General features: G+C 54.7%; 36 protein-coding genes. 19 read left to right on the forward strand and 17 right to left on the reverse strand.

The features are described from left to right. Nucleotides 1-81: 81 nt before the first annotated feature. The 3 genes from ccoG to PHD44_RS06500 all read left to right on the forward strand — a co-directional run bounded on the left by ccoG (nt 82) and on the right by PHD44_RS06500 (nt 5,050). Nucleotides 82-1,488 (forward strand): cytochrome c oxidase accessory protein CcoG, encoded by a 1,407-nt coding sequence (gene ccoG, locus PHD44_RS06490; protein WP_300189510.1) that lies wholly within the window; start codon nt 82-84, stop codon nt 1,486-1,488. 257 nt (nt 1,489-1,745) lie between these two features. Further along, nucleotides 1,746-2,549: a FixH family protein gene (locus PHD44_RS06495; protein ID WP_300189423.1), complete on the forward strand. Its 804-nt coding sequence runs from the start codon at nt 1,746-1,748 to the stop codon at nt 2,547-2,549. 41 nt (nt 2,550-2,590) lie between these two features. Next, nucleotides 2,591-5,050, forward strand: coding sequence for a heavy metal translocating P-type ATPase (locus PHD44_RS06500; protein WP_300189426.1), 2,460 nt, complete (start codon nt 2,591-2,593; stop codon nt 5,048-5,050). 63 nt (nt 5,051-5,113) lie between these two features. Here PHD44_RS06500 and PHD44_RS06505 read toward each other — a convergent pair whose 3' ends face one another. Continuing rightward, a complete protein-coding gene (locus PHD44_RS06505; protein WP_300189429.1) occupies nt 5,114-5,602 on the reverse strand; it encodes a Crp/Fnr family transcriptional regulator in 489 nt (162 codons plus the stop codon). A gap of 314 nt (nt 5,603-5,916) precedes the next feature. Here PHD44_RS06505 and glyA point away from each other — a divergent pair, with 314 nt between their 5' ends. From glyA to nusB, 7 genes are all read left to right on the forward strand, one after another. Then, nucleotides 5,917-7,170, forward strand: a complete 1,254-nt coding sequence (gene glyA / locus PHD44_RS06510; protein WP_300189432.1) for a serine hydroxymethyltransferase — start codon at nt 5,917-5,919, stop codon at nt 7,168-7,170. Between the two features lie 21 nt (nt 7,171-7,191). Then, complete coding sequence (gene nrdR / locus PHD44_RS06515; protein WP_300189435.1) at nt 7,192-7,719, forward strand: transcriptional regulator NrdR; 528 nt, start codon at nt 7,192-7,194, stop codon at nt 7,717-7,719. After that, nucleotides 7,709-8,872 carry a bifunctional diaminohydroxyphosphoribosylaminopyrimidine deaminase/5-amino-6-(5-phosphoribosylamino)uracil reductase RibD gene (ribD, locus tag PHD44_RS06520; protein ID WP_300189438.1) on the forward strand — a complete coding sequence of 388 codons (1,164 nt, stop codon included), beginning with the start codon at nt 7,709-7,711 and terminating at the stop codon, nt 8,870-8,872. The genes nrdR and ribD overlap by 11 nt, the downstream gene beginning before the upstream one ends. A gap of 119 nt (nt 8,873-8,991) precedes the next feature. Beyond that, nucleotides 8,992-9,642, forward strand: a complete 651-nt coding sequence (locus PHD44_RS06525; RefSeq protein ID WP_300189441.1) for a riboflavin synthase — start codon at nt 8,992-8,994, stop codon at nt 9,640-9,642. Between the two features lie 98 nt (nt 9,643-9,740). Next, on the forward strand, nt 9,741-10,874 hold the full coding sequence (gene ribBA / locus PHD44_RS06530) for a bifunctional 3,4-dihydroxy-2-butanone-4-phosphate synthase/GTP cyclohydrolase II (protein ID WP_300189444.1): 1,134 nt from the start codon (nt 9,741-9,743) through the stop codon (nt 10,872-10,874). Nucleotides 10,875-10,903: 29 nt separating this feature from the next. Next, nucleotides 10,904-11,389 (forward strand): 6,7-dimethyl-8-ribityllumazine synthase, encoded by a 486-nt coding sequence (gene ribE / locus PHD44_RS06535; RefSeq protein WP_300189511.1) that lies wholly within the window; start codon nt 10,904-10,906, stop codon nt 11,387-11,389. Beyond that, nucleotides 11,386-11,976: a transcription antitermination factor NusB gene (gene nusB / locus PHD44_RS06540; RefSeq protein WP_300189447.1), complete on the forward strand. Its 591-nt coding sequence runs from the start codon at nt 11,386-11,388 to the stop codon at nt 11,974-11,976. Before ribE ends, nusB begins: the two co-directional genes overlap by 4 nt. Nucleotides 11,977-12,055: 79 nt before the next feature. Here nusB and PHD44_RS06545 read toward each other — a convergent pair whose 3' ends face one another. Then, the gene (locus PHD44_RS06545) at nt 12,056-12,856 is read right to left on the reverse strand and encodes an undecaprenyl-diphosphate phosphatase (protein WP_300189450.1); all 801 of its coding nucleotides are present in this window, start codon (nt 12,854-12,856) and stop codon (nt 12,056-12,058) included. Nucleotides 12,857-12,978: 122 nt separating this feature from the next. Beyond that, nucleotides 12,979-13,911, reverse strand: a complete 933-nt coding sequence (locus PHD44_RS06550) for a histone deacetylase family protein (RefSeq protein WP_300189453.1) — start codon at nt 13,909-13,911, stop codon at nt 12,979-12,981. Nucleotides 13,912-14,078: 167 nt separating this feature from the next. Between PHD44_RS06550 and PHD44_RS06555 the strand changes: the two genes are divergently transcribed. The 3 genes from PHD44_RS06555 to PHD44_RS06565 all read left to right on the forward strand — a co-directional run bounded on the left by PHD44_RS06555 (nt 14,079) and on the right by PHD44_RS06565 (nt 18,045). Next, the gene (locus PHD44_RS06555; RefSeq protein ID WP_367182011.1) at nt 14,079-16,781 is read left to right on the forward strand and encodes a GNAT family N-acetyltransferase; all 2,703 of its coding nucleotides are present in this window, start codon (nt 14,079-14,081) and stop codon (nt 16,779-16,781) included. Nucleotides 16,782-16,840: 59 nt separating this feature from the next. Further along, nucleotides 16,841-17,287, forward strand: a complete 447-nt coding sequence (locus PHD44_RS06560; protein WP_300189458.1) for a hypothetical protein — start codon at nt 16,841-16,843, stop codon at nt 17,285-17,287. Nucleotides 17,288-17,469: 182 nt separating this feature from the next. Next, a complete protein-coding gene (locus tag PHD44_RS06565; RefSeq protein WP_300189461.1) occupies nt 17,470-18,045 on the forward strand; it encodes an SCP2 sterol-binding domain-containing protein in 576 nt (191 codons plus the stop codon). A gap of 96 nt (nt 18,046-18,141) precedes the next feature. On the opposite strand, the gene PHD44_RS06570 is transcribed toward PHD44_RS06565, so the two are convergent. Beyond that, on the reverse strand, nt 18,142-19,146 hold the full coding sequence (locus tag PHD44_RS06570; protein ID WP_300189464.1) for a class 1 fructose-bisphosphatase: 1,005 nt from the start codon (nt 19,144-19,146) through the stop codon (nt 18,142-18,144). A gap of 96 nt (nt 19,147-19,242) precedes the next feature. Between PHD44_RS06570 and PHD44_RS06575 the strand changes: the two genes are divergently transcribed. After that, nucleotides 19,243-20,502, forward strand: a complete 1,260-nt coding sequence (locus PHD44_RS06575; protein ID WP_300189466.1) for a 6-phosphofructokinase — start codon at nt 19,243-19,245, stop codon at nt 20,500-20,502. 95 nt (nt 20,503-20,597) lie between these two features. Then, nucleotides 20,598-21,299, forward strand: coding sequence for a PilZ domain-containing protein (locus tag PHD44_RS06580; protein WP_300189469.1), 702 nt, complete (start codon nt 20,598-20,600; stop codon nt 21,297-21,299). A 35-nt stretch (nt 21,300-21,334) separates the two neighbouring features. Here the strand turns inward: PHD44_RS06580 and PHD44_RS06585 are convergent, their stop codons facing one another. From PHD44_RS06585 to PHD44_RS06600, 4 genes are all read right to left on the reverse strand, one after another. Continuing rightward, nucleotides 21,335-22,228, reverse strand: a complete 894-nt coding sequence (locus PHD44_RS06585; RefSeq protein WP_300189470.1) for a D-hexose-6-phosphate mutarotase — start codon at nt 22,226-22,228, stop codon at nt 21,335-21,337. A gap of 65 nt (nt 22,229-22,293) precedes the next feature. Beyond that, a complete protein-coding gene (locus tag PHD44_RS06590; protein WP_300189473.1) occupies nt 22,294-22,605 on the reverse strand; it encodes an isoamylase early set domain-containing protein in 312 nt (103 codons plus the stop codon). A gap of 124 nt (nt 22,606-22,729) precedes the next feature. Continuing rightward, nucleotides 22,730-23,059: a hypothetical protein gene (locus PHD44_RS06595; RefSeq protein ID WP_300189475.1), complete on the reverse strand. Its 330-nt coding sequence runs from the start codon at nt 23,057-23,059 to the stop codon at nt 22,730-22,732. Between the two features lie 166 nt (nt 23,060-23,225). Continuing rightward, on the reverse strand, nt 23,226-23,453 hold the full coding sequence (locus PHD44_RS06600; RefSeq protein WP_300189478.1) for a MoaD/ThiS family protein: 228 nt from the start codon (nt 23,451-23,453) through the stop codon (nt 23,226-23,228). A gap of 215 nt (nt 23,454-23,668) precedes the next feature. On the opposite strand from PHD44_RS06600, the gene PHD44_RS06605 reads away from it, so the two are divergent. Genes PHD44_RS06605 through PHD44_RS06615 form a run of 3 tightly spaced genes read left to right on the forward strand, consistent with a single transcriptional unit; the run spans nt 23,669 to nt 27,532 of the window. Continuing rightward, the gene (locus tag PHD44_RS06605; protein ID WP_300189480.1) at nt 23,669-26,056 is read left to right on the forward strand and encodes an AsmA family protein; all 2,388 of its coding nucleotides are present in this window, start codon (nt 23,669-23,671) and stop codon (nt 26,054-26,056) included. A gap of 32 nt (nt 26,057-26,088) precedes the next feature. After that, nucleotides 26,089-27,228, forward strand: a complete 1,140-nt coding sequence (gene mutY, locus PHD44_RS06610) for an A/G-specific adenine glycosylase (protein WP_300189483.1) — start codon at nt 26,089-26,091, stop codon at nt 27,226-27,228. 22 nt (nt 27,229-27,250) lie between these two features. Next, nucleotides 27,251-27,532: an oxidative damage protection protein gene (locus tag PHD44_RS06615; protein WP_300189485.1), complete on the forward strand. Its 282-nt coding sequence runs from the start codon at nt 27,251-27,253 to the stop codon at nt 27,530-27,532. Here PHD44_RS06615 and pgaD read toward each other — a convergent pair. From pgaD to PHD44_RS06660, 9 genes are all read right to left on the reverse strand, one after another. Beyond that, nucleotides 27,521-28,042, reverse strand: a complete 522-nt coding sequence (gene pgaD, locus PHD44_RS06620) for a poly-beta-1,6-N-acetyl-D-glucosamine biosynthesis protein PgaD (protein WP_300189486.1) — start codon at nt 28,040-28,042, stop codon at nt 27,521-27,523. The genes PHD44_RS06615 and pgaD overlap by 12 nt on opposite strands. Continuing rightward, entirely contained in the window at nt 28,039-29,358 is a 1,320-nt protein-coding gene (pgaC, locus tag PHD44_RS06625; protein WP_300189489.1) for a poly-beta-1,6-N-acetyl-D-glucosamine synthase, read from the reverse strand. Before pgaC ends, pgaD begins: the two co-directional genes overlap by 4 nt. Nucleotides 29,359-29,368: 10 nt before the next feature. Beyond that, on the reverse strand, nt 29,369-31,498 hold the full coding sequence (pgaB, locus tag PHD44_RS06630) for a poly-beta-1,6-N-acetyl-D-glucosamine N-deacetylase PgaB (protein WP_300189492.1): 2,130 nt from the start codon (nt 31,496-31,498) through the stop codon (nt 29,369-29,371). Continuing rightward, nucleotides 31,498-33,996, reverse strand: coding sequence for a poly-beta-1,6 N-acetyl-D-glucosamine export porin PgaA (gene pgaA / locus PHD44_RS06635; protein ID WP_300189495.1), 2,499 nt, complete (start codon nt 33,994-33,996; stop codon nt 31,498-31,500). The genes pgaB and pgaA overlap by 1 nt, the downstream gene beginning before the upstream one ends. 490 nt (nt 33,997-34,486) lie before the next feature. Further along, nucleotides 34,487-35,197, reverse strand: a complete 711-nt coding sequence (locus PHD44_RS06640; protein ID WP_300189498.1) for a c-type cytochrome — start codon at nt 35,195-35,197, stop codon at nt 34,487-34,489. Between the two features lie 64 nt (nt 35,198-35,261). After that, nucleotides 35,262-36,491 (reverse strand): hypothetical protein, encoded by a 1,230-nt coding sequence (locus tag PHD44_RS06645; protein ID WP_300189501.1) that lies wholly within the window; start codon nt 36,489-36,491, stop codon nt 35,262-35,264. Between the two features lie 3 nt (nt 36,492-36,494). Further along, complete coding sequence (locus PHD44_RS06650; protein ID WP_300189504.1) at nt 36,495-37,976, reverse strand: cytochrome c; 1,482 nt, start codon at nt 37,974-37,976, stop codon at nt 36,495-36,497. A gap of 123 nt (nt 37,977-38,099) precedes the next feature. Next, a complete protein-coding gene (locus tag PHD44_RS06655) occupies nt 38,100-39,458 on the reverse strand; it encodes an FCSD flavin-binding domain-containing protein (protein WP_300189506.1) in 1,359 nt (452 codons plus the stop codon). A gap of 8 nt (nt 39,459-39,466) precedes the next feature. Beyond that, nucleotides 39,467-39,820 carry a c-type cytochrome gene (locus PHD44_RS06660; protein WP_300189508.1) on the reverse strand — a complete coding sequence of 118 codons (354 nt, stop codon included), beginning with the start codon at nt 39,818-39,820 and terminating at the stop codon, nt 39,467-39,469. Nucleotides 39,821-40,448: 628 nt separating this feature from the next. On the opposite strand from PHD44_RS06660, the gene PHD44_RS06665 reads away from it, so the two are divergent. Continuing rightward, the coding region (locus PHD44_RS06665) for an IS5 family transposase (RefSeq protein WP_300189509.1) at nt 40,449-41,266 on the forward strand (818 nt) is incomplete at its 3' end.

Raw genomic sequence — 41,266 nt, forward strand, 5'->3', positions numbered from 1 at the left:
TGTGAAAATATTTTATAATCTATTGATTGATTTTTCTGCTGCCATTAGCGTAGGGGTATGAGACACATGTCTGCTGTCGATCTGACCGAAAAAGAACCGGAGCTGTATAAAGCTCGTGAGCCAATCCATCCTAAGTCGATCAAAGGGCGCTTCCGAACGTTCAAGACGTCGATGCTCGTCTTGGCCTATGCCGTTTTTTTCCTGCTGCCTTGGGTGCGTTGGGAGCGCGCGGTAGGGCCTGGGCAAGCGGTAATGTTCGATATCCCCAGTCGCCGCTATTATCTTTTCGATCTGGTCATTCATCCACAGGACATGTTTTTGCTGGCGGGTTTCCTGATTCTTGCGGCATGGTTGCTCTTTTTTGTTACGGGGTTGGTCGGTCGCGCATTTTGTGGCTATTTCTGTTTCCAAACGCTTTGGACCGATGTATTCATGAAAATCGAATACTGGGTTCAGGGAGATCGCAACAAGCGGATGAAGCTCGAGAAGCAGGGCTGGGATGCTGAGAAGATCTGGAAGAAGGGATTGACGATCTTCCTCTGGACCCTAGTGGCCTTCTGGACGGGGTTTACCTTTACCGCCTACTGGGCGGATGCCCCCCAACTCTTTGTCGCCTTCTTCACGGGTACGGCCAATTCCGCCGCCTACATCACAACTGGCATTCTTACGGCAACAACACTTGTGGCGGCTGGATTCGCCCGTGAGCAGGTGTGCATCTACATGTGTCCGTACGCCCGTTTTCAGGCCGTGATGTTCGATAAGGAATCATTACTGGTCAGTTATGACGTGAATCGAGGCGAGGGTTCTACTGGTCGTAAACCTTTGCAGAAGGGCTTGATGACACTGGAAGAGCGTCATGCGGCGGGAACGGGAGACTGCATCGATTGCAAACTTTGTGTGCAGGTCTGCCCGACAGGTATCGATATCCGTGACGGTCTTCAACTGGCCTGTATCTCTTGTGGGCTCTGTATCGATGCCTGTAACGAGATCATGGACAAGCGGGGATGGCCTGAAGGATTGATCCGTTACGCTTCTGAAAAAGAACTGGAAACAGGCGTAAAACCAAGCCTGTTCAAGTTCAGAACCATCGGTTATGGCATTGCGACGCTGTTGGCTACGGGATTGTTGTTGTATGGTATTTTCAACATGAAGCCGGTTGATTTCGCAGTGGAACAAATCCGCCAACCTCTGTTTGTGGTGATGTCCGATGGCACAGTCCAAAATAGCTATCAGCTGAAAATTAACAATAAAGAACAGGTTCCGCTGGAACTCGAGCTTGAGTTGAAGGGTCTAAAAGACGCTCATGTGTCCATTGGTGGCAACTTCACTACCTTGAGCATCCCTGCTGATGGAACGAGAAATTATCTGCTGCACGTGCGAGCGCCGCGAGAAGCTGGAGTTTCTCGCCAGATTATCCGTTTTGAGCTCAAGGATAAGTCCGGACGTTTGCCGGTTATCCAGCAAGAGACCAGCTTTAATTTCAGATAATTGATTTGCATCTGAGGCTGGATCAAGGGATCCAATTCAGATTGTCAGATTAAGCTCATCGAAAGGGATGATTTCGGTGAGCTCCATTTTCCAATCTTCCATTGCCGATGATGGGTGATTGGAAAGTGGCGCACCTATCCGTGCCGTAGAACCTCTGCATTGATTTGTTGTGGAGGCCCCCAATGCGGTAAGACCGCGTTGGCCTGCTTCTTTGCCAACGTGTTTTTTATTTATTGAAAGCGTTTTTGGAGATTTCGATGAGTTTGGTTTTACCGGGGAGTATCGGTGTTTTAGGCATTATTGTTCTTTTCTTCTTGCTGAAGTGGCGCTGGCCACAGGCGGGCAGACCGATAGCCATGATTCTCGGGATTCTCTCTCTCGCGGCTTATGCACCTTATGCGATTACCCATTGGCCGGGCTCGGATATCGTCACAATGGTTATTGTGCTTTACGTGGCGACTGCCTTTATCCTCGGGTTGCTCTTCCCGCCGCGCAAGGCGAAAGATGGCAAGATGACTTTCCACTGGGGGCCGACCTACGTCATTATTTTCCTTTCCGTTGTGGTGCTGCTTGACTCTATTTTCGTCACGTTAGCCAGCAGCGGCCTCTCGCAGAATGCGGCCAAGGAACTGCTTCCCAAGCCGGATGAGGGCACCGAGGTGACTTCTTTCTTTCCGGGGACGGTCTCTCGTGATTATCAGAAAGACCTGAAAATGTTCAACCAGTACAACGATGCCCTCGATGAGCAGATTCAGCGCGGGTGGAAGGTCCACAAGGGTTGGGTTGATTCGCCGGTGGTGAACAAGCCGACCTTGTTCCGTGTTTCCGTTGTCGACAAGGATGGCAACCCCGTCACGGGCGCCTCAGTACAGGTTCATTTCATGCGCCCGGCAGATAAGCGGTTGGATTTTCTGACCGTCCTGCCGGAGTCTCAAGCCGGGGTTTATCAGGAGCCTTTGAAGATGACCAATCCAGGGCTTTGGGAAGTTGTTATTCATATCAAGAAAGGTGATGCCAATTTTGAATTGGATGGGCAAACCAATATCAATTTAAGCAATTAATCTTGCCCGGCAGTTATCTGTGACTTTCGGAGTGCTGACGCATGTCTACCTTAGCCGTCTCTGAAGAAAAATATACTGCGGCTACTGGAAAAGAAGCCTGTTTTCATTGTGGATTACCGGTGCCGCCCGGTTCCACTTTCCATTCCCATGTTCTCGGTGAAGATCGGCCGATGTGCTGCCCCGGCTGTCAGGCGGTGGCCGACGCCATCGTTGATAACGGGATGGAGGATTACTACCGATATCGTACGGAGCCGGGAGCCCGACCCGCCGATGATGTGTCGCGGATGCTGGAAGAACTGTCGGTCTTCGATCGCCCCGAAATGCAGAAATCATTTGTGGCGAATCGTGTGGGAGACACGCGCGAAGCTTCGCTCATTCTCGAGGGTATCGTCTGTTCTGCCTGCGTGTGGCTCACCGAGCGTCATGTGCGGCAGTTACCCGGCGTCATTTCCTTTTCGGTCAACTTCTCGACGCATCGTGCGCAGGTTTCCTGGGATAACCGGCAGATCAAGCTGAGCGAAATTCTGCATGCGATTGCGGCGATCGGTTACCGCGCCCACCCCTATGATCCAAACCGCCAAGACCGTGTATTCAAACGAGAGCGGCATATATTGATGCAGCGATTGGCTGTGGCTGGCCTGGTTTATTTGCAGGTCATGATGATCTCGATGGCCCTGTATTTCGGGGATTATCTGGGTATCAACGATCAACTGCGCTACTTTTTCTGGTGGATGAGCCTGATCCTGTCGACGCCCATCGTGCTGTATTCGGGGCAGGCCTTCTTCAAACCGGCATGGCGGGATCTGAAGCAAAAGCAGGTGGGCATGGATCTGCCTGTATCCTTGAGCATTATTCTTGCTTATGCGGGGAGTGCCTGGGCGGTTTTCACAAACTCAGGTCATATCTATTTCGATTCGGTCACGATGTTCATTGCGCTTCTGCTGGGCGGTCGACTGTTGGAGCTTTCCGCTCGTCACAAAGCGGGCGAAATGAGTGAATCGCTCACGCGGCTGGTGCCCGCCGTTGCTCATCGGATCGAGCCCGATGGATCGGTGCATGCCATTCCTGCTTTTGACTTGGTCGAAGGCGATCGGGTGCTGATTCGCCCAGGGGACGCCGTGCCGGCGGATGGTGTTGTTTTCGAGGGCGAAAGCAGCGTGAATGCCGCGATGCTGACCGGCGAAAGTGTGCCGGAAAGCAAATATCCCGGTGCCGAATTAGTGGCCGGTACGATCAATACAGAGAGCCCGTTGGTGATGACGGTGCAGAAAGTAGGGCAGGATACGCTGGTATCGTCCATTGTCCGGTTGATCGATCGTGCCCAGTCACAGAAGCCGAAAATTTCGGAATTGGCCGATCGCTTCGCGCGCAAGTTTGTTTTTGCCTTGCTGGGCATTACCGTTGTCGTGACCGCCATCTGGTTATGGATTGATCCAAGCAAGGCATTTTGGGTTGCCGTTTCCATTCTGGCTATTACCTGTCCGTGTTCCATTTCTCTTGCCACCCCTTCGGCCATTGCGGTCGCCGTAGGGCGGATGACGCGTGCAGGTTTGCTGGTGACGCGTGGCTATGCGCTGGAAGGGCTGGCCCACGCGACGCATGTCGTGTTCGATAAAACCGGTACATTGACGGATGGTCAACTGGCCGTCCAGCGTATTGAGCCGACATCGTCGTTTTCTCCCGATGAACTGCTGCTCTGGGCTGGTTCACTTGAACAACAAACCGAGCACCCCGTGGGGCGAGCAATCGTCCTCGCGGCAAAGCGCGGCCGTGAGCTGCTGCCTGTTACTGATGTGAAAAACCACCCGGGTCGGGGAATGACCGGGGTGGTGGCCGGACACCGTATTGCTGTTGGCAATCAACGGTTGTTTGAGGAGTTGGGTATCGCCGCATCCGTCGATTTTTCCGCATCGGCGGATCTTCAGGTTCTGGTTGCCATTGAGGAGCGATTAGCGGGTATTGTGCATTTAAGCGATACCATTCGTGCCGATGCCAAGGCGGCGCTGGATGAGATTGTTTCTCTTGGGCTCAAACCCATCATTCTCTCGGGGGATCATCGGGATCGCGTGGCTCAGATGGCCCAAAGCCTGGGTGTTTTGCATGCCGAAGGCGGTTTGTTACCTGCGGAGAAACTGGCCCGGGTCGAGCAGTTGCAGTCGGAAGGTGCCATCGTGCTCATGGTGGGCGATGGAATCAATGATGCCCCCGTACTGGCGCAGGCTCAGGTTTCGATGGCTATGGGGGGCGGTACCGTAATTGCCCGGCACAGCGCGGATATCGTGCTGATCAATGATCAACTCATGCAAATCCCGTTCGGTCTGCGGTATTCGCGTCGAGTGATGGCGAATATCAAGGAAAACCTGGGTTGGTCTGTGGTGTATAACGCCATCGCCATTCCCCTGGCGGCGGCAGGGTTGGTTCAGCCCTGGGTTGCTGCCATTGGTATGTCCTTGAGCTCGATCCTCGTGGTGGGAAACGCTTTGCGATTGCGTTGGGACTGAAAAAGCTTTGAGAGGGCGATGTGCCCCGCGAGGTGTTACGTGCTGGTGGGGCGGCCTGCGGGGTTACTTGCCGATGCTGTATAGGTACTGATTGAGAAGTGCCATATCGGTGCTGGTGCGCCGGTAGAGGTTGTCCAGACTGATGATGGCGTACTCCAGAAGCAGTACGGTTATCACGGGGTATTCAAGCCGCATGCGGTTGTACATGACGCGAGGCAGGCGCAGCAGGCGTGTGGGCTTGCTTGCGCGCATGCGAACATTACGTGGCTTGCGGTCAAAAAAGCTCATTTCGCCAAGCATTTCACCGGCCGGGATCTGGCCGACGACCATCTCATTCACCGTGGAACCGACGATCAGCTCTGCTTCGCCTTCAAGCAAAAAATAAAGCGACTCACCGACCTCGCCGATGTCGGCAATAATTTCACCCTTATCCACACACATCAAGTCGCAAAAATCCAGAAACGCGTTGATTTCCCGCTGCGTGAATATTGCGGTATCGGTCAATTTGCCTAGAAATTCAGTGAGTTGATTGCGGTCTTTGTCGGTAATCATGGGTGCTGTCCTTGATATTTTTTAAATTGCATCAGGTGAATTAAGTATTTCCTGATGCCTTGGATTGTCCAGAACTTTGTGGGTTTTGTCGATGATTCGAGGCGGTGATTGTTTCCTGCGGACAACGAATGAATTTGGTGCAATTTGTTGGTGAATAAGTATCTACATGTTCAACTTGATGATGGTGGATACTGCACCGGAGCCGAGTTTTAAGTGGATTGTGCTAAACTTATCGCCAATTCAATCTTTTTCTTTTCAGTCGGTGTTTTTGGATGCTGACCAGTTAATTTTTTGTTTTTTTGGAGATTTCTTCAATGTTTTCAAAGTCAATGACGATTGCCGATTTCGATCCCGTATTGGCGCAAGCCATGGCGGACGAAGTAGTGCGCCAGGAAGATCACGTCGAACTGATCGCATCCGAAAACTATGCCAGCCCGCGGGTCATGGAAGCCCAGGGCTCGGTGCTGACCAACAAGTACGCCGAAGGCTATCCGGGCAAGCGCTACTACGGTGGTTGTGAATACGTCGATGTGGCCGAGCAATTGGCGATCGATCGCGCGAAGGAGCTGTTCGGCGCCGATTATGCCAACGTTCAGCCGCACTCCGGCTCACAGGCCAACGCTGCTGTCTTCATGGCGCTGATCAATCCCGGTGACACGATTCTCGGCATGAGTCTGGCGCATGGCGGTCACCTGACCCACGGTGCCAAGGTCAATTTTTCCGGCAAAATTTACAACGCCGTTCAATATGGCATCGATGAGCAAGGTTATATCGACTACGCCGAAGTCGAGTCACTGGCGCGTGCGCACAAGCCAAAATTGATTGTGGCCGGTTTTTCCGCGTACTCCCGCGTAATTGATTGGTCCCGCTTCCGTGCGATTGCCGATGAAGTGGGTGCCTACCTCGTCGTTGACATGGCGCATGTGGCCGGTCTGGTCGCGGCAGGTGTTTATCCCAGCCCTGTCCAGATCGCCGATGTCACGACCTCGACCACGCATAAAACCCTGCGCGGCCCACGCGGTGGCATCATTCTGGCGAAAGCCAACCCAGAGGTGGAAAAGAAACTCAATTCCCTGGTGTTCCCCGGCACACAGGGTGGCCCCTTGATGCATGTGATCGCCGCCAAGGCCGTGGCGTTCAAGGAAGCCCTTGAGCCTTCGTTCAAAGCTTACCAGCAGCAGGTTGTTGATAATTCGCGCGCGATGGCCAAGGTATTCGTTGAGCGCGGCCTGGATGTGGTTTCCGGCGGTACAGACAATCATCTGTTTCTCGTCAGCCTGGTGAAAAAAGGGCTGACCGGCAAGGCCGTCGACGCGGCCCTGGGGCAGGCGCACATCACCGTCAACAAGAACGCCGTGCCCAATGATCCGCAGTCGCCTTTCGTAACTTCCGGTATCCGTGTCGGTACGGCTGCCATCACGACACGCGGTTTCGGCATTCAGGAAGCAACCGAATTGGCGGGTTGGATGTGCGATGTGATCGATGCGATTGACGACGCAGCTGTCATCGCCGAAGTGCGTGGCAAGGTCACTGCATTGTGCCGTCGCTTTCCGGTCTACGGTAAGTAAGCAGCACCGGGGTATTGATCTGTGCAGTGCATTGCGTGTGGGCATCCCAACACCCATGTGATTGATTCGCGTATGGTCGAGGGCGGTGTCTCTATTCGCCGCCGTCGGGAATGTCTTGCCTGCAAGCAACGCTTCACCACCTATGAAACCGCCGATATTCGCTTGCCGCGCATCGTGAAAAGTAACGGTGCCCGGCAGTCGTTCAATGAAGAAAAGCTTCGTTCGGGCATGATGCGCGCGCTCGAAAAGCGGCCGGTTGCCACCAGCCGAATCGATGATGAAATCGATCAGATCAAGAAAACCCTGCAAGCCACAGGCGCAAAGGAAGTGACGGCGCGTAAGATCGGCGATCTGGTCATGCAGGCATTGCGGCGACTCGATCAGGTGGCCTATATCCGCTTTGCTTCGGTATACCTGAGCTTCGATAACGTGGAGGCCTTCCGCGCGGCGATCGAGGGCCTTAATCAGGATTCGCTCGGCCAAGAAAGCCTGAGTACGAAATCAGAAAAAGTGGGTGATGCGACCAAGGGTGATCCCGATGTCGGCTGAGTTTGTGCAGGCAGGCTTTTCGCCGGATGACACTCGCTGGATGCGCGAAGCCCTGGCCTTGGCCGAGCGCGGCATCACGACCACTCAGCCTAACCCAAGGGTGGGTTGCGTCATCGTTCAGGCGGGTGAAGTCGTTGGTCGTGGTTTTCACGCACGAGCAGGGGCCCCCCATGCCGAGGTGTTCGCCTTGCAGGAGGCGGGCGAACGCGCCAATGGCGCAACCGCCTATGTCACGCTCGAACCCTGTGCGCATGTGGGCAGAACACCCGCTTGCGCACCGCAACTGGCCGCGGCCGGGGTTCGCCGTGTGGTCACCGCCATGACCGATCCCGATCCGCGCGTAGCGGGGCAAGGGCATGCCATCCTGCGTGCAGCGGGTGTGCAGGTCGAGACCGGTCAGCTGGAAGCCGAGGCGCGTTGGCTTAATCGCGGGTTTTTATCCCGTATCGAGCGCGGACGTCCCTGGGTCACGGTGAAGATTGCCCAATCGCTCGATGGCCGCACGGCGCTTGCCAATGGTGAAAGCCGCTGGATTACGGGCGAGGCCGCGCGGCGCGATGTGCAGTTTTTGCGCGCGCGCCACGCTGCGATTCTGACCGGTGTGGACACCGTGCTGACTGATGATGCGCGCCTCAATGTACGTTTGACGGCCGAGGAGCTTGCGATCGACGGCGCGGTGCGCCAACCTTTGCGCGTCGTGCTCGATAGTGGCCTGCGCCTGCCGCCGTTCGCACCGATGTTTGATGTGCCAGGCGACGTGCGTATCTACACACGCGATGTGGATGCGGGTATCCATCACGATGGTTTGACCGCGCGGGGCGTTCAACTGGTGGCAGCGCCCCAGGCCGATTCCGGTCTGGATCTCGCGTTCATCCTGCGTGATCTGGCGCAGCAGGGCATCAGTGAGGTTCTGGTCGAATCAGGGCCAAAACTGGCGGGTGCCTTTGTCGACCAAGGCTGGGTGGATGAGTTGATCATCTATCAGGCGCCCGTCTTGCTGGGGCACAAGGCCCAACCCTGTCTTGCCTTATCGTCGCCGGATCGGCTCGATGGCGCGCGGCGTTGGCAGATTCGGGACACCCTGACGGTGGGGCGGGATCTTCGAATCACGCTGGTACCACTCGCTGATTCATCCGGCGCCACTGGATGGTGAGCTGAACAATCGCCATAGGTTTGCGATACAGGGAAGCGTTGCACGCTCAGTCCGGGATGGACGCATTTGGATATCCCTTGATAATCATCTTAGGAAAACCTTATCTCCGGAGGAAGGCCATGTTTACCGGCATTATTCAGTCTGTTGGTTCTATGCGGACGATGACGCCCAAGGGCGGCGATATCCAGTTGACGATCGATGCGGGCAAGCTGGATATGAACAAGATCGCCCTGGGTGACAGCATCGCGGTCAACGGTGTGTGTCTGACCGTCACGGCTTTTGACGCGCACAGTTTTACCGTGGATTGTTCGCGCGAGACGCTGAAACTCACCACGCTCGGTCATCTGAAACCGGGTTCGCCGGTGAATCTTGAAACGGCACTGACCTTGTCCACGCCGTTGGGCGGGCATTTGGTGAGTGGGCATGTCGATGGTCTGGCCGAAGTGGAATCGCGCAGCGAAGAGGCGCGTGCGACCAGTTTCTGGCTGCGGGCGCCCGAGGATCTGGCGAAGTACATCGCCAAGAAAGGATCGGTAACCATCGATGGCGTCAGCCTGACCGTCAACGATGTGGATGGTTCGCGGTTTCGCCTGACCATCATCCCGCACACGCTGGCCCAGACCATCATGGGGCAGTATCAGGCGGGGAGCCAGGTCAATCTCGAAATCGACGTGGTGGCGCGTTATCTCGAACGATTGCTGGCAGGGCAGGCGAGTTCTGCCAAACATCCCTACGCCGACTACATGGGCTCGCCTTACTCGGTCGGTTGAGCCGTGAATTTGCCAAGCGTAACGGGTTTTCAAGCGATCAGGCGTCGGCAAATGCTAGAATTCGTCCATTAACCTCAACCCATATGAGCCCGACATAAATGAGCTTCAGTTCAATCGATGAAATTCTCGATGACCTCGCCGCAGGGCGCATGGTCATCATTGTGGATGATGAAGATCGCGAGAATGAAGGTGATCTGCTCATGCTGGCAGAGAAGGTGCGGCCGGAGGACATCAACTTCATGGCGCGTTTCGGGCGTGGGTTGATCTGCCTGACACTCACCGAAGCGCGTTGCGCTCAACTCAAGCTGCCCTTGATGGTCTCGCAGAACCGCGAGCAGTTCTCGACGGCGTTTACAGTATCCATCGAGGCGGCTCAGGGGGTAACTACCGGGATTTCCGCTCAGGACCGCGCACGGACGGTACAGGCCGCCGTTGCGAAGGATGCGAAGCCCACCGATATCGTGCAGCCGGGTCATGTTTTTCCGTTGATGGCCCGGGCAGGCGGCGTGCTGACCCGTGCCGGGCACACTGAAGCGGGTGTAGATCTGGCTCGATTGGCAGGTGCCCAGGAGCCAGCAGCGGTGATCGTTGAAATCCTCAACGAGGATGGCAGTATGGCGCGCCGGCCTGATCTTGAGATCTTCGCCCAGACCCATGGACTCAAGATCGGCTCGATCGAGGATTTGATCCGCTATCGCATGAAGCATGAACGTTCCATCGAGCGGGTGGCCGAATCCGAGATCGAAACGCGCTGGGGGACGTTCCGATTGGTGAGTTACAAGGACCACAGCACGGGACAAACGCACCTTGCGTTGGTTCGGGGTAAGCCCTCGCCAGATACGCCCATCGCGGTCCGTGTGCATGTGCACCAACCGGTTTGCGACTTGCTTGAACCGTTGGGTTCGGATTGCGGTTGGCCCCTGTCCGATGTCATGGCCCGCCTGGGGCAGATGGACGAAGGGGTCGCCATTATCCTGCGCCCTATGATTGACGAAGACGACGTGCTCGGGCAGCTTCGCCACTGGCAAACGGGCGAAATGCCGACGACGCCCGCCAAGGATCATGTCCGAACCTACGGCGTGGGTGCGCAGATTCTCAAAGATTTGGGCGTTCAGCGCATGCGTGTGATGAGTGCCCCCAAACGCTTCCATGCCTTGGCGGGTTACGGTCTGGAAGTCGTGGATTACATTTATGATGAAGTCGCCCAAGCGACTGCCGAAATGGCAAAATAACAATTGATCGCGGGAGCAAACAGATGAGCATGGCCGGAATTAAGGTGATTGAAGGCGGACTGACCGCCACTGGCGAGGCGCGTTATGCCATTTTGTCCACTCGGTGGAATGCCTTCATTGTGGATCGTCTGGTCGAAGGGGCCATCGACACCCTCAAGCGCTCGGGGGTGCCGACTGACGCCATCACTCTGATCAAGGTGCCGGGTGCATATGAGCTGCCCTTGGTTGCCCAACGCGCCGCGGCCAGCGAACGTTTTGACGCGATCATTTGCCTGGGCGCGGTGATTCGTGGTTCTACGGCACACTTCGATTACGTCGCAGGTGAAGCGGCCAAAGGCATTGCTGCTGTAGCCATGGATTTCGACTTGCCCGTCATCTTCGGTGTATTGACGACCGACACCATCGAGCAATCGATCGAGCGTGCCGGCACCAAAGCAGGCAACAAAGGCAGTGAAGCCGCCGCCACGGCCATTGAGATGGTCAATCTTGTCAAGCAACTGGATCATATCGAGTGACTAAACTCTCTGAATTCCCCTGGGAAAAATCGAAGGCGTCCTTAGCTGATTCTGTAGGTACTTGTGAGCCCGTATCCGATGATATGGCGCAGGAAGAGGCAGCACCTGCCATGTCGAAATCCATGTCGAAATCCAGATCAAGCCACCCGCCCCGTAAGCCATCGCCGAAGAAGCGCTGGCGCTGGGCTCGTGAGCGGGCTGTGCAAGCGCTGTATCAACAAATCCTGAACCATACGCCTGTCGATTTGCTGGATGCGCAGTTCATGGAGGACGCCTTCATGCTCAAGGTCGATCTGGAACTGTTCCGCAGAATCGTACGCGGTGTGTCGGCGAACGAGGAGTCGCTTGACGAAGCCTACTCGCCCCTGCTGGATCGCCCGCTGGCGGAAATCGATCCGATCGAGCAGGCGATTTTGCGCCTCGGCGCGTTCGAACTGATCCACACACCGGAAATCCCGCGCGCGGTGGCCATCAATGAAGCGGTTGAAATGGCCAAGCTGTACGGGGCGACGGAGAGCCACAAATACATCAATGGCGTGCTGGATAAGCTGGCCGACCGCGTTCGTTTGAGTGAGCCGAGACGCTAAACAAAGGCCATCGCGGTTCTGACTTGCATGAAAAAGCCGGGATTATCCCGGCTTTTCTTTATGCTGTTTCCACTGTGAATCAGGGCCAGAAGTACCAGAGCACGAGCGCACCGAAGAGAATCCGGTAATAGGCAAAGCCCTTGAAGGTGTGTTTGCTGATGTAGTGCAGCAGCATGCTCACAAACGCCAGGCCGGAAATGAATGCGGCAATGAACCCGATGATCATCATGTGGATGTCTTCGGGATGCAGCAGGTGCATGTGTTTGATCAGGTCGAACAGCGTGGCGGCGAGCATGGTCGGGATGGCCAGGAAAAACGAAAACTCGGTTGCCGTGGTGCGCGACAGGCCGAACATCATGCCGCCCATGATCGTCGAGCCGGAACGGGACGTGCCCGGAATCAGCGCAAAGCACTGCGCCACGCCGACTTTGAGTGCATCTTTCCAGCTCATGTCATCGACATGGTGGATACGCGGCGCAGGCGCAAACCGCTCAACCAGCAAAATAATGAATCCGCCGATAATCAAGGCAACGGCCACAAACAGCGGGTTGAACAGATGCGCTTTGATATAGCTGTGTGTTGCCAGCCCGATAATGGCGGCGGGGATGAAGGCCACAATCAGATTCAGGGTGAACTTCTGCGCACTGCGTTCACGCGGCAGGCCCACCAGCACGGTTGTCAGTTTTTGCCGATAAAACCACATCACCGCCAGAATCGCGCCCAGCTGGATGAAAATCTCGAATACCTTGGCGCCATCGCCCGTATAACCCAGAAAATCCGCGGCAATGATCAAATGGCCGGTGGATGAAATCGGCAAAAATTCTGTGGCACCTTCAACCAGACCAAGAACGGCGGCGGTGAGCCAGTCGGGCAACATCATGTTAGACACCTCAGCAATAGGCAGGCAAAACAAGCCCGATAGCTTACCCTAAATCGGTTGACCGATGCAGGCGGCCTCGGATTACCATTTTGTCATCTTCATCGGGTTCGGCGACTATAGGGTCAAGCCTGTAATGCCGTGATATGGGCGGCCACGCTGCGGGCCAGCGCGTGCGGTTCATAGCCTCCTTCCAGCAAGGAGATGATTCTGCCTTGGGCATGGCGGTCGGCGATGTGTACCAATTCATGTGTCAGCCATTGATAGTCGGCTTCAACCAGCCCCCAACCGCCCATATCATCGAGCAGGTGACCATCAAAGCCAGCCGAGATGACAATCAGCTGGGGTGCGAAGGCATCGAGCCGGTCGAACCACGCCGACGATACGGCGCTGCGCCAGGCGTCGCCCCGGGTACCTTGAGGCAAGGGAACAGGCAGGCAGTTATCGCCAGAGGGCGGGACGCCGCTATACGGGTAGAACGGGTGCTGAAAGCTCGAACAGAACAGGATGCGCTCGTCGCCCGCCACGATATCTTCCGTGCCATCACCATGGTGCACATCGAAATCGACAATAGCTACTCTATCTAGGCCAACATTCTTCAGCGCGTGATAGCAGGCGATGGCCGTATTGTTGAACAGGCAGAATCCGGCTGCTTTGTGTTTTCCTGCATGATGCCCCGGTGGACGGATGGCGCAGAAGGCGCGGCGGTTCGGCTGGGCCATGACCCAGTCGACGGCGGCAATGCCGCTGCCGGCGGCATGACGCGCGGCCAAGAGGGTGTGTGGCATCATCACCACATCCTGATCGTACAGAAACCCGCCAACCTCGGGCGCATTCTGAAAAACATCTTCAACATACGCCCGATCATGAGCGAGGTAGAGTTGCTCTTTTGTGGCAGCCGGTGCGGTCAGATGAACCAGCCAGGGTTCGATGCCCTGAGCGATCAGATGATCCTGGATTTCGGTGAGGCGTCGTTGGTTTTCCGGATGCGGCACACCCCCGATCAGGCCATTGCTGTGCAGCAGGCAATCGGGATGCGTGATATAGGCAAGATTCATCGGGTTGCCATCCTGGATGTTTATCGTGGGTGGTGATCGTGTGAATCTATTTTGCGCGGGCGCATCGATCAGAGCAAGATAACGCGCGGATGAAGCCGTTTACGGGCCGGGCGTGATCCAGGATTCAGCAAACGATTCAGCAATCCATGCAACAAGAGGATGAGTTAATGGCAGGGCATATTCTCCAACCGATGTTCAATCCGCGAGGCGTGGCCGTTTTCGGCGCCAGTGAGCGCGAGGGCGCCGTGGGCACCATGGTACTCGCGAATCTGGTGGAAGCGGGATTCAAGGGGGCGATTGTCCCTGTTAATCCCAAGTACACGCGGGTTCAGGGCCTGCCTTGCGTGCCGGATCTTCTGCACCTTGATCAGCCGGTTGATTTGGCCGTTATCGCGACGCCATCTGTTTCTGTTCCGGGTATTCTCCGGCAATGCGGTATGGCGGGCGTGAAGTCTGCAGTGATTCTCTCCGCGGGGTTTGGTGAAGGCGGGGAAGCCGACCGTTCCGAAGGCAAGCGCCTGATGCGCGAGAGTCTGGAATTGGCGCAGCAGTTCGGTATGCGTCTGATGGGGCCGAACTGTCTGGGTGTGATGCGCCCCAGTATCGGCCTGAATGCGACATTCAGCCACAATCAGGCACTGCCCGGTAAGCTGGCACTGGTGTCGCAATCGGGCGCTCTGGTTACGGCGGTGCTGGATTGGGCACAAAGCCGCGGGGTCGGGTTCTCCGCTATTGCCTCGACAGGCGATGCGGCAGATCTGGACTTTGGTGACTTGCTGGATTATCTGGCGCTGGATACGCAAACCACCGGCATTTTGCTTTACATCGAAGGCATTAAGGACGCCCGCCACTTTTTGAGTGGCTTGCGGGCCGCGGCGCGCATGAAACCGGTGATCGTGCTCAAATCGGCGCGTCACGCGGCCGGTTCAAAAGCGGCAGCAACCCACACAGGGGCGTTGATCGGTGCGGATGATGTGTTCGACGCGGCGCTCACGCGGGCCGGTGTCGTTCGAGTCGAACGCATTACCCAGTGGTTTTCAGCCGCACAGATACTGGCCAGCGGCCTCGGCTTGCGGGGCGATCAGCTCCTGATTCTCACCAATGGCGGCGGGCCGGGCGTGATGGCCACCGATCGGGCGGCCGATCTGAACGTGCCTTTGGCAAAATTGAGTGACGCAACCGTTACCGCGCTGAATGCAGCGTTGCCCGCGACCTGGTCGCACGGCAACCCGATGGACATCATCGGGGACGCGACGGCCGAGCGCTACGAGACGGCGTTACGCCTTTCGTTGGCAGACCCGGGTGTGGATATGATCATTGTGATGCTCACACCGCAGGCCATGACCGATCCGACCGCCTGTGCCCAGGCCGTCATCGATGTGGTCAAATCCCAGACGGGATATAAAAAGCCGGTGCTTGCCTGCTGGATGGGTGAAAAGTTGGTGAACGAGGCTCGAGACATGTTCGATGCCGCGAATATCCCGCAGTTTCGTTCACCGGAAACGGCAGTCGAGGCGCTTTCCTACTTGCTGGCGCATCGACGTAATCAGCAGGTGTTGATGCAGACGCCGGGGCCCGTACTGGCTGAACAATATCCGGATGTTGCTGGCGCGAGAATGATTCTGGCCGCTGCACGCAGCGCAGGTCGCAAGGTGCTCACCACGCGAGAGTCCAAGGCGATTCTCAATGCGTTTCATATTCCCACTACGCAAACGATTCTGGCGCGAGATGCGGACGAAGCCATGCTGGCGGCCGAGTCGCTCGGGTTCCCGGTCGCCCTGAAAATCAGTGCGCCGACGTTGACGCACAAAACCGATGTCGGCGGCGTGCGTTTGAATGTGCGCAGTGTGCAAACCACGCGGCAACAGGCCCAGGAGATGCTCGATCGTGTTCGGGCACAACATCCTGAGGCGCAAATCGAAGGAATCACGGTGGAGCAGATGGCCGAGGTCGGTCATGCCCGTGAATTGCTGCTGGGCGTGACGCGAGATCCAGTCTTCGGTCCGGTCATCGCCTTCGGCATGGGTGGCATTGCCGTGGAAGTATTGCGTGATCGGGCACTTGCGCTACCTCCTTTGAATGGCTTGTTGATCGATCGCTTGATCGCGCAGACCCATGCTGCCCGGATGCTCGGTCCGTTCCGCGATGCGCCTGCCGTTGATCGAAAGTCATTGGATCAAATTCTGATGCAGGTTTCCGAGCTGGTTTGTGAGTTGCCCGAGGTGGCTGGTATTGATATCAATCCGCTCCTGGCCGGTGAGTTGTCTGTCGTGGCCGTGGATGCCCGGATTGAACTGACCGAACGCATGCCGATTCAGGATCCCTATGCCCATCTGGCGATCCATCCTTATCCCGCTTCGTTCCAAAGAGAGATCGTGCTGGATAACGGGCAGGTCATCAAGGTGCGTCCCATTCGACCCGAAGATGCCGAGATCGAGCAGCGTTTCGTGCGCGGGCTATCAGAGGAAACGCGGTATTTTCGTTTCATGCGGATGCTGAACGAACTCACACCCGAGATGCTGGTCAGATTCACCCAGATCGACTACGACCGCGAAATGGCCTTCATTGCCTTGTACACACCAGAGGGCGGTGAAGCGGTGGAAGTCGGCGTGACGCGATACAGCCTGGAGCCGGATGGCGAAAGCGCCGAATTTGCCCTGGTGGTGGCGGACGAGTGGCACGGGCGTGGCCTTGGCAGTCATCTGCTCGAAATGCTCATCGATTACGCTAGGCAGCGTGGCGTGCGGTATTTGTTCGGAGATGTTTTGTTGCAAAACGAACCCATGCGGCAGCTGGCGGCCCGAACGGGGTTCAGCGAGCAGGTGCTCGAATCCGACAAGGACGCCATCCGGATCTCGCGGCGTCTGTAAGTCTTCCGGGTTATCACATTTTATATGTTTATCATTCTGTTATTGAGGGGGATCTTTAAATGCGTTTAAGTTCAAAATGGGTTGGTGGTGTGGCCGGCATGGCTTTGTGTTTCGGCATGGTCTTGCCCGCACAAGCCGAGTTGAGTGCTGCCACACGGGCGGAACTTGCACCGCCGATTGTCGCGTTGATGCCGATTGTTCTGAAAAATGAGCAGGAACTCGGGCTGGATGCCAAACAGAAAGCATTTTTTGCCGACTGGGTGAAAAAGATGCCGCCACGGCGTGAATCGATAGAACGCCACATCGCCGAACTGCGCATCGAGTTGCGTCATATCCTGCTCGATGGTGGCCCGAGGGACCAACGAGACCATCTGGTTCAGCAGATTGGTGCCGAAACCGCCCATCTGGTGATGATGCGCTCGCTGTGTGTGGACACGCTGCGTGAGCAACTAACAGCAGAGCAATTCAAGAAAGTGGTCGCGTTGTATCGGCAAGGCCAGCACTGATAAGGACAGCTCCTTTTATCGACTACAAAAAATATCTGCTGGCAGGCCCGTCCGGGCTTGTGCATCATCGTGAATCGAAATGCCAAGGATCGGCTGCCAGTTCATGTGTCACATGAGCGCATTGTTCTCACTATAAATGCCGTCCTTGGGTTTCTGTAAAAAACCACCACAGGAGTTCAGGCATGTCTTCATTCGTTTTATCTCGCTCATTCCCCTTGTCGCGCGTTGTGGCTGCACTCGGTCTGCTTGCCGCAGCTGCTGCATCCGCCCATGCAGATACATTCATGGACGACAAATGGGCGCAGCAGGTTTGCAGTCAGTGGAATCAGAATCAAACCCTGACTAACGATCTTGGCGGCAAAGATGGTTGGGTTGCCAACAATGGCGGCAAAGGGTACAAGGCATTGCAAATGTATCGCGATGGTTGCGGTGCCTCGACGCGCGTCGAACTGGATATCGCGCCGAAGGATGGCAAGGCGATGTGCGTCTATGCTGGGCCGGTCAAGACGACCAAACTCAATTCCAGCGTGGATTATCTGATGCATGCCAGCGATGCGGATTGGACATGCATGGGCAAAGGGTCGTGGGGCTGCGGCGCCATGGGTGCCATGATGTCGGGCAAATTGCAGTTTGAAGGGCCGAAAATGGAGGCTGCCAATGTGATGGGGCCGTTCGGCGATTTTCTTCTGTTAACCGGTAAAGTGGCGTCCAGCAAATCGTCCTGCCCGGGTGGAGGCAAAGTGGCGTCGGCCAAATAATCGTTTTCCAACCGAGCATGAAAAAAGCCCCGTTAAACGGGGCTTTTTGTTTATGCAAACACTAGGAGCGTCTTTCTGACTGCTGGCTGGCCGCAATCAGGCTTTGTGGTAATCCGACAGCACTTGAACTTCGTTCTTGGAGCCAAGGATGACCGGTACACGCTGGTGCAGTTTATGCGGCTTGATATCGAGGATGCGCTCGGGGCCGGTGATCGCCATGCCGCCGGCCTGTTCGATGATCATGGCCATCGGGTTGGCTTCGTACATCAAACGCAGCTTGCCGCCTTGTGCGCGGATTTTGCTGTCGATGGGGTACAGGAACACGCCACCGCGGGTCAGGATGCGGTGAACTTCAGCCACCATGGATGCAACCCAGCGCATGTTGAAGTCTTTGCCGCGCGGGCCTTCTTTACCGATCAGGCATTCATCGATATAACGTTTGACCGGCGCATCCCAGAAGCGCTGGTTCGACATGTTGATGGCAAACTCTTTGGTGTCTTCCGGAATGGTGATGTTCGGGTGCGTCAGTTTGAACTCGCCGATGTCCATGTCCAGCGTAAAGCCGTTTACGCCCTGACCGGTGGTCAATACCATGATGGTCGAAGGGCCGTAGATGCAGTAACCAGCGGCCACTTGTTCCGTACCCGGTTGCAGGAAATCCTGCTCGCTCGGGTTTTCGACGCCTTGTGGCGCGCGCAGAACAGAGAAAATGGTGCCGACCGTGACGTTGACGTCAATGTTTGACGAACCATCCAGCGGATCATAAACGCACAGATACTTACCACGCTTGGCGTTGGCCGGCAGATGGTATACCTCGTCCATTTCCTCTGACGCCAGGGCGGCGACCTGTGTGCCATGCATCAGGGTGTTGGTGAACACATCATTGGAAATGATGTCGAGTTTTTTCTGGGTTTCACCTTGAATGTTTTCCGTTTCTGCCGAGCCCAGAACGCCGATCAGGTTGCCTTTGTTGACGTAGCTGGAAATGACCTTGCAGGCGCTGACGATGTCATTCATCAGGAGCGTGAATTCACCAGACGCGTCTGGGTGAGCTTGCTGTTTTTCAATTAAACAATGGGTGAGGCTGGTGCCGATCTGCATCCCGAACTCCTTAAGATAAGTTGCAATATAGTCTTGATAATCGTTGTGCATAATAGCCTTATGTCCACCATGCCACAATCGAAACTCCGAGGTTCTATGTCACACAATGTTTTGTATGCGCAGTCTGGCGGGGTTACCGCGGTCATCAATGCCAGTGCCTGCGGGGTGATTGAAACCGCACAGAGGCACCCGGAGCACTTCGGCAAGGTATTTGCGGCGCGCGAAGGGATTTTGGGGATCCTGCGTGAAGAGCTGTACGACCTGTCGGAGGTGAGTCCGTCGGAAATTGCGGCGTTGCGCTATACACCGGGCGGCGCATTCGGTTCTTGTCGAGCCGATCTGGGTGAGCCGGATACGCATCCGGAGCAGTACGATCGGTTGCTCGATGTGATCCATGCACATGATATCGGCACCTTCATCTATAACGGCGGGGGCGGATCGATGCTGACCGCGGCCAAGGTAGCTCGATTCGCCCGTGCCCGGCACCTCGATCTGACCGTCATCGGCGTGCCCAAAACCATCGATAACGATCTGCCCATGACCGACACGAGCCCCGGGTTCGGTTCGGCGGCAAAATATATCGCCACCAGCGTCAGGGAAGTGGCGAGGGATCTTGCCGCGATGTCAGGAACTTCGACCAAGGTCTTTGTGCTGGAAGTCATGGGGCGACATGCCGGTTGGCTGGCTGCGGCGGCCGGACTCGCTTTCGAAAGGGAGGATTCACCATTATTGCTTCTGTTTCCAGAGCGACCCTTCGATCCTGCGGGCTTCCTTGAAGCCTTACAGGCACGTGTTCAGCAATTTGGTTCTTGTATCGTTGTCGCGGCAGAAGGATTGCTATGCGGTGACGGAACCTTCTGCGCTCAGGAGCAAACCAGTGGGACGTTCGGCCATGAGCAATTGGGTGGTATGGCGCCACAGATTGCCGCCATGAGCCGTGGGCTTGGGTACAAGACCCACTGGGCCGTTTCTGATTATTTTCAGCGTTCGGCGCGGCATCTCGCTTCACGGGTGGATGTCGATCAGGCTTATGCCTGCGGGGCGGCAGCCGTCACTTATGCCATGGCCGGTCAGTCGGATGTGATGGTCGCCATTCAACGGTTGTCAGACGAACCCTATCTCTGGTCGCTGGGCGCGGTGCCACTCGATGATGTGGCCGATGTCGAGTTGCCGGTGCCGCCGGCTTATATCCGAGCCGATGGCTACGGCATTACAGATGCGGCACGACGCTACATGCAGCCACTTATCCAGGGTGAGGACCTGCCTCCGTTCAGAAACGGTTTGCCTGTATTCGCGCAATTGAATTTTGAACTGACGGTCAAGCGGTTGCCTGAGTGGAGGGGGCAACCGGGTTGATTCGGCGGGCGATGATGATTTCTTGCCCATAGTGGGCAAGGCCCGCTATGCTGGCCCCTTATTTTTGAGTAGGCCTTCCGGATACGTCCTTACATATGAGTCAGCAAGACACCATCATTACGGTACGGAGCCCTCGCGTGATCGACAAGATACTTGCGCGACATTTTGATGAACGCGGGCATTTCTGGTTGATTCCTGAAGGGGATGAAGATTTTCAGATCGCGGTTCAGATGGTCTCCAATGACCCGGAAAACCGTCGTTTTTTGATTGATCAGCCCAAAGAAGCCCCTTTGAATCATCTCAAGGCTTCCGGCCGGATTCGGGTGCAGGCGGTTATCGATCAGCTGGTTTCGTGGTTTTATGTCGATCATCTCAAAGAGAAGATTGAGGGCACCGACCGGTATTTTGAAGTCCCATATCCTGCCCAAATTGATCGTTTGCAACGCCGGAATGTATTTCGGGTCCGGATTCCGCCCGATGTCATCGGTGTGGTGGAGTTTTTTCAGCCGACGACGAGTACGCTTTTGGTGGGGCGGTTAGATGATCTTTCTGCCGGTGGTTGCGCAATCGCACTTCGTCCCGAGCAGGCAGTGGGCTTGGAGCAGGGGGTACAACTGTCCCCGGTGAAATTGGCGATTGATGGGTTTGCCGATCTGTCGGTAAGCCTCGTGATACGCAATCAGCGTATTGTTTCCCCGGGGGAGTGGATATTCGGAGCCGAGTTCGTCGATCTTGGGCCGATCGAGTCACAGCAGCTGGATCGAACGGTCATGCGTTTGCAGCGTTACCTGATGTGACGGCCCCGGCAAGAAATTGGTGATGATGGTGTTGTTCAGCCCATTGATCTGACTGAAATGGTGGTGCCCAGTATCTTGCGCTCGCCCGGAGCGATCGAGATGGTATCGTCGGCGGCATTCACGGCTTCAACACACACCATGTTTCTCGACTCCTCTGGCCGCATGCCAGAAGGTACATTCTCGCCCGGGTTCCAGACGACGGTCGAATGACTACCTTCCTTGGATACCACGATCACTCTGTTGAATTCGGCATCTTCCACCTCTACGGTGTGCGTGGTACCGAAATAGATGCGATCCATTGGGCCGGTGATGGTGATAAGGTCGTCCTGCGGTGTGCGCGCGAACCCTTTGAGCTTGTCCAGGTAGTACCCGCCTTCCAGTCCGCGAATGACCGTGCTGCGCGTATCGCCGACATTCAGGTAGGTATGCAGCCCCTGAGTGATGCTGAACGGTTCGTCGCCCGTGTTATGCGTGACCAGTTGAATACGCAATTCGGTACCGATATGCATGATCACATCCAGTTCGAAGCGGTGCGGCCACAATGCCATGGACTCGGCATCGTCAGTGATCCGCCAGTGCATGTGCACCTGCCCCTCGGGATCGCATTGGGCATTCATCAGAATCCAATCCTTGAATCGCACAAACCCGTGCGCCATGGTCAGACTGGGGTGATTGCCGAACCACGGCCAACAGACGGGGACGCCGCCCCGCACTGATTTGCCCGCTTCATAAGCCGGTTCCTTCGCCCGCCAGACAACAAGTTGGTCTTCATCGGCAGGCTTCCATTCGATGATTTGTGCGCCTTGTACCGCGACAGTCGCCTGAGCGAGCGGGGTATCGATTTTCGCCAAGGTAAGATCGCCGATCTTGATGAACTCAAGACCCTCACAATCTGCGAATTTCCGGTTAAGCGTTTCAAGTGCGTCCATGCTAATCCTCTGGGGGCACTTTTAGAGTGCGCAAATTCAAATGGGTATAAATCCGGTCCGTCTTTTTAGGTACGGACGACGCTGTTGCTCTCGTTGCCGAATGGTGTGGGTGTGTACTCGTCTGCCTGGTCATCATTGATCCAGGTCGTGCCATCGATCAGGTAACGAAACTGGAATTTCTCGTTGACGGGAAGATCAACCGTGATGCTGAAGTTGCCATCACCTTTCGCCTTTTTCAGAGGATGGCTTTCTTGTGACCATTCATTGAAATCGCCAACCAGATTCACGGTCTTGGCCTGTGCTCCATAAGCTGGTGGCAAGGTGAAGGTGACTTTGCAAACCGGGCGGGTTTTCAGGTTTTTTTTGATAAGGGACATGCTGTTTTCTCCATGAAATATGATCGGATTGAAACGTCGAACCGAGCCTGCCTGAATTCCTGTTCTTTTTTACGCTGTTTCTTTTACAGGATGATCACAAATAATAAAGATTTAATCAAAGTTTTTAGGGTGCCTGTTTTTGCTCCAGAAGACGGATCAGGCGTCCTTCATTGATCAGGCCGACGGTAACGAATAGCAGCAACAGTAGAAGCAGCGCCCCAATGGTCAAAAACAGCAGCGGTGCTACGATGGCGAGCAATGATTGAGTCGCGCTATCCAGTGCGTTGTTCTGGATCAGATGAACCACATGAATGGGGTTTACAAGAATGGGTTGCCTCATGAATGCCCATATGTAAAACCCCAGGGTGACGGCGGCCACCATCAAGGCAATGACCGGCCAACGTTTGATGAACCGCTGGCGGCTGGCGAGCATTCGCTGGATTTCTGGTGTCATGTTCTGCTCTCTTAAGTAAATGCTGATTTATTCCATCCTTGGAATAAATCAGCTCGCTCATCGCGGTACACGCCCGCGATGGCTCTCACGAATCAAAGACGTACATCTTTGTTCGTGTTGGGGCATCCTGCCCCAAGCGGGAAGCACTGAATAAATCAGCGCTCCCCTAACCCCCGGTGACGGGTGGAAAAAACGCCACCTCATCGCCTTCTTGCAGTGGATGATCGAAATGGACGTATTCGTGATTGACCGCGGCCAGAATATTGGCCGGGCGCTCTTTCCCGGTTATGCGCAACCACGCGTCGTGAACGGTGGCTGGCGTGTCGGGTGTTTTCAGCTCATCGCGTGCGAACTGCTCACGCAGGCTGGCGAAAAGTTTTATGGTAATGCCCATGAAGCGTTTTATTACTCGGTCTTGATGGATGAATTGGAAACGGATCGCCAAATCCTTGCCTGATCCTTGCATAGTGCCCGTTACAACTTATTGTCTGCTAAAGTTGCCCCCAAGCAAAGATTTGTCTGAAATTTCTGTGAACTTTTGAGTGGTTTGACCTCAGAAAATTCCCGGGCTGTTTCATGAAGCGTGGTTTTACCAAGATAGGTGCTGTAATGAAGTGGATCAAACGAATTGTTATGTGGATCGTTGCTCTGATTCTGGTGTTGTTCATTGCAGCCGTTGCCTTTGTTGCCACATTCGATCCCAACGACTACAAGGATAAAATTTCCAGCATCGTTCAAGAAAAGACCGGGCGGACGATTGAGCTTGGCGGGCCGATTCATCTCACCCTGTTCCCCTGGCTTGGTGTGTCGGTGCAGGATGTCGCCCTGGGTAATGCACCGGGATTTGCGCAAAAGAATATGGTGACGGCTAAAACGGTCGAAGTGAAAGCGGCGCTTCTGCCTCTGCTCAAGGGGCAATTTGAAGTCGGGAAACTCGTCCTCGATGGCGCAACCATCCATTTGGCCCGCAATAGCAACGGGGTGACCAATTGGGCAGATCTGCTGGCCCGTCCATCGACGGGCGCTCCATCCGGCGCGGCTGGGGCCTCCTCCTCGAACAAAGTAACGGCTCTGGCCATCGGCGGCGTGGAAATCAATGACGCGAACCTTGATTGGCAGGATGCAGTTACCGGGCAGTCGTTGGCCTTGCAGCATCTCAATCTCGACAGTGGCGCCATTCGTCTTGGGCAGGCGGTCGATATGTCCCTGAACTTCAGTTACGCCACGCAAGATCCGAAGTTGGGCAAGCTCACGGGCGATGTTCGTCTGAGCAGCACATTCGATATGAAGGCCAATGGCGAACAGTTCTCTGCCAAATCCCTGAAATTTCACGCCAGCGTCGTGCCCGATGCACAACATAATCCGGCCGCGCTACCAGCGAAAAGCGAGCTTGATCTGTCCGTGCCCGAGGTATCGGTTGATCTGCCCAAGCATGCTGTCAATCTTTCTGCAATGGATGCCACCGTTGATCTGGAAAAAGGATTTGGTCTGACGCATGCCGCGTTGACCGCCAAGGGTGCACTTTCGGCAGATTGGCAAAAGGGGCAATATTTAAGTGACAAGTTATCGCTTGCCGGGAAAATCCAAGGTTTGCCCTCGCACACGGGGGAACTGGATTTTTCAGCCCATGGCGGCGTGGCGGCCGATATGAACAAGGGGAATATCAGTCTGCCGAACTGGCAGATCGAATCGGCGCCACTGGTCGTCAAAACCTCGTTGGATGTCACGGGCCTCGGCAAGAACCTGTCGGTGACAGGCCCGTTAGCCATCATGCCGTTCAATCCCCGCCAACTTGCCGAAGCGCTCAAGTATCGCGTACCTTCCATGCAGTCGGACAAGGCTCTGACGCAATGTGCGGTGAAGGCCGATGTGCGCGTCACACCAAATCAGGCCATGCTGGATCATTTGGCATTCAGTCTGGATGGCCATGACCTGAACGGTACCGTGGGCATCAGTGATCTGAAAACCAATCGGATGTACGCACGCCTCAAAGGCGGTGCATTTGATGTCAATCCCTATCTGCCGCCGGGCACTGCTGCGGCAAAACCATCTGAGCACAAACCGGCTGGAGCTCAAGGTTCCTTGACGGATCAGCCCAAGCCAGTTGCTTCGGCTGATATGGAAATTCCGCTACCCGTGGACGCCTTGCGCAAGCTGAACCTCGATGCCGAGATCAATCTCGATCAACTGACTTATCAGAAGTATCAGTTGAAACAGTTGGCGCTTGCTGTGCTTGCATCGGGCGGGCAAATCAATATGAAACAATTCGATTTCATGTCTTTCGGCGGCACGATCCAAACTCAGGCCGCGTTGGATGTACGCGGAGCCGTACCCGATTGGCAGACAAAACTCGATGCCCGGAATATTGCCTTGCAACCGGCCTTGACGGCCGCGATGAATGAAGATCGTTTGTCCGGTACGGGCGACGTGCGGTTGGCTCTACGCACGCAGGGCGCGCGTTTGAGCAAGCTCAAATCGGCACTGGATGGTACCGCTGATTTCTCGTTGCGTAATGGTCAGATCAAAGGCGTTGATCTGGGTTACATGCTTCGTGCCGCACAAGCACGTTTGCAGGGTGAAACCACCGCGGTGCCCAGAACGCAGGCAACGGACTTCTCGGCCATTTCCGGGAGTGCGATCATCCGCAATGGCGTGGCGCACAACGACGATCTCAAGGGTGCCTCGCCCCTGCTGCGCGTAACGGGCAAAGGCGATGTCGATCTCGCACGGGAGACGATCGATTACCTGCTCAATGCCACGGTAGTGAATACGGCGACCGGGCAGGACGGCAAGGCACTGGAAAAACTCAAGCAGTTGAATGTGCCGATCACGATTACCGGGACTTTTGCCCAGCCTAAGTTCGGCATTGACATGCAGGCCGTTTTCAAAGATCAGGCCAAGCAGAAAGTGGAGGAGAAAATCAACACCGAGTTGGACAAGCGGCTTGGCGACAAGGCCGCTCCGGTGAAAAACCTGCTCAAGGGGCTTGGGTTATAGTCGGCGTGGTTCAAAATGCACATGGTGCTGTATTGATACCGAAGACTGATTTCGCTGGGCGCTTATTGGCCTGGTTTGATGAGCATGGTCGGCATGATTTGCCCTGGCAGCATCCCAGAACGCCCTACCGTGTCTGGGTCTCCGAGATTATGCTGCAGCAGACTCAGGTTGCGACGGTCATCGATTATTTCAATCGCTTCATGCTGCGTTTTCCGTCGCTGGATGTGTTGGCTACCGCAACGGTGGATGAGGTGCTGGCGTTGTGGTCTGGGCTTGGCTATTACGCTCGTGCCCGTAATCTGCACGCAGCGGCTCAGTTTATGGCACGGCAGGGCGTTCCTGACACGCTAATCGGTTGGCAAGCGCTGCCGGGGGTGGGGCCTTCCACGGCAGCGGCCATCATGGCGCAGGCATTCGAGGTGCCGGAAACGATTCTGGATGGAAATGTCAAACGCGTGATGGCACGCCATGCCGGAATCGATCGTCCCATCGAACAGGCTTTGACTATTCAGGCGCTATACGATGTAGCCAAATTACACACACCACAATCCCGTGTGGCCGACTACACCCAGGCCATCATGGATCTCGGTGCGACGTTGTGTACACGCCACACGCCGAACTGTGCGGCTTGCCCCGTTCGCGTGGATTGCGTGGCTTTGGCTTCAAAGCAGGTTGCGAACTTGCCTGTTCGCCGCAAGCGTAAACCTGTGCCGACCCGTCGTGCCGTATTTATGGCTTTTGAGGATGATGCGGAGTGTCTGATGTTGGTGCGACGGCCACCTACGGGAATCTGGGGTGGCTTATGGTGTTTGCCCGAGTATGATTATGTCCAAGACGGATTTGCATCCGGTTCTACCGCTTCAGATGAGCCGGCTGGGAATGGCATAACTCAGCAGCAGTCGTTACTTTCGTCACATCGGCTGACACGGCACTCTCCCGCCGCTCCTCTGACCATGTTCGAACATCGGTTTACGCATTATGTGCTCAACGCCCGCATCGATCATATGGAGGTAACCCGCTCGTTGTCCGTCGAGGATAATCCCGATGTGTTCTGGTTGCCGTTGGTCGAGTTGGGTGTGCGCCCACCGCAGTTGGGCCTGCCCAAACCCATTGCCCGTTTTTTGTCGGACTATCCGGCTCTGAAGCCATCCCAGTGTTCATGCACGTCATGAACCCGATTGAATAGGTTTTAATATGAATGATCGCGTGGTTTTCTGTTCCCGTTTGCAATGTGAAGCCAAAGGGCTGGCTAAACCGCCTTATCCGGGCGAGCTGGGAAAACGTATCTATGAGCAGGTCTCCGAATCGGCCTGGTTAGCCTGGCGTAATCATCAAACCATGTTAATCAACGAGTATCGCTTATCGCCAATAGACCCTAAGGCCAAGAAGTTTCTTGAAGAAGAAATGGAAAAGTTTCTCTTCGGTGGTGGAGAAGTTACGCAGCCGGAAGGTTATGTGCCACCGTCAGTTGGCTGAAGCGGTTTGCGTTGAGTTGGCCTGTGAGCCTTGGGGAAAATGAGCGAGGGCGGCACGATCCGCCTCAATCTGGATGATTTGCCCGAGTTCGTCAAAATCGAAAGCCAGCACCTTGCCAGACTGTGCTAATTGAACTTTGGAAGGTTCGATCGAGAATGCCTGGGCGATGACTTCGGCGTTTGCTTCAGGGGGTGCGCCACGTCGATCCATGCGGCGAAAACGTAGCCAGTTGTAGGATGCCCATAAGATGAAAAGCAACCCACCTATGCCTATAATCAAGGTGTAAAATTGTAATGTATTTACGGTTCTTGCTGGATCGGAAAGGATGAATAGATCCAACCGATGATAACCAAACCACCAGGCTAATAACGCTCCCAGAGGCATCAATAAGTATAGCCAGAGTATCCAGCCCATAAGCGCGACCAACGCCAGTAGCCCTTTTTTTGGGGTGCCAACAAGATCAGGCCGCCTGATTATCTCGGGGATACGAGGGCGTTCAATTGTGCTCATAATTTAGAAGCCTCGTGGTCTGTTTTATCTTTAACACCCCGATCTGGGCTGACCCAGCGCGCTCGTTTGCCTCGGCGTTTGAGGAGTGTTTTGGGTACAGCAACAATCGTTGTGAGCATGATGAGTAGCCAGAAGGCGAGGGGATACCAGATGATCCAAAAGTAATTTTTGAAAAACCTTTTTTTGGGTTCATACCGTCGATCAATCAGCATGCTCACGCCAAACTGAACCAAGGCAGTTATGCCAAGAATAACACCGTTCCATTGGGGCAAGAGTGTGTTGATATGCCACCCTTCGGGAAGTGGCACGAACAAACCAAGTAAAAATAGAATAATGATTGTGAGCATGATGAACGCCCAAAAGACGGAAGCTATATATTCCAGAGCGACCGCCCAAAAGCGTCTGCGTCGCCATATTAGTAAATCAGTAGTATGTTTGAGTAAAACTTCAACGCCGCCTTGAGCCCAACGCAGCCGTTGTTTCCATAACCCTTTAAAGGTTTCTGGCATATAGATGTAGCACAAGGCGTCCGGTTCGTAACGGACATCCCAATGGTCCATTTGTAAGCGCCATGAGATATCAATATCTTCGGTGATCATTTCTTCCGACCAATAGCCGACGCGATGCAAGGCGGTACGACGGAAACCAACAATGACGCCTGATACTGTAAATATCCGCCCGTATACGCGCTGAGCTCGCTTCATTAAACCGATGATGGAGGAGAACTCACCCACTTGAAGGCGGCCCAGCAGGGTAGACCGGTTAAGGATGCGTGGATTGCCCGTGACCGCGCCGACCCGGTTGCCCGGTGCCAAATGAACCATCATCCATGCCACCGCGTTGGGGTGCAGCAGCGCATCACCGTCAATGCAGATTAAAAATTCATTTTTTGCGGCAATGGCACCTGCTCGCAAGGCCATAGCTTTGCCTTGGTTGGTCAGCAGGTGTATGACACGCAGATTAGGATGTACTTTGGCTAGCTCATTGAGTATGCCTGCTGTGCGATCACTTGAGCCATCGTTGATTGCGATGACTTCAAATTCGGGGTATTGGGTAGCGAGTGCGTAGGCGAGGGTGTCCCGAACATGATCCTCTTCATTAAAACAGGGGATCAGGATACTGGCTGGCGGCTGATTTCTCGTTTGTGGTGGGTAGTCCGGACCGAGATCGTGTCGGTTTTCCCAGCGCAGGTAATACCATAGGCCACCAATAATCCACATCCAGGCCATGATGAACGGGTAGTAAAACGCGTAGTCGAGAAGGAAATCCCGCATTGATGCTGAGCTCAATTCAAGTGCTTGATTTATTTGTGTCAATATGGCTCCATTACGGTTTTACTTTGCCGCTTGGAAAGTCATTCAGGCTCATGCCCTCATAGGTGGGCCTGAGTGGGGGATGATTATCAAGAAAATCGTCTGGGTAATAAGCCAGATTCACTCCGCCGTGCCGGACAAGTAACTGCATCCAGGATTTGAGTGTTTGCCCGTCAATCCAGCGGTCGGTGTTCCAGTTTTTGGTTTGCAGTTCAAAAACGACTTTTCGCAAACCGTCAGGATGTTTTGCGACCTCGTTTACTAATCGACGCAACCAGTGTTTAGGATCCTCCGTGCTGCCGTCGAGATAGGGCATGGCCATAAGCGCCACTCGGTCATAGGCCGCAATAAATGGATCGAGTGCCTGCGCGAATCGGTCTTCGGCGGAAGGGGCGAGCACCACGCGGGCGTAGAGATTGCGGGCGGTCCGAAAATTTATACTGCGATTGATGAAATAGTGAAGTCTTGAAGATAAAACGTTGCCAAAGTCGATCAGCGCTTGTGTTTTTTCCCGCGCATTAAGTGGTAAACCATTTAATGGTTGATCCGTTCCCGGCCAGCGTGCTTCCGACTGAAACACGCTGGCGTCTTCGTCTTCGGCCAAGTAGGCATCATCGTGGAAAAGGACGCCAAAAATTCCGGAATTATTTTTACCGAGATCAGCATACAACTGCCCAATAATCGAAAGCGATTCCGGTAAAAACGGGCTCAATCGTGCATAGTCGCGTTTCGCTGGGATGAGTTCGCCCTGCGCGTTTTGAGTTTTGACACTCAGTGCGGACTGCTTTTCCTGATCGGGCAACTTAAAGGCCAGCATGGGCATCCAGGCGTAAACCTCTACGCCCGCGCGCGTTCGTAGTTGCCAGGCCACCCGGTTGAACAAGTCGGCTCGCATCGGCAGCACGGAATTCGGGAAATAGACGTGGCTCGGTGTGCCTGTGCCTTCGGGGTCTGCAAAAGCTTGCAAGTAGACCGATTTGATTTTCAAGGCTTGGATGCGGTCAAGTAGTTTGCCCAGATTGCGATTGGTTTGCGTGGGGTCGGGATCGTAGATGTAATCCATGTCCACCTGGACTGCGCGCTCAATGGAGGGGCTCGGGATGGCAGCGGATTCCACGCGTGATTCCACATCGACCGGAATGGGGTCGTTGGTCAGAATCAATCGGCCCCAAGAGGTGCCCACCTGCTTAATCTCGTTTAGTTGGTCATCGTTCAGGCCAAAGGAAATGGGCAGGCCGGCTTCGGTGGCAATGACTTCCGATGCTTCGTTCATCGCGCCATAAGGCCAGACGATACTGCGCGGGGTGCAGCCCGTGTGTTCCGCGATCAGTCGGCGGCTGTAGGTGAGGTCGTCAAACAGGCGTTGGTGGTATTCGCTGTCGGTTTCATAGCGCTTAAGGGCGGTGAGATATTGACGGGTGATGCAGGCAGGCTCAACGTTCCCCTGAGGGTTTGCAAGAATGCCGTGATGCTGATCGTGGGTGTGCGAAGCATATTCAACCAAGCCAGAGGCGTACATTTCTCGCAGTTGCGCCCAGGTGACGAAGTTGTTTTTGTCAAATTCCTGTTTGCCCTCGTAATTGACCTTGAACGGCGCTTTGATGTTGCTGGACTCGGCAGCTTGGGCCTGGTCGATTTTTTCACCCTCGGTCAGCCGGGTGGCACCGGCAACTTCAGCTTCGTAATTAACCTTCTTCCCCTCGGTCACGGCGGTGATCCAGCCGGTCTCAATGGCAAACAAGGCTGGGTAGCGATACGCCTTAAGCAGCGGGTAGACATGACTGTACGCACTGGCAAGCCCATCGTCCCAAGATAACAGCACGGCGTTATCCGGCAAATTCGCTCTGCCTGCATGGGCATCGACCACCTGTTGAAGGGAGATCGGGTGCCATCCGTTTTCATCGATCCAGTCGAACAATTGCGCCAAATGTTCGGTGCTGATGGCGTAGGGATCGGGATGCGTGGATAGGTCTGCACTGTTCTGCACATCATGCATGCACAGCACGGCAAATTGCCCGGCAGGAATTTGCAGCGTGATGAGTGGCTGTTTTTCCAGCGTTGCGGCGGCGCCCGCTTTGCCCGGCACCACCAAAGTGACGCAAAGCGTGCTTACCATTGAGCGTAAAAAAGATCGACGATCCATCAAAACACGCCTCCAAACCCGATCAGACCATACACACGCCCTTCGCGACCACCGTCATAAACATTGCTGCCCCAGCCGACGCCGTAATGCAGGTCCCAAGTGCGGCTGAATTGCCATTTATGCTCGTAGAACAGATCAACGGTAGGCGCGCCGCCAAAGCCATCTTGCCAGCCGTAACCGGGTGATACTTTGAAATATTGGGTCAAAGATCGGTCGTAATCTCGCCAGGTGATCCATTGATGCTCCAGCCGCAGATTGATGCTCTGGCTGTTGGCTGGATTGAAATACTCGCCGCCGGGCTGAGTGTTATGTTCAGCAAATACATCCAGCCCGAGGCTGGTGATGTGATGCGGACTGGCCTGAATGCGCTGCGTACCGCCCGCGGAAAAATCAATCCGGCTATTGCCATCGGAAATCGCGAGGGTGGATAGGCTCATATACGCCTCGCGCGATTCGCTCTGTCGCCAATTGACATCGGCCGAGTAGTACTTTCCGGAATATCCTGCCCGCTTGGCACGCAGTGGTGTTTGGGTTGAATAGGTATCTGCATTCAGGCTGTATTGCCAGTGATCATTCAGCCACTGTGACCAACCCACTGCTAAGCCGACATGCTGACCTGTGAGCTGATCGTTGGAAAGCATGGCCCAGAAATGTTTGCGGTCATATCGCCATTCAGCACCTGCACCTAAGCGGTTGAAGCTAACAGGGCCCTCATCAAAGCTCGACCAAATCCAGTGGTGCTGCAAAAACCCACGCCAATTACCAACCCAGGGGCTGTTCAAGCGGGTAAGCCATTCTTGATCGCGGTTGCCGGTAACGGGGTTCGTGGTTGTGTCATTACCTCGGCTTTTGCCTGTGGTGTATTCCGACGATATCGAGGGGCGGCGGCGATCTTGCCAGTACAGCCAGTTTTTTTGTACCGCTTGATCTTTAGGGAAAAGGCGATAGAGATCGGTGATTTCTGTCCCCCAGCGTTTGTTCCAGCCCAGATCCCGAAAATTTTGTGCCAGATTGAATCGGGTACCTTGAGACTGTGGTGAATAGGCCTGTGCCAGTTGCGTGGTTTTCAAGGATTGAGCGGGCCAACCACGCCAGTTTTCAATGGTGGCCAAGGTGTTGATGCCGCTGGTATTGAATGGAGCGGCATTCATTAGGTCCCGAGCACGCTGTTCTGCCAGAGCAAGGTTATTGCGATAGGCCGGATCCATCACCCAGGTTTGTTCGACACCCATACGCTCCCAGTTTGGATCGTTCACTGAACCATGCACCCAAATCGGCGTCACGCGTTGGATCTTGGTGAGCAAGGCTTCACCCTTATCGTACTGTTCGGCGTCGAGGTACGCGTAATACAGGCTGATAAATACATCCACATCTGAACCGGGGTATTGCTGAACGACACTCTCAAGCAAGCGGACGGCTTCTTTCGGCTGCTGATCGGCATCGTAGGCTTCCGCTGCAGCTGTGCGTACGTAGTCCGGGATGCTGCGTAGTGTGCCTTCACTGGCGGTGCGTGGGTGTTGCGGCAGGGACTCGAATTCGGCAATGGTTTGTTTCCAGAGATGAAGTTCGCGCAAAACATAGATTTGATCGTAACGCGTGGTCAATTCTAAACGTGGATTATCGGTAAACTCGGCTCGATTGATTTCGAGTAGTTGCAGTGCATTTTTCAGCGGCAGGTTTCGTTCAGCGTAGCGGTGCGCCCGATCCAGCCGTTTGCGTTCCTGGTAGGCGTCACGGGTGGTCTGGGTAGCGACGGATGCCTTTAGCTGCTGTTGTTCAGGACGGCTGAACCAGTCCCAGTGTTTTCGTGCAGCCTGTTCGGCTTTGAATGCCGATCCCAGGGCCGACAAAGTGAATACTTTTTCACGCCAGGCCCAGCGGTTCTCCGGCGCCAGCTCCAATGCGCGGTTCACCAGTGCCAACGCCATCTCGGGCTGCTTGGCGAGTCGATAAACGTAAGCCATATTAGCCAAATTCGTGGGCGTCAGTCCCGGTGTCCGTGGATCGGGAAGCGCACGCAGGGCATCTGATATCTGGTTTCCCTCGGCCAGGATCATGGCGTAAAGAATTTTTCCATCCAGTGTTAATCGACTTGATACGGGGGTGAGTACCGCTGCGGCACGGCTGAATTGCTTTTCATCGCGCAGTGCTCTGGCCCAGTCCATCCAGGCATAACTTGGTATGTCGGTTGCTCTGAGGTGTTCAGTCAGTCGGCTGATGGCAGCGTTTTGGCCATCGCGACGAAGCAGTACGATGAGATCGGCGGTGATCCAAGGATCACGGGGATGAGCAGCAGCCAGTGTCTGCAATTGACGAATCCCTTCTGCCAACTGACCGGCCTTGGCCTGGTCAACGGCCTGCCAGCGTTGATGTTTCAAAGAGGGTGCATCTGGAGCAATCGTGGCTCCAGCAAAGGCAAGGTCAGCAGTCAATACGGTAGGGATCACAAGCGAAGAAATGCAGATCCAACGGGTCAAAATGGATGTGTAAGTAGGCATAAAGTGATCCAAATAGTGTCAACTATGACTTTTTGTCACAAATTAACAGGCTCCCCCTGCAGATTTGTCACAAATGAACACGAACAATTGATTTGCTAATATATCTGAACGTATTCAAATGCGTGGTAAGTGAATTGAGCAAACTCTGTGCCAACACTCGTTCTCAGTTTGCTTTTTCGTCTACATCCGAAGATGCTTTATGTCTGGAAATAAAAAAACCTCGACTAATGCGAGGTTTGGTTCGATTTTGGCCAATAGCAGCCTTACGTCTTACTTTTGGAAGTGCCCGTGCATCGTGGTTATGGCGTCACTCATCCTTGTTGTCGGCTCTTTTGCTCCACCATCACCATGCCCCACATCAGCGCGCGACTAGAGTTCAAAAATCGATCACAAGGGGCTGGTACGGTACGGTTCAGCTGAGTCCCGATTTATTTGAGATAAGCGACCCAAACACCACAAGGATGGTTTTGTCGATCTGACTTCGACAGGCTCATCGCTTGGCTTGGGGAGCCAGACTGCTCTGCTCCGTGCAAGCATAATAATCCGCAAGCATCGCAATCTCCTGGTCGGTCAGGGGTTTGGCGAATTGGCTCATGCCTTTGAAGGTGTCATTGTTGCGATGTCCTTCGCGGAACATGTTCATGGTACGGATAAAGTAGTCTCGCGGCATCCCACGCAATGCAGTCGTCTCGTTGACGCCACCTTGTCCGTTGGCACCATGGCAGGCGGCGCATGGGGTGATCAGGCGCTTGGGATCACCCACAGTCACCAAAGATGGTGCCGGTTTTGGTAGGCCGTTGGGGCAGGGTTTGGGCTGGTCGGCGTAAAAAGCGGCCAGATCGGCCATGTCCTGCTTGGAGAGCATCTGGGCCACGACGACCATGAGGTGCGAACGATCATCCTCATTGCGCACATGGTTCTTGTAATCCAAAAGCTGTTTGTAGGTATACGCGACGCTTTGTCCGGTCAGAGAGGGCCAGTTGTTTGTGGTTGACTCGCCCTTTGCGCCATGACAGGAAGCGCAAAACAATGTGCTGTGCAGTTTTTCACCGGCTGCTGCGTTGCCTTTTGGCATGTCGCGTTGCGCTTCGGCCCAGGTGGTTGGTGTCCAGTGAACAATATCCTGCGCATTCTGCTCGGCTGCTGCGGCCAAGCTCGCGCTGCCAAGGCTCAACAAGAACGCTAAAGTAATTTTTTTCATAGTGTTTGCTCCAATCCGCCCGTCGTTCCATTCGGAGCGGCGGGTGAAACTCAGAAAGATAGGATTAACCGCTGTAGGCCACCCAGAGACCAATGGCGAAATACTGAATAATCCACACAGCCAGCAGGGAGATGCCGATCGTTCCCATGCGATTGACCATCGGTGAGGCGACATACATCCCTTTGGTCTGCCCCGCTTTCCATGACACGGTGAGCAGGTACGCCAACACGGCACCGCCGATGGCGGCAAAGGTGAGGAAGAACATCAGGGTGCTGTACCAATCCATATGCAGTTTGTAATCGAGCGCGTTATAGCCATGAACGCCGTACAGCGTGGCCCAGCGCAAGGCTTCACGCATGGCACCGACCACGATCAATGCAACCGCGCCTACGGCAAAGGGTGCATAGCCCCAGAAGCCTGAATCGAGCTTTTTGCTCAGCACGAAGGGCACGGCGACCGCAAGCAGGAGCATGGCGACAGTGATGATGGACCAGAAGCTCAGAGCGAAACTCGCCACGTTTTGGTCCAGGGTGGCCATCCAGCCGACGTACAACGCCAGGGCGATGATGCCGCCGATGCTGATCAGTGGCATAGCCAGCCGACGAACGAAGGCTAAGTAGCTTTGATCTTCGTTGTCACGGCCGAGCAGGTAACGACGGTAGGCAATCAGCCACAAGCCGATGACGGGCGCCGACAATGAGATAAAGAAGCCAAAGCGCCAGAAGTTGTAGGCGTGCAACGCGCGTCCTGATGCGTCAACAATGCCACCCGGGGCGTACCACTCCATCCACTTTTCCGGCTTTAACATCTGCACCGATAAGGCATGCATGATGAAGCCAACAACCAAGAAGAAAGCGATTGCCGCCAGCATGGCGCCGGGGCAACGGGTTTTGGGCTTGGTTTTCATGCTTGAATTCAAGCCATAGAAGATAAACAGCAGCAAACTGCCAAAAATCAAAAACGTGATGAAGCCGATGACCCACCAAGCCGATAGCACGTTGGAGGTGTACCAGAACGGATCGTAAATGACCTGCACGAACAGCAAGGGCGCCACGCCGAGAACGATAGCAACGGAAACCGCGATCTTCGCAGTGCTGACCATCGCATCGGCCAAACGGCGCCAATGCGGGTTCTTATTCAGCGAGCCGAACAAGGTCAAGCTCGAAGCGCCCAGGAGCACGTGGACGGCCGCAATGTGCAGCGCCCAGGTCAATACACCCAAGAGCAGGAAGATAATGGGCGCGGCAGGAACCCCCAGTGGGTCGCGCAGCGCGTAGAGCATGGAAGCGTCCATCGGTTACTCCTCTAAACCAGAAGTGGGGAAAGAGACATTCACGCGAGCAACGGGTGAAGTCGTTTTTTTATCGTCGATGGCTGGCAGCACTTTTTGCGGTGCATCCGCCGTTTTGCTGTTTTCTTCGACATAGCGCGCGACCACCGTCGGATCCGCCAAACTGGCCAAATACAAAGCCAACGCCTCTGCTTCTTTGTCTTGCAGCGGGATTTTTGGCATGTACATGGTGTTGCCGGTAGCCAGCGCGCCCAAGAGGTACGTTTTGATGCGAGAAACATCAGTAATGCCGCCAAAATAGCCCGCGATGGGACGAATCCCCGTGGTTGAGAGCGAATGGCAATTACTGCAGGCGGCAATGGCCAGCGTGCGGCCCACTTCATGCGCGTTATTGACGGTAATGTCACGCTGCGTTTCGGGCCAGAATACCGAGGCATGCGTGAAGCCGACTTTTTCCAGGGTTGGAATTTCTGATTTGACTGTCATGCCCGGCACATCTTTGGCAATCACCTGATTCGAGTACAGGTACTCACCGGCCACGAACGGTTTGCGCGCCGATTCGCGAATGGTTTCACCGGGGAACAAACCGAGAATCAAGATCGACAAGGTAGCCAAACCTGCAATCGATGCGGTCAGCATGCGCGGTTTGAACAACGTGAACGCAAAATACGCAATCGTCGCCAACAAGACCGTCAAAATCGCCGTGCCGTAGTAATCGGGAATACGATTTTCCATGACAATCTGCGCTTGAGCGGGCAACGTACTGAGATACCACGGGTAAAGCGAAATACCGATTATGGTCGAGACAATACCCAATACAGCCAGGCGCCGAGCCAACCAGGTTTTAAACACCTGATCTTTCAAACCGGCGACCACAATGCCGCCAACCACCGCTGTCATGGTGAACATGAATGCGATGCGAATGGCCAACTGAGCAAAGGTGTTATCGCCATAGAAGCCCAACAGATAGCCGCCTTTTTCGGCCCAGTTCGGCATGCCCGGTTCCATCATGAACGAGAGAATCCCGACGATGGCCAGCATGGTGGCAAAAGAAGCCATGCCGAAGGTAATGGCGATGCGCAAGTAAGTGGCTTTATCCACTTTGCCGACGAGGTACACCATCATGTACACCCCGACGACTTCAATGACAAAGAACACCCACTCGGTTGCCCATTTCCAGACGAAGTTATGGATGAGTGCCGAAATGCCGCGCGGGCTGCCGACCGTAGTCGAATACCAGATACCCGGGCCGGTGATCGAACCCAGAATGTAGGAGAACACCAGCAGGAATAGACCGTACTTCTTGATAAAGTCGATCAACTCGGGCCGGTCGTCCCGATAGCCTAAATAGGCCAGATAGGTGAACAGCAGGGCCGCGCCAACGGCGGTGTGTGAAAACAGTACGTGGATGGTGGCAATGAGGCCGATCACCCAGCCACTGCCGATGCCTGGTTCGTACCAGGTGGGATATAAACCAATCAAGTCCATAGTATGACTCCCGTCGATTCAGACTGATGTGTGGGGCGTGCCTGGGATTAATTGCTCAATGGCCGCAGGCTTGTCCCGTTCTCTAATTGCCTTGGCTGCAACAATCGCAACCAGGGCTCTTTTTTACGAAAAAATGTCTTGAGTAAAGCTGTTCATCCATGCGTGCAAGTAAACGGCCGATAGCCGATATTGCGCATCGCTCGCATTGAACGGCAGGTAACGGGCAAATTCATCGCGTGTGATGACACCGTTCTTGAGACGGAAGAAATCCGCCACGAACATGCCGTAATCGTCTCTTCCGGCCAGCGCATAACAGGTGTTCTGATACGCCGGTTCAATCGGCTCTTGGCCTGCCAGCAATGCCTTGATCTGTAGTGCTGCGACTTTGGCTTGGCTGTTGGCCGCATAGCCGGATTTGGGCATTTGGCCTGCAATGCAGGCATCGCCGATCACATGTACATTGGGATGAATCGTGGATTCGAATGTTTTCTGATCGACCGGGCACCAGCCGGATTTATCTGCCAAGCCCATATCCAGAGCGATTTTTCCGGCCTTGAGTGGCGGAATCAGGTTGATCATGTCGGCTTTGAAGACACCGGCTTCGCATTCGACTGTTTTATTGTCAGCATCAATTTTTACGACACGACCACCTTCGGCGGCAGGAATCCACTGAATCTTGCCCGGTTTGTCGTACTTCTTGAAAGTGGCACGTTCTTCGGCGGTATAGCCCTTGAAGCTTTCCGGCAGGTTGAACTCATACAGCCGGTTCCAGGCTTGCAGCATGGTGACATCGACCGTAAAGCCGTTTTTAGGATCAAGAATGATGACCTTGGCATTCTTGTCGCCACGGTTGATGAACCACTGAGCAATCAGACCCGAGCGTTCATAAGGCCCCGGCGGGCAACGGTAAGGATTGGGCGGTGGGATGAGCACGACCGTTCCATCGACCGGTACGGCTTCCAATTGTTTTTGCAATGTGAGCAGTTGGTCGCCGGCATCCCAGCCGTGCACGATTTTGGATTGTGCTTCAGGTGAATCCATGCCCGGTATCTGGCTGTAATCAAACGACACGCCCGGCGATACGAGCAAACGGTCATATTTAAGTGTTGTACCGCCTGCGGTTTTTACTTCGCGTGTGTCGTAATCCACGCCAGTAACGGTGTCGAATACGAAATTGACACCATGTTTGTTTTTCAGCGCATCGTAGGAGATGGTGATGTCCTTCATATCCAATCGTCCAACCACAACCTCACTCGAGCCGTAGGGGCGCTGATATTCCTTGTTTTTCTCGACGATGGTGACTTTGGTTTCCGGTGAATACATTTTCATGTATTTGGCGAATGTGGCACCACCAACACCGCCGCCAATCACGACGACATGGGCTGCGTCTTTGGCGAAAGCCGTGCCTGCACTGAAAGACGCTGCCGCTGCGGTCGCTGCGGTAGTCAGTTTCAGGAAATTACGACGATTCATTGTGTCCATGATCGGCCTCACTGTGCTTCGTTTTTGGGGAATTGGGCGAAATACGCGGCCATGGCCTTTATTTCATCCTCCGAAAATGCTTTTGCCAGCGGCCCCATGACCGTTGATGGGCGAGAGCCATTGGCAAAGGACTTCATCGCAGTCACAAATTGCGTCGTCGGCATGCCGGCCAAGGGCATGAACGCGCTGTTCTGCAGATAGCCTTGCGTGCCATGACACCCGGCACATGTTTGCGCGAGCATGGCGCTGCGGGGTGATTGAGCAAGGTCGTTTGCTGTTTCGGCCACAGCGGTTTGGGACAGAAAAGCAAGACCGAGTGCGGCGCCTAGTATTCCAGTAAGCGAGTAGTTCATGTCAGACATACACCTCTTTGTTGGGGTTACTTGATGAGTCGATCGCGCGTTGGCTTGGTTTGCCAGCAAGATGCCGGTCGAAGTTGTGGCTTCTCTGCCCCGATCTGCTCATCCATCAATGACTAGTTTAGATAAGTCTTATTTATTAATAAAGAAAAATTTCGACAAAGTTTTTCTTATGGCTAGATGGGGGGCAAACGCTGAGAATCGCCATTTTATTCATTGATTACATAGTTTTGTGTGCTATCTATTGCATTGTGCACTCGAGAGGCTCTTTGTGATAAACGCGTCATGATGTCGAAGGATTCGGTTCTTTTCGAGGGTTGTTATAGATATTGCTTATCAGTAAGGCGAGAGGGGAGGGGCGCTGTGTCCGGATATCCTGCAATGCATCCATTGAAATTCCGTGGTGGCGTTACTCAATGTTTCCGAAAAGAAATTCGGCAGTTTGCTGAACAAGCACAAGGGTGGGTTATTAGTGGGTGAGCAGTGTTGGATACCAGCGCAGATGCTGGACGCGCTGCTTTTTCGGTGAGCGAGGTGCGCGAATCATGCAGCCGATTTTCTAGGGAACCTCTGATTGAATCCCCCAAATCAGATAAACTAGCGTGAAACCATCGTGTTAGGTGCCGGATCGATGAAACAGACAAGTTTTGCCTCGCTGAGCTTTGCGTCGAAGAAGAAAAAGACGCGCAAGGAGTTGTTTCTTGAGCAGATGCAAGCATGCGTGCCGTGGCCACAGTTCGAAGCGGTGATTGAACCGTACTATCCCAAATCAGGGCGGCGCGGCGGCCAGCCGATCGGCATCACGACCATGCTGCGGATCTACCTGATGCAGCAGTGGTTCAATCTGTCCGACCCGATGATGGAGGACGCGCTCTACGAGGTAGAGTCGATGCGTCGGTTCGCGGGTCTGGAGCTGTGTGAAGATCGCATTCCGGACGAGACCACGATCCTCAAATTCCGGCATTTACTGGAGAAGCACGCGCTGACCGAGCGGCTTTTCGAGGCCGTGAATGCGCACCTGCTATCACGCGGCTTGCAGGTATCCAAGGGGACGATGGTGGACGCGACGCTCATTGCAGCCTCGCCTTCCACCAAGAATATCAAGGGTGAGCGCGACCCCGAGATGCATCAGACCCGCAAAGGCAAGCAGTGGTATTTCGGCATGAAGATTCATATCGGCGCCGATGTCGACAGCGGCGCCGCCCACACAGTGACGGTCACGGCGGCCAATGAAGCGGACATCAATCAACTTCCGAAGCTGCTGCGGGCAAGCGACCAGGTCATTTTCGGTGATGCCGGTTACACCAGCGACGAATACAAGCGAGGCGCACGGGCACTGGGTATTCACTGGAAAGTAAACGACAAACGCAAACCCAAGCACGGCGACCTAAGCCGCAAACAGCGCAAACGCAACCGGCAGCAATCGAGTATCCGTGCGCGTATTGAACA

It is taken from the genome of Halothiobacillus sp. (assembly GCF_028710545.1).
In the GTDB taxonomy this organism is placed as follows: Bacteria; Pseudomonadota; Gammaproteobacteria; order Halothiobacillales; family Halothiobacillaceae; genus Halothiobacillus.

Bases quoted from the DNA above. Each gene is read 5' to 3' on its own strand.
- PHD44_RS06495 (WP_300189423.1), top strand. From the start codon at position 1,746: ATGAGTTTGGTTTTACCGGGGAGTATCGGTGTTTTAGGCATTATTGTT.
- PHD44_RS06500 (WP_300189426.1), top strand. From the start codon at position 2,591: ATGTCTACCTTAGCCGTCTCTGAAGAAAAATATACTGCGGCTACTGGA.
- PHD44_RS06505 (WP_300189429.1), bottom strand. From the start codon at position 5,602: ATGATTACCGACAAAGACCGCAATCAACTCACTGAATTTCTAGGCAAA.
- glyA (WP_300189432.1), top strand. From the start codon at position 5,917: ATGTTTTCAAAGTCAATGACGATTGCCGATTTCGATCCCGTATTGGCG.
- ribD (WP_300189438.1), top strand. From the start codon at position 7,709: ATGTCGGCTGAGTTTGTGCAGGCAGGCTTTTCGCCGGATGACACTCGC.
- PHD44_RS06525 (WP_300189441.1), top strand. From the start codon at position 8,992: ATGTTTACCGGCATTATTCAGTCTGTTGGTTCTATGCGGACGATGACG.
- ribBA (WP_300189444.1), top strand. From the start codon at position 9,741: ATGAGCTTCAGTTCAATCGATGAAATTCTCGATGACCTCGCCGCAGGG.
- ribE (WP_300189511.1), top strand. From the start codon at position 10,904: ATGGCCGGAATTAAGGTGATTGAAGGCGGACTGACCGCCACTGGCGAG.
- PHD44_RS06545 (WP_300189450.1), bottom strand. From the start codon at position 12,856: ATGATGTTGCCCGACTGGCTCACCGCCGCCGTTCTTGGTCTGGTTGAA.
- PHD44_RS06550 (WP_300189453.1), bottom strand. From the start codon at position 13,911: ATGAATCTTGCCTATATCACGCATCCCGATTGCCTGCTGCACAGCAAT.
- PHD44_RS06555 (WP_367182011.1), top strand. From the start codon at position 14,079: ATGGCAGGGCATATTCTCCAACCGATGTTCAATCCGCGAGGCGTGGCC.
- PHD44_RS06560 (WP_300189458.1), top strand. From the start codon at position 16,841: ATGCGTTTAAGTTCAAAATGGGTTGGTGGTGTGGCCGGCATGGCTTTG.
- PHD44_RS06565 (WP_300189461.1), top strand. From the start codon at position 17,470: ATGTCTTCATTCGTTTTATCTCGCTCATTCCCCTTGTCGCGCGTTGTG.
- PHD44_RS06570 (WP_300189464.1), bottom strand. From the start codon at position 19,146: ATGCAGATCGGCACCAGCCTCACCCATTGTTTAATTGAAAAACAGCAA.
- PHD44_RS06575 (WP_300189466.1), top strand. From the start codon at position 19,243: ATGTCACACAATGTTTTGTATGCGCAGTCTGGCGGGGTTACCGCGGTC.
- PHD44_RS06580 (WP_300189469.1), top strand. From the start codon at position 20,598: ATGAGTCAGCAAGACACCATCATTACGGTACGGAGCCCTCGCGTGATC.
- PHD44_RS06585 (WP_300189470.1), bottom strand. From the start codon at position 22,228: ATGGACGCACTTGAAACGCTTAACCGGAAATTCGCAGATTGTGAGGGT.
- PHD44_RS06590 (WP_300189473.1), bottom strand. From the start codon at position 22,605: ATGTCCCTTATCAAAAAAAACCTGAAAACCCGCCCGGTTTGCAAAGTC.
- PHD44_RS06595 (WP_300189475.1), bottom strand. From the start codon at position 23,059: ATGACACCAGAAATCCAGCGAATGCTCGCCAGCCGCCAGCGGTTCATC.
- PHD44_RS06600 (WP_300189478.1), bottom strand. From the start codon at position 23,453: ATGGGCATTACCATAAAACTTTTCGCCAGCCTGCGTGAGCAGTTCGCA.
- PHD44_RS06605 (WP_300189480.1), top strand. From the start codon at position 23,669: ATGAAGTGGATCAAACGAATTGTTATGTGGATCGTTGCTCTGATTCTG.
- PHD44_RS06615 (WP_300189485.1), top strand. From the start codon at position 27,251: ATGAATGATCGCGTGGTTTTCTGTTCCCGTTTGCAATGTGAAGCCAAA.
- pgaD (WP_300189486.1), bottom strand. From the start codon at position 28,042: ATGAGCACAATTGAACGCCCTCGTATCCCCGAGATAATCAGGCGGCCT.
- pgaB (WP_300189492.1), bottom strand. From the start codon at position 31,498: ATGGATCGTCGATCTTTTTTACGCTCAATGGTAAGCACGCTTTGCGTC.
- pgaA (WP_300189495.1), bottom strand. From the start codon at position 33,996: ATGCCTACTTACACATCCATTTTGACCCGTTGGATCTGCATTTCTTCG.
- PHD44_RS06640 (WP_300189498.1), bottom strand. From the start codon at position 35,197: ATGAAAAAAATTACTTTAGCGTTCTTGTTGAGCCTTGGCAGCGCGAGC.
- PHD44_RS06645 (WP_300189501.1), bottom strand. From the start codon at position 36,491: ATGGACGCTTCCATGCTCTACGCGCTGCGCGACCCACTGGGGGTTCCT.
- PHD44_RS06650 (WP_300189504.1), bottom strand. From the start codon at position 37,976: ATGGACTTGATTGGTTTATATCCCACCTGGTACGAACCAGGCATCGGC.
- PHD44_RS06655 (WP_300189506.1), bottom strand. From the start codon at position 39,458: ATGGACACAATGAATCGTCGTAATTTCCTGAAACTGACTACCGCAGCG.
- PHD44_RS06660 (WP_300189508.1), bottom strand. From the start codon at position 39,820: ATGTCTGACATGAACTACTCGCTTACTGGAATACTAGGCGCCGCACTC.